Source organism: Janthinobacterium sp. SUN073 (genome assembly GCF_030397665.1).
Taxonomy (GTDB): domain Bacteria; phylum Pseudomonadota; class Gammaproteobacteria; order Burkholderiales; family Burkholderiaceae_D; genus Janthinobacterium.
Map to the genome: position 1 here is coordinate 229,149 of NZ_JAPUBT010000004.1, position 56,411 is coordinate 285,559.

General features: G+C 63.7%; 53 protein-coding genes and 2 tRNA genes (2 of these 55 cut by a window edge). 15 read left to right on the forward strand and 40 right to left on the reverse strand.

Going from position 1 to position 56,411, the window contains the following annotated elements; genetic code table 11:
- The 8 genes from O0882_RS13870 to O0882_RS13905 all read right to left on the reverse strand — a co-directional run.
- Positions 1-1,663: the 5' portion of an ABC transporter ATP-binding protein gene (locus O0882_RS13870; RefSeq protein WP_289948823.1), read on the reverse strand. 80 nt of this gene lie to the left of the window's left edge; only the first 1,663 of its 1,743 coding nucleotides appear in the window; its start codon is at positions 1,661-1,663; its stop codon lies off the left edge, out of view.
- Positions 1,660-3,396 carry an ABC transporter ATP-binding protein gene (locus O0882_RS13875; protein ID WP_289948825.1) on the reverse strand — a complete coding sequence of 579 codons (1,737 nt, stop codon included), beginning with the start codon at positions 3,394-3,396 and terminating at the stop codon, positions 1,660-1,662. Before O0882_RS13875 ends, O0882_RS13870 begins: the two co-directional genes overlap by 4 nt.
- Positions 3,393-4,178, reverse strand: coding sequence for an ABC transporter ATP-binding protein (locus O0882_RS13880; RefSeq protein WP_289948827.1), 786 nt, complete (start codon positions 4,176-4,178; stop codon positions 3,393-3,395). The genes O0882_RS13875 and O0882_RS13880 overlap by 4 nt, the downstream gene beginning before the upstream one ends.
- Positions 4,175-5,167: an iron ABC transporter permease gene (locus tag O0882_RS13885; protein ID WP_289949203.1), complete on the reverse strand. Its 993-nt coding sequence runs from the start codon at positions 5,165-5,167 to the stop codon at positions 4,175-4,177. Before O0882_RS13885 ends, O0882_RS13880 begins: the two co-directional genes overlap by 4 nt.
- Before the next feature lie 74 nt (positions 5,168-5,241).
- The gene (locus tag O0882_RS13890; protein WP_289948829.1) at positions 5,242-6,366 is read right to left on the reverse strand and encodes an ABC transporter substrate-binding protein; all 1,125 of its coding nucleotides are present in this window, start codon (positions 6,364-6,366) and stop codon (positions 5,242-5,244) included.
- Positions 6,367-6,370: 4 nt separating this feature from the next.
- Positions 6,371-8,530, reverse strand: coding sequence for a TonB-dependent siderophore receptor (locus O0882_RS13895; protein ID WP_289948832.1), 2,160 nt, complete (start codon positions 8,528-8,530; stop codon positions 6,371-6,373).
- A gap of 293 nt (positions 8,531-8,823) precedes the next feature.
- Complete coding sequence (locus O0882_RS13900) at positions 8,824-9,684, reverse strand: AraC family transcriptional regulator (RefSeq protein ID WP_289948834.1); 861 nt, start codon at positions 9,682-9,684, stop codon at positions 8,824-8,826.
- 37 nt (positions 9,685-9,721) lie between these two features.
- Positions 9,722-10,642 (reverse strand): LysR family transcriptional regulator, encoded by a 921-nt coding sequence (locus O0882_RS13905; RefSeq protein ID WP_289948835.1) that lies wholly within the window; start codon positions 10,640-10,642, stop codon positions 9,722-9,724.
- A 120-nt stretch (positions 10,643-10,762) separates the two neighbouring features.
- Between O0882_RS13905 and O0882_RS13910 the strand changes: the two genes are divergently transcribed.
- Positions 10,763-11,749: a zinc-dependent alcohol dehydrogenase family protein gene (locus O0882_RS13910; protein ID WP_289948837.1), complete on the forward strand. Its 987-nt coding sequence runs from the start codon at positions 10,763-10,765 to the stop codon at positions 11,747-11,749.
- Positions 11,750-11,822: 73 nt separating this feature from the next.
- On the forward strand, positions 11,823-12,146 hold the full coding sequence (locus O0882_RS13915; protein WP_289948839.1) for a tetratricopeptide repeat protein: 324 nt from the start codon (positions 11,823-11,825) through the stop codon (positions 12,144-12,146).
- Between the two features lie 6 nt (positions 12,147-12,152).
- On the opposite strand, the gene bla is transcribed toward O0882_RS13915, so the two are convergent.
- The 12 genes from bla to O0882_RS13975 form a co-directional block, all read right to left on the reverse strand.
- Positions 12,153-13,088, reverse strand: coding sequence for a subclass B3 metallo-beta-lactamase (gene bla / locus O0882_RS13920; protein WP_289948840.1), 936 nt, complete (start codon positions 13,086-13,088; stop codon positions 12,153-12,155).
- Between the two features lie 58 nt (positions 13,089-13,146).
- Positions 13,147-14,910 (reverse strand): M56 family metallopeptidase, encoded by a 1,764-nt coding sequence (locus O0882_RS13925; RefSeq protein WP_289948841.1) that lies wholly within the window; start codon positions 14,908-14,910, stop codon positions 13,147-13,149.
- Positions 14,907-15,299, reverse strand: coding sequence for a BlaI/MecI/CopY family transcriptional regulator (locus O0882_RS13930; RefSeq protein WP_289948842.1), 393 nt, complete (start codon positions 15,297-15,299; stop codon positions 14,907-14,909). Before O0882_RS13930 ends, O0882_RS13925 begins: the two co-directional genes overlap by 4 nt.
- Positions 15,300-15,486: 187 nt before the next feature.
- Positions 15,487-16,977 carry a hypothetical protein gene (locus O0882_RS13935; RefSeq protein ID WP_289948843.1) on the reverse strand — a complete coding sequence of 497 codons (1,491 nt, stop codon included), beginning with the start codon at positions 16,975-16,977 and terminating at the stop codon, positions 15,487-15,489.
- Positions 16,978-17,081: 104 nt separating this feature from the next.
- Entirely contained in the window at positions 17,082-18,428 is a 1,347-nt protein-coding gene (locus tag O0882_RS13940) for a DUF3422 domain-containing protein (protein WP_289948844.1), read from the reverse strand.
- 121 nt (positions 18,429-18,549) lie between these two features.
- Positions 18,550-19,758: a multidrug effflux MFS transporter gene (locus O0882_RS13945; protein ID WP_289948845.1), complete on the reverse strand. Its 1,209-nt coding sequence runs from the start codon at positions 19,756-19,758 to the stop codon at positions 18,550-18,552.
- Positions 19,755-20,417 carry a CerR family C-terminal domain-containing protein gene (locus O0882_RS13950; RefSeq protein WP_289948846.1) on the reverse strand — a complete coding sequence of 221 codons (663 nt, stop codon included), beginning with the start codon at positions 20,415-20,417 and terminating at the stop codon, positions 19,755-19,757. Before O0882_RS13950 ends, O0882_RS13945 begins: the two co-directional genes overlap by 4 nt.
- A 123-nt stretch (positions 20,418-20,540) precedes the next feature.
- Positions 20,541-21,011 carry a copper chaperone PCu(A)C gene (locus O0882_RS13955; RefSeq protein ID WP_289948847.1) on the reverse strand — a complete coding sequence of 157 codons (471 nt, stop codon included), beginning with the start codon at positions 21,009-21,011 and terminating at the stop codon, positions 20,541-20,543.
- Between the two features lie 17 nt (positions 21,012-21,028).
- A complete protein-coding gene (locus O0882_RS13960) occupies positions 21,029-21,625 on the reverse strand; it encodes an SCO family protein (RefSeq protein ID WP_289948848.1) in 597 nt (198 codons plus the stop codon).
- 64 nt (positions 21,626-21,689) lie between these two features.
- Entirely contained in the window at positions 21,690-22,076 is a 387-nt protein-coding gene (locus O0882_RS13965) for a DUF2946 domain-containing protein (protein WP_289948849.1), read from the reverse strand.
- Positions 22,077-22,096: 20 nt separating this feature from the next.
- Positions 22,097-22,720, reverse strand: coding sequence for a hypothetical protein (locus tag O0882_RS13970; protein ID WP_289948850.1), 624 nt, complete (start codon positions 22,718-22,720; stop codon positions 22,097-22,099).
- Positions 22,721-22,782: 62 nt separating this feature from the next.
- Entirely contained in the window at positions 22,783-23,484 is a 702-nt protein-coding gene (locus O0882_RS13975) for a Crp/Fnr family transcriptional regulator (RefSeq protein WP_289948853.1), read from the reverse strand.
- A gap of 113 nt (positions 23,485-23,597) precedes the next feature.
- Between O0882_RS13975 and O0882_RS13980 the strand changes: the two genes are divergently transcribed.
- Positions 23,598-25,232 (forward strand): acyl-CoA synthetase, encoded by a 1,635-nt coding sequence (locus tag O0882_RS13980; protein ID WP_289948855.1) that lies wholly within the window; start codon positions 23,598-23,600, stop codon positions 25,230-25,232.
- A gap of 10 nt (positions 25,233-25,242) precedes the next feature.
- Here O0882_RS13980 and O0882_RS13985 read toward each other — a convergent pair whose 3' ends face one another.
- The 3 genes from O0882_RS13985 to O0882_RS13995 form a co-directional block, all read right to left on the reverse strand.
- Positions 25,243-26,658, reverse strand: a complete 1,416-nt coding sequence (locus tag O0882_RS13985) for an MFS transporter (RefSeq protein ID WP_289948857.1) — start codon at positions 26,656-26,658, stop codon at positions 25,243-25,245.
- A 77-nt stretch (positions 26,659-26,735) separates the two neighbouring features.
- The gene (locus tag O0882_RS13990) at positions 26,736-27,452 is read right to left on the reverse strand and encodes a hypothetical protein (RefSeq protein WP_289948858.1); all 717 of its coding nucleotides are present in this window, start codon (positions 27,450-27,452) and stop codon (positions 26,736-26,738) included.
- 72 nt (positions 27,453-27,524) lie between these two features.
- Positions 27,525-28,625 (reverse strand): branched-chain amino acid aminotransferase, encoded by a 1,101-nt coding sequence (locus O0882_RS13995; RefSeq protein WP_289948860.1) that lies wholly within the window; start codon positions 28,623-28,625, stop codon positions 27,525-27,527.
- 285 nt (positions 28,626-28,910) lie between these two features.
- Here O0882_RS13995 and O0882_RS14000 point away from each other — a divergent pair, with 285 nt between their 5' ends.
- From O0882_RS14000 to O0882_RS14015, 4 genes are all read left to right on the forward strand, one after another.
- Positions 28,911-31,358 (forward strand): sulfite reductase flavoprotein subunit alpha, encoded by a 2,448-nt coding sequence (locus tag O0882_RS14000; protein WP_289949205.1) that lies wholly within the window; start codon positions 28,911-28,913, stop codon positions 31,356-31,358.
- Positions 31,359-31,495: 137 nt separating this feature from the next.
- Positions 31,496-31,681, forward strand: a complete 186-nt coding sequence (locus tag O0882_RS14005; RefSeq protein WP_289948861.1) for a hypothetical protein — start codon at positions 31,496-31,498, stop codon at positions 31,679-31,681.
- A 150-nt stretch (positions 31,682-31,831) separates the two neighbouring features.
- Entirely contained in the window at positions 31,832-31,987 is a 156-nt protein-coding gene (locus O0882_RS14010; RefSeq protein WP_289948863.1) for a hypothetical protein, read from the forward strand.
- Between the two features lie 303 nt (positions 31,988-32,290).
- Positions 32,291-32,689 (forward strand): hemerythrin family protein, encoded by a 399-nt coding sequence (locus O0882_RS14015; RefSeq protein WP_289948864.1) that lies wholly within the window; start codon positions 32,291-32,293, stop codon positions 32,687-32,689.
- A 3-nt stretch (positions 32,690-32,692) separates the two neighbouring features.
- Here O0882_RS14015 and O0882_RS14020 read toward each other — a convergent pair whose 3' ends face one another.
- Positions 32,693-33,529 (reverse strand): hypothetical protein, encoded by an 837-nt coding sequence (locus tag O0882_RS14020; RefSeq protein WP_289948865.1) that lies wholly within the window; start codon positions 33,527-33,529, stop codon positions 32,693-32,695.
- A 324-nt stretch (positions 33,530-33,853) separates the two neighbouring features.
- Here O0882_RS14020 and O0882_RS14025 point away from each other — a divergent pair, with 324 nt between their 5' ends.
- Complete coding sequence (locus O0882_RS14025; RefSeq protein ID WP_289948866.1) at positions 33,854-36,088, forward strand: TonB-dependent siderophore receptor; 2,235 nt, start codon at positions 33,854-33,856, stop codon at positions 36,086-36,088.
- On the opposite strand, the gene O0882_RS14030 is transcribed toward O0882_RS14025, so the two are convergent.
- Positions 36,085-36,834, reverse strand: coding sequence for a nucleotidyltransferase domain-containing protein (locus tag O0882_RS14030; protein ID WP_289948868.1), 750 nt, complete (start codon positions 36,832-36,834; stop codon positions 36,085-36,087). The two genes, O0882_RS14025 and O0882_RS14030, sit on opposite strands and share 4 nt — an antisense overlap.
- 94 nt (positions 36,835-36,928) lie before the next feature.
- Here O0882_RS14030 and O0882_RS14035 point away from each other — a divergent pair, with 94 nt between their 5' ends.
- Positions 36,929-37,495, forward strand: coding sequence for a methylated-DNA--[protein]-cysteine S-methyltransferase (locus O0882_RS14035; protein ID WP_289948870.1), 567 nt, complete (start codon positions 36,929-36,931; stop codon positions 37,493-37,495).
- A gap of 58 nt (positions 37,496-37,553) precedes the next feature.
- A complete protein-coding gene (locus O0882_RS14040; protein WP_289948874.1) occupies positions 37,554-37,928 on the forward strand; it encodes a DUF1294 domain-containing protein in 375 nt (124 codons plus the stop codon).
- A 15-nt stretch (positions 37,929-37,943) separates the two neighbouring features.
- On the opposite strand, the gene O0882_RS14045 is transcribed toward O0882_RS14040, so the two are convergent.
- Complete coding sequence (locus O0882_RS14045; RefSeq protein ID WP_289948875.1) at positions 37,944-38,672, reverse strand: hypothetical protein; 729 nt, start codon at positions 38,670-38,672, stop codon at positions 37,944-37,946.
- A gap of 165 nt (positions 38,673-38,837) precedes the next feature.
- Between O0882_RS14045 and O0882_RS14050 the strand changes: the two genes are divergently transcribed.
- Positions 38,838-39,017, forward strand: a complete 180-nt coding sequence (locus O0882_RS14050) for a hypothetical protein (RefSeq protein ID WP_289948877.1) — start codon at positions 38,838-38,840, stop codon at positions 39,015-39,017.
- 51 nt (positions 39,018-39,068) lie between these two features.
- On the opposite strand, the gene O0882_RS14055 is transcribed toward O0882_RS14050, so the two are convergent.
- The 6 genes from O0882_RS14055 to cydD all read right to left on the reverse strand — a co-directional run bounded on the left by O0882_RS14055 (position 39,069) and on the right by cydD (position 47,437).
- Positions 39,069-40,637 (reverse strand): methyl-accepting chemotaxis protein, encoded by a 1,569-nt coding sequence (locus tag O0882_RS14055; RefSeq protein ID WP_289948879.1) that lies wholly within the window; start codon positions 40,635-40,637, stop codon positions 39,069-39,071.
- A gap of 421 nt (positions 40,638-41,058) precedes the next feature.
- A complete protein-coding gene (gene cydX / locus O0882_RS14060) occupies positions 41,059-41,184 on the reverse strand; it encodes a cytochrome bd-I oxidase subunit CydX (RefSeq protein ID WP_070258990.1) in 126 nt (41 codons plus the stop codon).
- A 22-nt stretch (positions 41,185-41,206) separates the two neighbouring features.
- The gene (cydB, locus tag O0882_RS14065) at positions 41,207-42,361 is read right to left on the reverse strand and encodes a cytochrome d ubiquinol oxidase subunit II (RefSeq protein ID WP_289948883.1); all 1,155 of its coding nucleotides are present in this window, start codon (positions 42,359-42,361) and stop codon (positions 41,207-41,209) included.
- A 13-nt stretch (positions 42,362-42,374) separates the two neighbouring features.
- Complete coding sequence (locus O0882_RS14070) at positions 42,375-43,952, reverse strand: cytochrome ubiquinol oxidase subunit I (protein ID WP_289948884.1); 1,578 nt, start codon at positions 43,950-43,952, stop codon at positions 42,375-42,377.
- A 105-nt stretch (positions 43,953-44,057) separates the two neighbouring features.
- Positions 44,058-45,740, reverse strand: coding sequence for an ATP-binding cassette domain-containing protein (locus O0882_RS14075; protein WP_289948885.1), 1,683 nt, complete (start codon positions 45,738-45,740; stop codon positions 44,058-44,060).
- Positions 45,737-47,437, reverse strand: a complete 1,701-nt coding sequence (gene cydD, locus O0882_RS14080; protein WP_289948886.1) for a thiol reductant ABC exporter subunit CydD — start codon at positions 47,435-47,437, stop codon at positions 45,737-45,739. Before cydD ends, O0882_RS14075 begins: the two co-directional genes overlap by 4 nt.
- A 117-nt stretch (positions 47,438-47,554) precedes the next feature.
- On the opposite strand from cydD, the gene O0882_RS14085 reads away from it, so the two are divergent.
- The 3 genes from O0882_RS14085 (at position 47,555) to O0882_RS14095 (ending at position 49,355) form a co-directional block, all read left to right on the forward strand.
- A complete protein-coding gene (locus tag O0882_RS14085) occupies positions 47,555-48,127 on the forward strand; it encodes a GbsR/MarR family transcriptional regulator (RefSeq protein ID WP_242428456.1) in 573 nt (190 codons plus the stop codon).
- 310 nt (positions 48,128-48,437) lie between these two features.
- Entirely contained in the window at positions 48,438-49,004 is a 567-nt protein-coding gene (locus O0882_RS14090; RefSeq protein WP_289948887.1) for a PEP-CTERM sorting domain-containing protein, read from the forward strand.
- 171 nt (positions 49,005-49,175) lie between these two features.
- Positions 49,176-49,355: a hypothetical protein gene (locus tag O0882_RS14095; RefSeq protein ID WP_141168692.1), complete on the forward strand. Its 180-nt coding sequence runs from the start codon at positions 49,176-49,178 to the stop codon at positions 49,353-49,355.
- Between the two features lie 70 nt (positions 49,356-49,425).
- Here O0882_RS14095 and O0882_RS14100 read toward each other — a convergent pair.
- The 6 genes from O0882_RS14100 to O0882_RS14125 all read right to left on the reverse strand — a co-directional run bounded on the left by O0882_RS14100 (position 49,426) and on the right by O0882_RS14125 (position 54,839).
- A tRNA-Arg gene (locus O0882_RS14100) sits at positions 49,426-49,500 on the reverse strand.
- 94 nt (positions 49,501-49,594) lie between these two features.
- Positions 49,595-49,671 (reverse strand) — tRNA-Pro (locus tag O0882_RS14105).
- Between the two features lie 81 nt (positions 49,672-49,752).
- Positions 49,753-51,090, reverse strand: a complete 1,338-nt coding sequence (glmM, locus tag O0882_RS14110; RefSeq protein WP_289948888.1) for a phosphoglucosamine mutase — start codon at positions 51,088-51,090, stop codon at positions 49,753-49,755.
- A gap of 40 nt (positions 51,091-51,130) precedes the next feature.
- Positions 51,131-51,964: a dihydropteroate synthase gene (folP, locus tag O0882_RS14115; RefSeq protein WP_289948889.1), complete on the reverse strand. Its 834-nt coding sequence runs from the start codon at positions 51,962-51,964 to the stop codon at positions 51,131-51,133.
- A gap of 104 nt (positions 51,965-52,068) precedes the next feature.
- Positions 52,069-53,952, reverse strand: coding sequence for an ATP-dependent zinc metalloprotease FtsH (ftsH, locus tag O0882_RS14120; protein WP_071077941.1), 1,884 nt, complete (start codon positions 53,950-53,952; stop codon positions 52,069-52,071).
- 203 nt (positions 53,953-54,155) lie between these two features.
- The gene (locus O0882_RS14125) at positions 54,156-54,839 is read right to left on the reverse strand and encodes an RlmE family RNA methyltransferase (RefSeq protein WP_096234939.1); all 684 of its coding nucleotides are present in this window, start codon (positions 54,837-54,839) and stop codon (positions 54,156-54,158) included.
- Between the two features lie 42 nt (positions 54,840-54,881).
- Here O0882_RS14125 and O0882_RS14130 point away from each other — a divergent pair, with 42 nt between their 5' ends.
- Positions 54,882-55,352, forward strand: a complete 471-nt coding sequence (locus tag O0882_RS14130) for a YhbY family RNA-binding protein (RefSeq protein ID WP_010397237.1) — start codon at positions 54,882-54,884, stop codon at positions 55,350-55,352.
- Positions 55,353-55,498: 146 nt separating this feature from the next.
- Here O0882_RS14130 and O0882_RS14135 read toward each other — a convergent pair whose 3' ends face one another.
- Positions 55,499-55,948 (reverse strand): DUF4149 domain-containing protein, encoded by a 450-nt coding sequence (locus O0882_RS14135; RefSeq protein ID WP_289948892.1) that lies wholly within the window; start codon positions 55,946-55,948, stop codon positions 55,499-55,501.
- Positions 55,948-56,411, reverse strand: partial view of a transcription elongation factor GreA gene (gene greA, locus O0882_RS14140; RefSeq protein WP_010397233.1) — the 3' portion only. It continues 13 nt past the right edge of the window; the window shows 464 of its 477 coding nt (coding positions 14-477); the start codon falls outside the window, past its right edge; it ends in the stop codon at positions 55,948-55,950. Before greA ends, O0882_RS14135 begins: the two co-directional genes overlap by 1 nt.

The following is a 56,411-nucleotide window of genomic DNA, read 5'->3' on the forward strand; positions in this document are numbered from 1 at the left end:
GCGCATGCGTGCCCCGTTCGACGATGCGCCCCGATTGCATCACCAGAATCTGGTCTGCCTGCGCGGCAATCGCCAGCCGATGCGTGGCGACCACCACGGCATGGGTACGCGCCAGGTCAGCCAGGGTGGCGATGGCACGCCGTTCGCTGATGGCGTCAAGCGCCGACAGTGGTTCGTCGAACAGCATCAGCGGCGCGGGTTTCAACAACGCGCGGGCGAACGCCAGCCGCTGGCGCTCGCCACCCGACAAAGTCCAGCCGCCTTCGCCTACCACCGTGTCCAGGCCCTGCGGCAAGGACTGCGCCAGCGATGCCAGACCGGCCGCCGACAAGGCCGCCAGCAGATCCTGTGCCACGATCTGCCGGCCCAGGCTCAGATTGTCGCGCAAGCTGGCCGGCAGCAGCCACGTATGCTGGAACATCGGTGTCGCCAGTTTGGCCAGCGCGGCGTCGTCATTGGTGCGCATATCGACGCCGCCGGCCAGCAGCACGCCGCTATCGGGATCCAGCTGGCGGCACAACAATTGCAACAAGGTCGTCTTGCCCGAGCCGGAAGCACCCACCAGCACCGTCAGGGAACGCTGAGCAATCTCCAGCGAGACGGCATCGACGATGGGGCGTCCGTCGCGCCGCACGCAGACATGGCGCGCCTCGACGGCCGGCGCTCCCTGCTCCGGCACACGGCCGGGCAAGGCCAGCACGGGCAATTCCCGCTGCGCCAGCACGCCATCAAACTGGCGCAGGGTGTGGGCCACCTGCTGCAGGGCGGCGCCCGTGTGCACGACGGCGGCCATCGCTTCGGCCAGCACGGTGGCGACGATCAATGTCGCCAGCAGCGCCGGCACATCCAGGGCGCCGGCCAACACCTGGCGCAAGCCGATGGCCAGCAAGAGTGCATACGCCAGCTGCGCCGCCACGGTAAAACCGAGGGCGGCGGGGAACAGCAAATGCTGGGAGCGCCGTTCCGCCTGGCGCTGTTGCATGAGCGACTGTTCCAGCATGGCGCTGCCCAGCTCGGACCGGCCCGTGGCGCGCAGCACGGGTTGCGCCGCGATATATTCCAGCACGCGGCCATTCGCTTCGGCGCTGCTGGCCGCCAGCGCCGTCTCGGCCCGGCTGCCGCAAGCCAGCGCCCAGCGATACACGAATAACAAGGGCGGCATGGCCAGCAGCAGCACCGCACCCAGGCGCCAGTCGATGGCCAGCCAGAGCAGTCCTACCACCAGCGGTGCCAGCACGGCATCGAACAGGGGCTGCAGCAAGTGCGCGGGCGCGCCCATCACGGCCATCACGCCGCCAGAGGCCAGCTGGCGCATATCGCCGGCGCGGCGCGGCGTGCACCAGGCCAGCGGCAGGCGCACGATTTTATCGGCCAGGCGCCGATGCAGCGCATGCGCGCAGTGGGCGCCGGCGGCATAGCCTTTCAATCGCGTGACATGGCGCAGCGCGGCGCTGGCCGTTACCGACAGCAGAAACAGTAGCAGCCATGTACCTTCCGATTGCCCCGGCTGCGGCGCCAGCCAGGCACGCAGCAGCGGCAGCAGCATGCACAGGGCCAGCGCACCCAGGACGCTGTTGGCCGCCATCAGCGCCAGCGCAAGGCGCAACTTGCCGGCGGCCGCGCCATCAAGCAGGCGCAACAGCAAACGCACGGTGGCGATCATGGCGCCACCTCGTCAACCCGGCTTTGCGCCGCCCACAGGGCCGCATACATGCCCCGCGCGGCCAGCAGCTGCGCATGCGTGCCGCGCTCGCCTATGCGTCCGCCATCGAGCAGTACAATCTGCTCGGCCTGCACGATGGTTTGCAGCCGGTGCGCCACCACCAGCACCGTGCGTCCCGCCAGCAAGGCCGACAGGCCAGCCTGCACCTGCGCTTCCGACTCGGGGTCGAGGGCTGCCATCGCCTCGTCCAGCACGACGATACGGGGATCGGCCAGCAGGGTGCGGGCGATCGCCAGGCGCTGCGCCTCGCCACCCGACAGCGCCAGGCCTTCGCCCAGCAAGGTGTCATACCCTTGCGGCAAGGCCGTGATGCGGGCATGGATGTGCGCGGCACGGGCCGCCGCTTCCACCTGGGCGTCGCTCGCCTGCGGCCGCCCCAGGCGGATGTTGTCGCGCGCGGACAGGCGCAGCACTTGCGTGTGCTGCAAGACAAACCCCACACGCGCATACAGCACGGCGGGATCGATCTGGCGCACGTCGACGCCGCCGATGCGCACGGCGCCGCCCGTCGCATCCCACAGGCGCGGCAACAGCATGGCCAGGGTCGACTTGCCGCCGCCCGACGGCCCCACCAGGGCTGTCACGCTGCCCGCAGGCAGGCATAAATCGATGCCGTGCAACACATCGATACCGCCCGGATAGGCAAAACGCAGCTGTTCAAAACGCACATCGTCGCCGGCCGGCAGCAACGGCGTCTGCGCCTGCGGCATGGGCGCCTCGGCCAGCAAGGCGCCGATCCTGCGCGCCGCCGCCAAGCCGCCCTTCAAGCCGTCGGCGCCGTGTCCCAGCGCGGCGACGGGCGCGCACAAGGCCATGCCCAGCAAGGCAAACGGCAGCATCTGCGCGGGCGCCATCGCCCAGGTTCGCGCGCCCAGCCAGGCGCCGCTCACGACAAAAGCCAGCACGACGGGCGGCGACAGCAGCACATCGACCAGCGCGCCCATGCCGCCCCAGCGCCGCACCCAGGCCAGAAACTGCCGCGCGTAGCGTCCGGCCACGGCATGGAAGCGTGCCTGCGGCAGCGTCTGCTGCGCATACGTCTTGAAGACGGCCATGCCCTGCACCAGTTCCACCATCGCCGCCGCCAATTCGCCGCCGGTGCGCTGCAACTGTGCCTGTCCCTCTCGGAAGGCTGGTGCGGCCATGCCCCGATAGCGCCACCAGGCCAGGGCTGGCGCGACCAGGGTGATGGCCGTCATGCGCCAGTCCGTCTGCAGCAGCCAGGCCAGGCATGCCACGGGCGCGACGACCACGGCGGCCAGGTCGGACGGCGCATGCGCCACCAGGCGGTGCAGCGCAGCCACGTCACGCTGCACGATTTCGTTGACCTTGGCCGCATTGCCGCCCGCGTACCAGCCCAGCGGCACTCTGGACAACTGGCGCGCCAGCCGCAGGCGCAACTGGCACTGCAAGTCCGCATCGGCCAGGTGCGTCAGGTGCAGGCCCAGCGCCGTCGTCAGTTGACGCAGGCACAGCGCCGCCAGTGCCAGCCACAGCATATTCCAGGCACGGCCGGCATCGGCATCCGATGCCAATAGCAAGGCGCCCAATTGCGCCATGGCGATGTACGGCAGCACGCCGCACAGGGCGGCCAGCGCCTGCAGCGCGCCAGCGCCCAGCAAACGGCCACGCACGGGGGCCAGCAAGGCCGATAAATCGCGCCAGTCGCTCACAATGTCCCCTCCACGCAGACGACGGCCGCCGTATCGAGCTGGCGTACCTTGGCGCGTACACGGTAGACGCGCGCGATCAGGGCGGCGTCAATCACAGCATGCGGCGCGCCCGACGCCGCCAGCACGCCATCGTGCAGCACCATCACCTGGTCGGCGCAGCCCAGCGCCAGGTTGATGTCGTGCAGGACGATGACGGTAATCAAAGCGTGTTCGCGCGTGGCGCGCCCAATCGCCTCGATCACCTGGAACTGGTGATACAGGTCCAGCGCGCTGGTGGGCTCGTCCAGCAGCAGCACCTTGGGCTGGCGCACCAGCGCCTGGGCCAGGCCCACCAGTTGGCGCTGGCCGCCCGACAGCGCCTCGACCTGGCGACTGGCCAGGGGCAGCAAGTCGAGGCGCGCCAGCACGGTCTCCACCCTGGCCACGGCCGCCGCATCGACCCTGGCGCCCAGCCAGCCTTCGCTGCGCCCCGCCATCGCGGCGCTGAGCACAGCCTCGAACACGCCCAGCCGCGTGCGCGAGGGCAGGCTTTGCGGCAGGTACACCATGCTCTGCGCGCGCCGGGCTTGCGGCCCGCAGGCCAGGTCCACGCCATCGAGCAGCACGGCGCCCTGCATCGATTGCAAGCCGGCGATGCCGCGCAACAGGGTCGACTTGCCGGCCCCGTTCGGGCCGATCAGGGCAGTCACGCTGCCCGGCAACAAGGGGGGCAGGCTGACGCCGCGTAGCACCTCGCGCCGTCCATACGCCACGCAGGCATTGCGCACCAGCAGGCCGTTCATGCCGCACCTCCCCGCTGGCGCATGACGATGAGCATGAAAAACGGGATGCCGACCAGCGCCGTGACGATGCCGACGGGGATCAGCACGCCATCGATCAGCGTCTTGCTGCAAATCGAGGCCAGCGACAGGATCAGCGCGCCGGCCAGCGCGGACGCGGGCAACAGCAGGCGGTGGTCCTCGCCCACCAGCAGGCGCGCGATATGCGGCGCCACCAGGCCGATGAAACCGATGGTACCGACAAAGGACACGGCCAGCGCCGACAGCAGGCTGATACGCAGCAGGGACAGCATGCGCAAGCGGCGCACATCGACGCCGAAGCTGCGCGCGCGGTCCTCGCCCATGGTCAGCGCCGTCATGGCCCAGCTGTCGCGCACGGCCCATGGCACGATCACGGCAAGCGCCGCGGCCAGGATGGCGATCTTGTCCCAGGAGGAGCGCGACAGGCTGCCCATGGTCCAGAACACCAGTTGCTGCAAGCTGTCCTGGCTGGCGACAAACTGCAGCAACGCCACCAGCGCATTGAAGGCAAACACCAGCGCAATGCCGAACAGCACCAGGCTTTCCACGCCGAAGCCGCGCCAGCGCGTCAGCAGGTGCAGCAGGCCGACGGACGCAAACGCGAACAGGAAGGCATTCGCCGACACCAGGTACTGGGGCGGCACCCCGGGCAAGCTCCAGTTCAGGACGATGGCCAGCGCGGCGCCGAACGAGGCGGCGGCCGACACGCCGAGGGTGAACGGGCTGGCCAGCGGATTGACGAGGATGGTCTGCATCTCGGCGCCCGCCAGCGCCAGCGCGGCGCCCACCAGCACGGCCATCAGCGCATATGGCAGGCGCACATCCCACACGATGACCTGCTCCATGCGCGGCACGCCATCGCTCTGCAGCAGCACCTGGAACAGGCGCGACATGCCCATGCCGGACGGCCCCGTGGCGATATCGACCGCCAGCGAGACGGCCAGCGCGCACAGCAGCGCGCCCACCAGCATGACGCGGCGCACGTGGCGCTGGCGGTACGCCCTGCCCGCCGCCATGGCAGGCAGCGCCTGTGTCAGCACGGCGCTCACGGCTGCATGTCCACGAACAGCACGCCCGTGGCGGGAATCGGCATGAAACGGCGATACATTTCCAGGCGCGTGCGGGCCGGGTCCAGGTCCGCAAACAGCGCCGGATGCAGCCACTTGGCCAGCGCCTGCACGGCCACCAGGTGTTCGGGCGAGTCGTAGAACACATGCCACAGACCGTGCGCACGCCTGCCATTTTTTTCGCGCACGGCGCTCAGCTGGGCCGTTTCCGTGCGCGAGGCCACGGCGCGCAAGCTGCCGCGCGCCTGCGCCAGGGTGGCCTGGTAACCGAGGGTCACGCCCCCCTGTCCGCTGGCGAACACGCCCGTCGCCACATACACGTCGGGATCGCGCGACAGGATGTATTCCGGGTTCAGGGTGCCGATGGGGCCGGGGATCTTGCCGGCGCCGATATTCTCGCCACCGGCCAGGGCGATCATCTCGCCGAAATTGCCCGTGCCGGGAGAGCCGCAACAGCCTTGCAAGCCCGCCAGCATGTCGACAAAGATGCTGGGGCGGCGAAAGCCGGGCCGGGCCTGCGCCGCTTGCACGGCGCGCGCAACTTTACCCACCTGCTCTTCGTAAAAGGCGATGAAGGCGGCGGCCCGCGTCTGGCGGTCCAGCGCCTTGCCCATCAGGCGCATGCTGGGCACGGTATTTGCCAGCGGATGGTTGCTGAAGTCGACAAAGATCACGGGCACGCCGGCCGCTTCCAGCTGGCGCACGGCGTCACTGCCCGGCGCGGGGCCGTGGCCGCCCGACAGGGCCAGGATGGCCAGGTCGGGCCGCAGGGACAGGGCTTTTTCCACGCTGAAACTGTCGGCCGAGGTGGCGCCCACCAGGGGCACCTGCTCCGCTTGCGGAAAGACCTTGCGGTAGGCCGCGTAGCCCTGCACATCCAGGTGGCGGAAATCGCCCTGCCAGCCCGCCAGGCGGGCAAAGGGATTTTTTCCTTCCAACATGGACAAGGTGTAGATCAGGCGACCTTCACCCAGCACGATGCGCCGCACCTGGTCGGGTACGTTCACCGTGCGTCCCGCCAGATCGGTGACGGTGACGGCCTCAACTGTCAAACTGGTGCAGGTCAGCAACGCGGCGGCCAGCGCGGATAAAATTTTCCTCATGGCATCACCACGCATGCTTGACGGTCAGCAGCAAGCGGCGCGCATCGCCCGTGCTGCAATTGCTCGATGAACAACTGTCGTAGTAATGCTTGTTGCTCAGATTCGTCACGTTCAGCGCCAGCTGCGTGCCCCTCAGGGACGGCGACAGCCGCAGCAGATCCAGGTCCAGCGCCAGGTCCGTCAGCAGGTAGGACGGCACGTCGATACGGTTGGCGGAGTCGGCCTTGGTGGCGCCCGTGTAGCGCAAGCCCAGGCCGATGCCCAGTCCCGCCAGCGGGCCTTGCACCAGTTTGTACTTGCCCCATACGCTGGCCATGGTCTCCGGCATGCCGACGGGACGCTTGCCCACTTCATTGACGTTATTGCTTTTACTCACTTCCAGGCGGTTCCACGTGACGTTGGCCGCCACGTTGAAATTGCGCGTGAGATTGGCCAGCGCATCGAGTTCCACGCCATGCGATTTGATTTCGCCCGTCTGCAAACGGTTCAGCGAATTGTTCGGATCCAGGGTCTGCACGTTTTCCTGGCGCAGGTCAAACACGGAGGCCGTGAAAAATCCGTCGAAACCGGGCGGCTGGTATTTCACGCCCACTTCCGCCTGCTTGCCCTTGGTGGGGTCGTAGGATTTGCCATAGAAATCGTTGCCCAGCACGGGGTTGAACGAGGTCATCAGGCTGACGTAAGGTGCCAGGCCATTCTCGGCCAGATAGACGGCGCCCGCCTTCCACGTCAGCGCATCATCCTTTTGCGACGGCGGCGTGACGCCGTCCAGGCGGTCGCGCGTGGACGTGTCCGACCAATCCTTGCGCACGCCCGCGCTGAGCACCCATTGCCGCGCCAGCTTGATCTGTTGCTGCGCGTACAGGCCGTACTGGTCCGAGCTTTGCACGGTGCTGGCGTAGCGCTCGGGCGTGGGCAGCATATGGCCCAGGTAGACGGGCTGATACATATCGATCTCGGCGCCGGCCGGACCGCCATTGAGCACATAATCTTCTTTCGTGTGACGGTAGTCGAGGCCCACCAGGGTTTCGAATTCGGCACCGCCTCTGCGCCAGCTGGCCTTGGCATTGTTATCCAGCGACCAGCTCTCGCCATCGATATCGAAGAAATAGGGTGTGCGGCGCAAGGTGCGCTGGTCGGCCAGCAGGCGGCCCTGGATGGTTTCCGTGATCAGGTTGACCCGCCCGTAGCGGGCCTTGGAATGCACGCTCCACACGTCGTCGATACGGTGCTCCAGCAGATAGGCGAGCGAATATTGCACGCGGTGATTGTCCAGGCCCTTTTCATTGAGCATCTGGTTGTAGGGAAGGCGGCCATGGCGGTTCGGCAACAGGGTACCCTGGATGGGCGCCACCACGGCGGGCGGACCGAACTTGTCGCGCGTGTAGTCGGCCAGCAAGGTCAGGCTGGTGGCCGCGCTGGGGCGCCAGGCAAGGGCGGGCGCAATATACACCTTATCGTCCGGCACGCCGGTGAACTGGGAACCGCTATCGCGCAGCAAGCCCGTCATGCGGTAAGCCCAGTCGCCGCCCTCGCCCATGGGGCCACTCACATCGCCCTGCACCTGCTTGCGGTGGAAGTTGCCCGTCTGCAATTGCAGTTCGCGGTAGGGCTGGAACAGCGGCTGCTTGCTGATCTGGTTGACGATGCCGCCCGGCGAATTCTGGCCATACAGCACGGAACTGGGTCCCCGCAACACTTCCACCGCTTCCAGGCCATACGGCTCGACCTTGGGCCAGGCTTGCACGGTGGTGCCGCGCAAGCCGTCGCGCAGCATGCCGTTGCTGCCCACGTCGAAGCCGCGGATCTTGACGTTATCGAAACGATCATAGCGCTGCGAAGCGGCCATCGACGGACTGGCCAGCACGCCGGCCGAATACCGCAGCGCCTCGCCGACGGACTGGATGCCCTGCGCATCCATCTGGTCGCGCGTGATGACGGAAACGGAAGCGGGCGTTTCGATCAGCGCCGTATCGGTCTTGCTCGACGTCGTGCTTTGCGTGGCGATTTTCAGGCGCTGCGCTTCGATCGTCACGCCCTGCATGGCTTGCGGCGCATCAGGCGCTTCGGCGGCATAGGCGGCGCGGCAAGCCAGGACCAGCACAAGGGGAAGGGGAACGGCGCGCACAAGGCGCGGCAAACGGTGGGACTGCGAACGTGACATACGGTAAATCCTTCCAGGCTTTAAATGAGAATGAATATCATTCATCATAGAATCTGGAAGCACCGGCTGCTTTCGTTATCGGGCCTTCGCCTTACGAAAGACGGAAAAGATGCAGCCGGCTAAGTAATCCTCGGGAAATTAGTGTGAATTTATGACGAACAGAACCGGATGCTATGCAAGGCGCTCGCTGCGACGCAGTGCGGGCACTGCTAGCAGTGAGCAACGCCTCGTCGGCCACCTTGCAGAGCGCCGGTTATGGCAGTCAGAAATCACAATAATTTATTGGGGGTTACTTAGGCGCGCGCCAGCTGGCTGGGCGGCATGCCGAAACGCTTGCGAAACAAGGTGGAGAAATGCGGAATGGCATAGCCGACAAAACACGCCACCTGCGTCACCGTATAGCCGCCCGCGCTGAGCATGCGATAGGCTTCCTGCAGACGATAATCCTGCACATACTCGAACACGCTGACGCCAAACAGCTGGCGAAAGCCGGCCGTCAGCTTCTTCACGTTCAAGCCGCTTAATCTGGCTATTTCAGGCAAACCCAGCGGTTGCTGGAAATGCTGCTCGGCCAGCTCGCGCGCCTGCTGCAGGCGCTCGATTTCGAAGGCGCTCAAGTCGGCGCCGCCAGCGCCGCCGCGCGACCGTCCCAGTACCCGGTCGCTGGCCACGGCCGCCATCTCCAGCGCCTTGCCCGCCATGTACATGTCGCGCACGGCGCCGTCGAAGGGGCACATCAGGATCTGCGTGGCGATGGCCCGCAGGGCCGGCGTGAGCGCCTGGCGCATCACCAGCACGCCATCACGGTGCAGCTGCTGGCCGCCCGTGACGGCCAGGCGTTCCAGGTCGAAGCCGCTGCGCTGCGCATGGCCCGCGTCGAGTCCCACTTTCACGTAGCGCTGCAAGGTATTCGCTTCAAAGCGGTCGCAGCCTTCGTGGCGGCCCCGCGCCAGCACCAGGTAGACGCCCGCATCGGTAATGGCGAACGGCGCGCGGCCATCCACGCTGCCGCTCAGCTTGCCATTCAGCGAGACGATGACTTGCAAGCCCTCGAACACGGGCGTATTGACGGTGACGGGAGTGGGCGACAGCACGCAACCGGCCGACAAGGTCAGTTCGGAAGACAGTTGCCGCGTCCAGGCAGTCGATACCACGCCATGCTCCATATGAGAATAATTCTCATTTATATTATCATAATGCGGCCTGGATGGCGTGCTGGCCGTGAAAAACCTGCGCCAGAAAATCCACGAACACTTGCACCTTGGCCGCACGCAGCTGGCGCGGGTGAAACAACGCCCACACGTCGGGGCCGGCCGTGCGAAATGGCTGCAGCACGGGCACCAGGCTGCCCTCACGCAAGGGCTGCAACACGGAGACGGACAGCGCCTGCACGATGCCGCAGCCGGCCTGCGCGGCGGCGATCATCGATTCGATATGGTCGAAGGCCAAGGCAGCAGGCGGCGTGTGCGCATACGGCTCGCCCGCGACCCCGTCCTGGAACAGCCAGGGCCGCACCAGGCGCGATTTCGGGTACAGGAAATGCAGGCAGGAAAATTGTTCCAGTTCCTGCGGCGTGCGCGGCATGCCATGCCGGGCGACAAAGGCGGGCGCGGCGCAACACAGGTAATCCATGCGCAGCAGGCTGCGCGCCACCAGCGACGAATCCTGCGGTTCGCCGATGCGCAGCATCACGTCGATGCCCTCTTCCACCATGTCGAGCAGGCGGTCGCTGACCGTCAGGCGCAGGGCGATGTCGGGATAGGCGGCGATAAAGCGGGGCAAGGCGGGCGCCACCAGGTTGCGGCTGATGCTGCTGGGCATATCCACGCGCAAGCTGCCCGATGGTTTTCCGGCCGCTTGTTCAAGGCTGGACTCCAGCGCCGCCATATCGGCCAGCACCTGGCGCGCCTGCGCATGGCACTGCTGGCCTTCGGCCGTGAGCGACATGCTGCGCGTGGTGCGCTGCAAGAGCCGCACGCCGAAATGCTTTTCCAGCGCCGCCACCTGGTTCGTCACGGAAGACGTGGAAATGCCCAGGCGCTGCGCCGCCTTGCTGAAACCGCCCGCCTCGACCACCGCGCAAAACACCTGCATTGCTTCCAGCCTGTCCATGTATTTCCCTTCTGTTTGCCAACGATTATCCACGATACTGAAATAGTGCATCGCGCCGCGCCCCGTTTTTCTTTGCACGCCGTCCGCCTAGACTGGGGCATCAACCCAATGGAGAACCCCATGCAAGCCCTCGTCCTGACTACCTTTACCGCCCCCATGACCATCGAGCACCTGCCCGTGCCACAGCCCGGCCCCGGGCAAGTCCTCGTGCGCATCGCCGCCAGCGGCGTCAATCCGCTCGACACGAAAATCGCCGCCGGGGCCGCCCCGCACGCCCGGCCCCGCCTGCCCGCCATCCTCGGCATCGACGTGGCCGGTACGGTGGCGGCCGTGGGCGATGGCGTGACGACTTTTCACATCGGCGCAACAGTGTATGGCATGGCGGGCGGCATAGCCGGCATCCAGGGCTCGCTGGCCGAATACGGCGTCTTCGACGCCGGCCTGCTGGCGCCCGTGCCGCCAGGACTGAGCCTGCGCGAGGCGGCCGCCCTGCCCCTCGTCTTCATCACGGCCTGGGAAGGGCTGGTGGACCGTGCCCACGTGCAGGCGGGCGACAGAGTGCTCGTGCATGGCGGCGCGGGCGGCGTGGGCCACATGGCAGTGCAGCTCGCCATCGCCCTTGGCGCCAGGGTGTATGCCACGGGTAGCGCCGCCAGCCGCGCTGTCATCGAGGCGCTGGGCGCGCGCTTCATCGATTACCGCACCAGCACGGTGGACGACTACGTAGCCGAACATACGGGCGGCGCCGGCTTCGACATCGTCTACGACACGGTGGGCGGCGCCACCCTGGACGCCAGCTTCCAGGCGGCAAGAATCTATGGTGGCCACGTCGTCAGCTGCCTGGGCTGGGGCACGTTCGCCCTGAGCCCGCTGACGGCGCGCGCGGCCAGCTATTCGGGCGTGTTTACCCTGCTGCCGCTGTTGAGCGGCGAGGGCCATGCGCGCCATGGCGCGATCTTGCGCGAAGCCAACAAGTTAATAGACGCGGGCAAGCTGCAGGTACGGCTCGACCCACGCCGTTTTACCTTGCTCACGGCGCACGAGGCGCATGTGGCACAGATGGACGGCAGCGCGCGCGGCAAGCTGGTGGTGGAGGTGCAGGACTGAACGCGGGCTTGTTTCCCGCGTAATGAAGCGTTAATATGCAAGAATATACTTGTATATCAAGATGAGGCCGGGAATGCGTGAAAAACTGGAAAAACTGCTGGCGCAGGGACGCGACAGCGCCCTGCTGCGCTTTGGCCTGGGAGATGCCTGCCTGAAAGAACATGACGCCGAGCAAGCCGCCCTGCATCTGGCGCAGGCGACGCAACAGCAAACGGGCTATTCCGCCGCCTGGAAACTGCTGGGCAAGGCCTTGCACCAGCTGGGACGGCTGGAGGAAGCCCAGGCCGCCTGGACGACGGGCGTCACAGTAGCCCAGCAGCAAGGCGACTTGCAAGCCGTCAAGGAAATGACGGTGTTCCTGAAACGCCTGCAAAAACAGCAGCAGGCGGCCGAGTAAAACCGTTTAATGCGCGTGCGCCGCGCCCCGCTCTTTCGCCAGGCGCTTGGCCAGCAAGCCGCCCGCTTCCGCCGCATAGGCGCGGCAGGCGTTGGCGTCGATCAAGGGATTGTCCGTGCCGCTGCGCTTGGCCGCCTTGCCCAGCACGTCCGTCGTGCCCGGATGCACGGGGATGATGATGTCGCATGGCAAGGCGGCCACCTTGGCAATGCTCGCTTCGAACGAGGCCGAAACGTCAGGTGAGCCACCCTTGCCCGCGCCTTTGCCCGTATAGCGGAAATCACCGCTGGCATACGGGTTCAGGCTGTCCGCATACACCACATCCAGGCAGCGCTGGCCTTCGCACGAGGTCCAGGTCCACGTCGTGCCGCCGGGCGTGTGGCCCGGCGTCATGTGGGCCGTCAGCACCAATGGGCCCACCTTGACGGTATCGCCCTCGCCCACCACCTTGACCTTGGCCACTTTCGCGACATGCACGACGGGATCGGCCTGGTACTGCGGATCATCCTTGCCATTCGTGCCGCTTTGCAGCCCCAGCGCGCCTGAGGCGCTGGCCACCACCGTGGCGCCGCTGGCCCGTTGCAGCGCGGCGATGCCGCCCGCATGGTCCCAGTGCGCATGCGAATTGAGAATATATTTCACATCCTCGATGCGAAAGCCCAGCGCCTTGATGTTTTCCACGATCAGGGGTGCCGATTGCGGCAGCGCGCCGTCGAGCAGGATATGGCCCTGCGGACTCGTCACCAGCACGGCGGACAGGCCGGCTGTGCCCACATACCAGCTATTGCCATGGATATTGAATGGTTTGACGGGCGCATTCCATTCCTTGCAACTGTCGCAATCGACAGGTGGATTCTGTATCGGTGCGGGCGTCTTCGCCTGCACCGTGCCTGCCGCCATGGTCGCAACCGTAGCCAGCATCAACTTCGCCAATAGTGTCATCTTCATCTCCAGAGTGTAAAAAGAAGGGCGCCCACACTGGCGCGCCCTGGGGGGGGTATCAATGCATGTGGCCAGTCCTGTCGGCCAGGGTGTCGCGGATGTGGCCGGCGTCGAGCGAGCGCCGCTGCGCGCCGTCGGCGTCCAGCAGCACCACGGTGACGTGCTTGCCGCCGCTGCGCATGCGCATGGTCAGGCAGCTGCCGGCCTCATTGCTGCTGCCCGTCTTGGACAGCAAAATGTCCCAGCCCTTGCCGCCCACCAGCGGGTTGGTATTGTGCAGGGTGCGCGTCTGGCCATTCACGGCCACGCTGGCTTGCGGGTGGCTGGTGATGCGCGCGATGTCCGGGTAGCGCGCGGCCGCCGCCACGATCTTCGCCACCTCGCTGGCCGTGGAGGTATTTGCCGGCGAACTGCCGACGGGGTCCGTCAGGGTGGTGCGCATCAAGCCCAGGCTGCGGATCTTCGCCTGCAATGCCTGCTGAAACGCCGCGTTGCCACCGGGATAGGTGCGCGCCAGCGCGGCGGCGGCGCGGTTTTCGGACGGCAGCAGCGCCAGTTGCAACAGTGCGCCGCGCGACACGGCCACGCCATCGGCCAGCAGGCTGTGGCGCTGCAAGGACGAGCCGCCATCGGCGCGCACGATGCGCAGCTGTTCGTCGGGGTCGAGGGCCGCATCGAGCACCACCATGGCCGTCATCAGCTTGGTGATCGAGGCGATGGGCACGACGGCGTCCGCATCTTTCGCCATCAGCACCTGGCCCGTGCTGTCGTCAAATACCAGCATGTGTTTCGCGCTGACGGGCAAGTCCAGCATCGCGACGGCGGCCTCGGCCAGGGTCGCCCCGCTGACGGCGGGCTTGCCCTGCACCTGCAACAGCAGGGTGGCGCAGGCCAGCAGCAACGCGGGCACGGCCAGTTTCCAGCCGGCCGTATCTAGCCTGGGCGCCATCAGGCGTTCGATGCGCGTCAGCAGCGCCCCGCCCCGGGCCGACATCAGCAAACCGGAATGCTGCGGCACAGCCGTGTGCAGGGACAGGGCATGCAGGGCTGTGGCCAATTGCTGCGGGTCTTGCAGCGCTTGCACAGCCAGCGCGTCGGCCACCTGTTCCCGTTCGGCCCGCATGCGCGCCGACAGCCACCAGACGACGGGGTGAAAAAACAGCAGCGCCTCGGCCACACTTTGCAACAGATTGACCAGGTAATCCCAGCGCCGCACGTGCGCCAGTTCATGCGCCAGCAGTGCTTCGAGCAAGGCGACGGGCATGCCGCTCAGCAAGGCGGCCGGCAGCAGGATGACGGGGCGCCAGAAGCCCACGGTCACGGGGCTGACCAGCCCGGCATGCAGCTTCAGCGGCACTTGCCGACTGCGGTGCAAGCCCATGCGCAGCGCCAGCGCATCGAGGCGCGCCTGCCAGATGGCCGGGGCCGTGACTGCCTGACGGCGCAGCCTGCCGACCCAGGCCAGGCCCAGGCAGAGGCGCAAGCTCATCAGGCCAACACCGGCGCTCCAGGCCAGCACCAGGGCCGGCATCCACGCTTGCAGCGCGGCGCGCCAAGCGGGCGGCGCAGCCATCGGCAGCTGGGCCAGTGAAGTGCCGGACAACAGAGACAGCAGATGGACGGTGGGAATGCATAGGCACAGCAGCAGCGCCAGCGCGCAGACGGCATAGCGCCAGCGCGCGCTGGCGTGGCGCAGCAGCCAGAGCAGTACGGCGGAGATGGCGCCGACGATCACGCCCTGCCAGATGAAATACAGCAAGACCCAGCCCAGCGCCGGGACAAAGTTGCCCAACTCTATGCCCAAGCGCATATCCACGTTCATGGCACCTTGCCATCCTTGCTGCGCAAGATCTTTTCAATTTCCAGGCGCTCCGCATCGCTCACGTGCTCGCGCAGCGCCGTCAGCACCAGCGCCTTGCCGGAACCGGAAAACACCTTGCCGATCAGATCCTTGAGCAAGCTGGTCTGTAACTTTTCCTGCGCGTCGACGGCCGCATACAGCTGCGGCCGCTGACTTTCATCGCGGCTCAGCAGACCCTTGCCATGCATCAGCTGCAACTGGCGCAGCACGGTGGCGTAGCTGGCATCGGCACGCTCTTCGACCAGGGCGTCGTACACGGCGCGCGCGTCGGACGGACCGCGCCGCCACAGGATGCGCAGCAAGTCCAGTTCGGCGGCCGTGGGATGGGGAGTGGAGGTATTTTTTAACATGCCGCTAGAATACCTGCTCTAGAACTTCATGTCTAGAACTTTTTTTCTAGCGAATGAAAAGACTAAGAGTGCCCAACAGAACCGTAGCGAGCGGCAGTGAGTTGTGGCTGAGAAGCGCAGCTGTGCGAATGCACAGTGAGCATCGGAGGCCGCAAATCGCGACGCGCAGTAGGTTATGTTAGGCGCTCTAAAATTCGCGCAAGCGGTCGAACAAGTCCAGCAAGGCAGCCTCATCGACGAGTACCGCCCCCTGCCCGTCCAGTTGCTGCCGCAGCTGGGCCAGCAGCTCGGCCAGCACCGTATAGATTTCCTCGCGCTCGACCGTCTCGATGATGCTCGTCCGCCGCTCGATCTTGTTGAATTCCTGGACATAGACGGTGACCATCGCCTCCAGCGCGGCGGCGGCCGCCGTCGCCTCCATGGCGGCATCGATGCTGCGCGTCACGGCCAGCATGTTCTTGTAGGCCTGCGCCGCCTTTTTCGCATACGCGGGGGAAATATGCTCGCGGCCATCCCAGTCGCGGAACGGGTTGAGCAGATTTTCCGCCAGCCATTCCGGCTTGCGCGCCTTGGTCACCGATAAGTCCAGTCCCAGCGCCGCCGCTTTCTTGTAGCCGGCCTTGATGGCCTTGGCGGCGTCGGCGGGCAAGCTGGTCAGCCACAGGGCCGACAGCTTCGGCAATTGCGTGGCCGATGGAAACTCCTCCGCCGTGTAAGCAAACAGGTCACAGGCGGTGAACATCCGCAGCTGAGCCAATTGCGCAAGGCTGGCCATCTGCGACGCCAGTCCCGGCTTGCCCCAGATGCGCAAGGCCGTCAGGTGAGGAAAGCGCTGCGCCACTTGCGCCAGATCGACTTCTTTCATGCTGACCAGCGACAGGCCGCCCAGCTGGTCGAGACCGCGGAATGACGGCAGCGTCTGCTTGCACTGCAGTGTCAGATGGCGGCCATCGGCGCCATCCTTGATGCGCAGCGCCGGCGATGGCGCGCTGCGCAGCGAGAGAAGACCCAGGCCTTCGTTCAAGACCAGGCTGCTGACGCCATCGGGCTGCAGGATCAGGCGTTCCAGGCCGCTGCCGCTGAAATCGAGCGCATGCACCGTCGATGATTGCCAGTCCAGCTCATTAATGAAGGGATTGCCCTGGATAAACTCCATCAAGGCTGGCGTGCCATTGCTGGTCTCGATGGACATCAGGCAAGGCAGCTGCTCCAGTTCGGACAGGTCACCCAGCGCCTGCAAGACGCTGTCATTGATTTTCGTCGCGTCCTGGCGGAAGACGTGGCCGCCGAGCGTCACTTCACGCTCGCGCGATGCGGCCTTGAACTGCTGGCGCCGCAGCGGATCGATGCGCTCCCAGTTCCGCTGGCGCAGCACGCTGTCGCCCACGTTCCAGCCGCTGCGGTAGCTATTGACTTCCACGTCCACCAGCGGCGCGATATTGCCAACCAGGGTATGGCCAGGCGGCACGTTCGCCGAGGCATAGCAGTGATCGTGGCGCTTGTTCCAGAAGAAATAATCGCACAGCAGCGGCCGCATGGCTTGCACGGCGGCCGCATCGGGCAAGGCGTCACCGGTCCAATCCAGCTCCAGCACGGCAGCTAACGGCCTGGACGATGAAGCATCCTTGATGCGGGTGACCTGACAAGCCACGTACTGCTGCAACTCGGACGAAAACACACTGTAAACATCTCCAACATTCGGTAGCACACTACTTCCTTTCCAGAACACCTGACGGTCGAATGTTGAAAGATAGCAAAAATGATAGCGCAGTGTCGTCCCGCTCAGTCCGTGTGCAGCTTGTGATGCATGCGGCGCAGTCCCAGCCAGACGGCCGCCGCCACGAAGGGCACCAGGGCGCCGACGAGGATTTCCGGATTCACGGGCAGGCCCAGCACCTTGGCCGCCTTGCCCGTGTAGCTGAACAGGCCTATCACATAGTACGAAATGGCGGCCACGGACAAGCCTTCCACCGCCTGCTGCAAGCGCAGCTGCTGCGCCGCGCGCGCGTTCATCGATTGCAGGATTTGCCGGTTCTGCAATTCCTGCACGATGCCCACGCGCGTGCGCAGCAAGTCATTCGTGTTGGCAATGCGCTGCGCCATCGCTTCCTGGCGGCTGGCCATCGCTGCGCAGGTATTCATGGCGGGCGTCAAGCGGCGGTCCATGAATTCCTCGACCGTGGGAATCCCCTCGATGCGCGCTTCGCGCAATTCCTCGATGCGCGCCTTGACCAGGCCCATGTAGGCTTTTGAGGCGGAAAAACGGTAGCTATTGTCGAGTGACAGCTTTTCAATGCGGGCTGCCAGGCGCGTGATGCGGTCAAGCAAGGCTTGCTCGGCAACGCCCTCGTCCGCCTTGGCCAGCCCCGGCGCGTCATCCGTATCGACCATGGCGGCGGCCAGGGTCGCCAATTCGTTTTCGATGGCCTTCAAGGATGGCGCCGCCTGCATGGCGTAGGGCAAGCCCAGCAAGGCCATCATGCGATAGGTTTCGATTTCCAGCACGCGCTGCACCAAACGGCCCGACTGCTGCGAGTGCATGCCCGCATCGCGGATGACGAAACGGCTGAACCCGTCGGACTGGATCGTAAAATCCGTCCACAATTCGCCGCCCTGCAACACTTTGCTGCCAGCCAGGGTATTACCCTCGAACACGCGCGACAAGCCCTGCATGAAGATCTCGGCCGGTTCCGTCGCCTGCTCCAGCACCACGTGGGCGGCCACCATCAGCTTGCCCTTCAAGCCCGCCAGCCACTGCTGCGGTAACTGCTCCAGCGGCATGCGCTCGAACGCCTGTTCCAGGGGCAAGGCGGCACCCGGATGTTCGGCAAAGGTAAACGTGGCAAATTCCGTGTGGCATTCCCATTTCAGGCGGAAGCGGCCAAAGTCGTAATAAAAATACTTGGCTTCGGCGGCGGGCGGCGTGACGCCGAAATGCGTGCACAGGGCCGCCAGAGTGGCGTGCTGGGCCGCCATATTCGACGCACCGGGCGCCGCGCTGTCATCCTTGTAGACGGCCAGATGGGTGATCAGCTCGGGGGCATCGAGCTGCAAAAACGGCCGCGAGTGGATTTCCGCAGCCAGCGGCACGCGCAAGGCGTGGTTCAAACTGGAGTTAATCAAGTGCATGATAGCCAAAGGTAAAGTTGCAAAACTGCTTAGACCCGCGCGCGTGCTGCTATGCCCGCGGCAGGGTCTGATTGTCACAGTGTAACAAAGCAGAAAGCATGCCACTCCTTTCCAAGGCCTGTCATGTTGTTTTGATAATCCTGGTCGCGCCCTGCCCCGCCCCTTGGCGGCTGCCCAGCCACCAGAATACGGCGGCCAGCGCCACGGCCGAAGCCTGTCCCAGCGCCAGCTTGAAGGCACTGTCGAACAGCAAGGGTGCGACAAAACCGGACACCAGCGCAAACACCAGCATTTGCACGAAGTTTTGCAAGGACGCCGCCAGGCCCCGCATCTGCGGGAAAATATCGAGCGTCGACATGGTCATGCCCGGCAAGGCCAGCGACATGCCGAACGCGTACAGCATCACGGGCACGACGGCGAACGGGATGCTGGCCGCAAACCAGTGGTTGTAAGCGATGTTGAGCGCGCCCGTGGCCGCCATGGCCAGCAAGCCCCAGCGCACCAGCACGGTGCTTTTCACCGCATGCGCCAGCTTGCCCGACAGCGCCGAGCCCAGCACCAGACCGGCCACCATGGGGATGAACATCCAGCCAAACGCCGTTTCCGGCAGGCGCAGCAATTCCAGGATGAAATGCGGGGCCGAGGCGATGTACAGGGCGAAGCCGCCAAAGGCGAAGGCCACGGCCAGCGAACGCAAGAGGAATGCCCGGTGGCGCAAGGCCAGCCAGTAATTGCGCGCGATGTTGCCTGGGTGAAAAGGCTGGCGTTGCTCGACGGCTAAACTTTCCGGCAAGCCTTTCAGGCAGGCCAGCGCCAGCAGCACCGTGACGGCAAAGGTGAAGACGAACGTCGATTGCCAGCCATACGCCACGTGCAGCCAGCCGCCGATGATGGGCGCGATGGCGGGCGCGATGCCGAACACCATCATGATATTGGCCAGCATCTTTTGCGCGGCCGCGCCCGACAGGGTATCGCGCACGATGGCTTGCCCGATGACCCTGCCCGCTCCCGCCGAAGCGCCCTGCATGCCGCGGAAGAACAGCAGCCAGCCAAAACTGGGCGCGAAGGCGGCGCCAATGGAACCCACGGCAAAGATCAGCAGGGATGCCAGGATCACGGGACGGCGGCCGAACGAGTCGGACAAGGTGCCGTAGAACAGGGTCATGAAGGCGTAGGCGGCCAGGTAGACGCTCAGGGTCTGCTGCACCAGCACGCTGCTGACGTCGAAATGCGTACCGATCGCGGGAAACGATGGCAAGAAGGTATCGGTGGCGAACGGGCCCAGCATGGCCAGGCCGGCCAGCACCAGGGTCAGCTTGCGCGCCTTCACGCGCCCGCCTGCGCAGCATGCTGGCGACGCAAACCATCGAGGGCCGCCAGCGAGAATTGCGACACATGGCGTGCGATGCTGGCGATGCCCGCCTCGTCATACGTCATTTCCGGCACCACCAGTTCATGCACGATGCGCGAACGGGCATAGAACACGGCCTGGCCGATCACGCTGAACACGCATTTCTGCACCACGTCGTCCGGCATGGCCGGCCCCACCACACCACGGATCAAGCCCGTGAACAAGGCGTGCTGCGGACGCACATTGCGTTCGGCCAGCTTGTGGATGGCGGCCGTGGGCTCGATCAGTTCGCGCGCCACCAGACGGCTGAACAGCGATGCGTGCCCCGAGCGCAGCATGTCGGACACGAGCGCCTCGATGGCCAGGCGCAACTGTTCCACAGGCGGCAGCTGCGCCCGCGCACTGGCGGCGGCCACGTCGGCGGCCGAGGCACGCGCCAGCGCGCGCGCATGGTCGAAGGCGGCCAGGTACAGCTCTTCCTTGCCATGAAAATAATAATTGACCATCGCCACGTTGACGTGGGCCGCCTCGCAGATCCGGCGCACGGACGCGAGCTTGTAGCCCTCGTCGGCAAACAGCTGGACCGCCGCTTGCAAGATGCGCGTGCGCGCCGGTTCGTTTTCTTTTTGTTCCGTCATGCCAATCCCATAATTTAAACAACCGTTTAATATTCTTCGGCATTGTATCAAACGGCTGTTTAATTTTCAAATGAGCGCAAAAAAGCCCGGCGAACCGGGCTTTTCACGGATGTAGCAGCAGGCTTAGTGCTTCATCGCCGGCATCGGGGCAGAGGTGGCGCCCAGCGGACGGGCCACGGCGGTCACTTCGATGGTTTCGCGGCGCTTGTCCTCGCCTTCGACGACCAGGGTCAGCGGGATTTTGTCGCCCGCCTTCACTTGCCCTTTGAGTTCCAGCAGCATGACGTGGTAGCCGCCCGGCTTCAGTTCGACGGCCTTGCCGGCTGGCAAGGCGATTTCCTTGACCTGGCGCATGCGCATCATGTTATCTGTCATGCTCATTTCATGGATTTCCGCCACGCCCGCCACGGGCGAGCGCACTTCCAGCAAGCGCATGGCTTTCGGCGCCGTGATCTGCATGAAGGCGCCCGTGGCCTTTTGCTGCGGCACGGTGGCGCGCACCCACGGGTCGGTGATCTGCACGGAAGTCTGGGCAGCGGCGGAGAAGGACAGCACGGTCAGGGCCGTGGCCAGCAGGGTTTTCAAATGGGTCATGATCATTTCCTCGGTAGTTATAAGGTGTATTTCGATTTCATCAGGGTCTTGATGTCTTGCACGCACTCGTCGCCCGTCAACTGGTGCTTCAAGCCCAGGCGCATGCGTCCCTCGGTATCGAGCACATAGCTGATGGCCGTGTGATCCATCGTGTACGAACTGCCGCTCGGCACGCGGCGGTAGAAGACCTTGTAATTGAAGGCCGTCTGCGCCGTCGCCTGCGGGTCCGTGCGCAAGCCCAGGAAACTGGGGTCGAAGGCGCGCATGTACTCGCCCAGCAAGGCGGGCGTGTCGCGTTCGGGATCGATGCTGATGAAGATCACTTGCAGTTTATCCCCATCGGCGCCCAGTTTCTGGCGGATTTCCAGCGCGCGCGACAGGGCTGTCGGACACACGTCCGGGCATTGCGTAAAGCCAAAGAAGACCATCACATACTTGCCCTTGAAGTCGGCCAGGGTATACACCTTGCCGTCGGGGCCGCTCAATTTGAAGTCGGGCTTGTAATCGCCTCCCGTCAAATCGAGGCTGTTGTAATGGGGTTTCGGTGCTTGTTCGCAAGCGGCAAGCGTAAGCAATCCCGCCGTGCCGGCGAGAAGGAAAAGACGACGTTTCATGGTAATTCCAGCCCGATGGGCGTAGTTGAGACAAGTTAGGACATAGAAGGCGTGACTGATGCGTTCAGGCAGTCAAAGGCGGGCCGCGCGGGCTGGCGCCCAGCCACGCGAACTGGGGCCGCGGCGCCTGGTAAAACAATGGTGGATAGTGGTCGTGGCCCGTGATGACGGCCAGCGGCGAGGACGACGACGGTGGCAAGCCCACGCTGCCCGCATGGCTCATGCAGAACGGGCAATGCTCGATGTGGTGCAGTACGGAATCGGTGGTGGATCTGGCGGCCGGCGCCAGGTCCGCTTGCGTGTAGACGGCGCCGCTGGCCGAGCAGATCTCGACGGCAGCGCTGTTCGCGTTCGCGTGCAGCGAGGCAAACGCATACGACAGGGACGGCGACAGCGCATTGAGCAGTATCGCCAGGCAGGCGAACCACATATGCCACTGTTTGCGTTTCAATAAAGATCCCATGCCGCCGATTATAGCGGAGTATGGCTTTCGCGTTGCGCAAGCGCACCCGCCTGGCCCCGCAGGAACAGGCTGGGGCGCACGCCAGCCACGTCCACGCAGGCGTCACAAAACGCGGGGATCGAGGCAAAACCGGAGCCGGCCGCCACTTGCGCCAGGTCGCGCTCGCCGCCTTCGCCATCGGCGCCCGCTTGCGCCGCCGTGTGCAGCGCGTGCGCCAAACGCTGTTCGCGCACCAGGCTGAGCAATGCCTCGCCCTCGGCAAACAGGCGGGCGCGCGCCTTGTGCGGCGTGACTTGCCACAGGGCCGCCAGGCGCGCCGCCGTCCATTTGCCTTGCGGCGTATCAAAGATGTGCTGCGCCAGCGCCTGGCTCCAGCGCTTGCCGCCGCCGTGGCCGCCATCGGGCGCGTCGCCTTCCAGCGCCAGGGTGAACACGGCCGGCTTGCCCCGCCCCGGCATCACGTCGCAGGCGAAGCGCAAAAAAGCGGGTACGACAAAACTGTCGCCGCTACCCAGTTTTTTGGTGGTGATTTCATTGTGCAAGGTGACAAAACCCTGGCGCACGGTGACGCGCAGCCGGAGCGGAAAGCGCAAGCCCAGCAAGTGCAAGGGATGATCGGAAACGAGGGCCATGCGTCAGGTCAATGTGGTGAACGAGCCATCAGCATGCCACACATCGCGCAAGCAGTCTGTCATCACAGCGACGCCACGCCATAGCGGCGCAAGCCATCGAGGTCGACGACGCGGATGGATTGGTAGGCGATGCTGATCAGTTTCAGCTCGGCCAGGCGGCCCAGCGCCAGGTTCACGCGTTGGCGCGAAATGCCGGTCAGCAAGCCAATTTCTTCCTGCGACAGCTCAAGCACGCTGGAGGTGCGCGGGTATAACATGGGGTGGAACAGCTGCGCGATCGCTTGCGCCACTTGCGCGTCGACGGCCAGCAGGCGCTGGTTCTGGATGGTGGCGATGAATTGCCCCATGCGTTCGTTCAGCTGGCGGATGACGAAGGCGTTAAAGGAAAGGCTCTCGTCCAGCAGCAGGTGAAACAGGTCCACCGGCACCAGGATGATGTTCGCGGCGCGCACGGCCACCACGTCGTAGCGGCGCAGTTCGCGCTTGAGCACGCTGCCCTCGCCGCACCAGCCACCCGCCGGCACGCCGGAAAACGTGGCGCCGCGCCCATCGGCGTTGTAGACGGCCAGCTTGATCAAGCCCGTGTGCACGCCGATCCAGTGCGCCGACGGTTCGCCGCGCCGCGTAACGAAGGCGCCGGCCTCGTAATGGCGGAGCACGCTGCCGGCGCGCAACAGGGCCTGATGCCGCGCATCGAGGGCCGTGAACCAGTCATGGCTATCGAGTTCGGGCACCGCACGCTCTACACTATCGTTGCTATCCATTCCATCCTTCAGTTGTCACTAAGATGACAGTGATTTTCCAGCACCGGTGCTATGCTAACCGGTATCAATCCCGAAACAGGGAGCTACAGAATTTTATTTACCAGGAGACAAGCATGACTGCTGATTTCAATACCGGCCTCGACAAAAACAGCGCCAACTACGCCGCCCTCACCCCGCTCGACTATATCTCCAGGGCAGCGGCAGTATATGGCAATCGCCTGGCAATTGCACATGGCGCCGTGCGGCAGACCTGGCGCGAAACCTATGCGCGCACGCGCCGCCTGGCCTCCGGCCTCATCAAGCTGGGCGTGGGCACGGGCGACACGGTGGCCGTGATGCTGCCGAACACACCCGCCATGGTGGAAGCGAGTTTTGGCGTGCCCATGGCCGGCGCCGTCCTCAATGCCCTCAATATCCGCCTCGACCTGGCGGCGCTGACCTTCATGCTGCGCCATGGCCACGCGAAAGTCTTGCTGGCCGATACGGAATTTGCCGAGCTGGCGCGCCAGATGGCGGCGCAGATTCCCGGTCTGCGCGTGATCCAGGTCAACGACGTGCTGGGACCGGAAGTGGAGGCCTTTTCCGACCTCGACTACGAAAGCTTGCTGGCCAGCGGCGACCCCGACTACGAGTGGCAGGGGCCTGCGGACGAATGGGACGCCATCGCCCTCAACTACACGTCCGGCACCACGGGCGACCCGAAAGGCGTGGTCTACCACCACCGGGGCGCGGCCCTGAATGCGCTGTCGAACATATTAGAGTGGGACATGCCCAAGCATGCCGTGTATTTATGGACATTGCCGATGTTCCACTGCAATGGCTGGTGCTTCCCGTGGACCATCGCCGCGCGCGCCGGCGTCAACGTGTGCCTGCGCAAGTTCGAGCCGAAACTGGTGTTCGACCTGATGCGCGAATTGCGCATCACCCACTATTGCGCGGCCCCCATCGTGCATGCGGCCCTGGCCAACGCGCCCGCCAACTGGCGCGAGGGAATCGACTGGACCGTGCGCGGCATGGTAGCCGGCGCGCCGCCGCCGGCCGCCATGGTGGCGAAGATCGAAGCCATGGGCTTTGACTTGATCCACTCGTATGGCTTGACGGAAGTGTACGGCCCCGCCGCCATCTGCGCCGAGCAGGACGAGTGGGCGGCCTTGAGCCAGGAAGAACGCGCCGTGCTCAAATCGCGCCAGGGCGTGCGCTACCACTTGCAAAGCGCCGTCGCCGTGATCGACCCGGAAACCATGCAGCACGTGGCGGCCGATGGCGAACAGATCGGCGAGATCATGTTTCGCGGCAACATCTGCATGAAGGGTTATTTAAAAAATGAAAGGGCGACGCAGGAAGCCTTCGCCGGTGGCTGGTTCCACACGGGCGACCTCGGTGTCATGTATCCGGACGGCTATATCAAGCTGAAGGACCGCAGCAAGGACATCATCATTTCCGGCGGCGAGAATATTTCCAGCGTGGAAGTGGAAGATGCGCTGTACCACCACCCGCAAGTGCTGGCCGCCGCCGTCATCGCCCAGCCGGACGAAAAATGGGGCGAGACGCCGTGCGCCTTCGTCGAATTGCGCGAAGGGGCCAGCGTGACGGAAGCGGAATTGATCGCCTTCTGCAAGAACAATCTGGCCGGATTCAAGGTGCCGAAAGCCATTTATTTCGGCCCCCTGCCCCGCACGTCGACGGGCAAGATCCAGAAGTTCGAATTGCGCAAGCGCATGCAGTCGGACAAGGCCATCGACGTTTAAGCGATACCCGTCAGTCGCGCTTGCCGGCCTGCCACGCCGGCTGCGCCACCACCAGGCGCGAAAAGCTGGCGATGCTGGCCACGGCGGCGAACCCTGCCGCCAGGCACAGCGCATACGTCGTGCCCCGGCTGGCGGAAACGGTAAAGCAGTAGGCCACCAGCGCCGCGCCCGTGGCCTGGCCGATCAGGCGCGAGGTGGCCACCACGCCGCTGGCGCCGCCTGCCCGCTCGGGCGGCGCGCTGCCCATGATGGCTTTCAGATTGGGCGCCTGGAAAAAGCCGAAACCGATGCCGCACAAGGCCATGCGCCAGCCGATGTCAAACGCGCTCGGGTGGGCCGGTATCCAGATCAAGGTCAGCAAGCCGCCGGCCAGCGCCGCCAGGCCGATGCCGCCCAGCACGCCCGGCGAGTAACGGTCGCTCAAACGCCCGGCCACGGGCGCCATCACGGCCACCAGCACGGCCCACGGCGTCATCAAAAAACCCGTCTCGACGGGCGAACGGCCCAGGGTCACTTCAAAATAGAATGGTAGCGACACGAACGCCAGGCCTTGCGCGGCAAACGTGCAGATGGCCGTCAGCGACGACAGCAGGAACAATGGACGGCGGAACAGGTCGATCGGCAGCATCGGTGCCGCATGTCCCGCCTGGCGGCGCAGCAGCAAGACAAAGAACACGGCCACGGCCACCAGTTCTGGCAGCAGGACGGCGCTGGATGCGTGATGGGCCGCGTCGCCGAACAGCAAGATGAGCAAGCCGAAGGCGCCCACGTTGTACAGCGCCGTGCGCGCGTCGAGCGTGTGGCCAGACAACCTGGTCGCCGGCAGCATGCGGCTGGCCAGGAAAAAGCCAGCCACGCCCAGCGGCACATTGATGGCGAACAGCCACGGCCACGAGGCCGTCGCCAGGATCAGCGAAGCGGCCGTGGGGCCGATGGCGAACGCGACGGCCACCACCAGCGCATTGTTGCCGAAGGCGCGTCCCAGCAAGTGTTTCGGATACAGGGCGCGCAGCAGCGCCGTATTGACGCTCATCATGGCGCTGGCGCCGACGCCCTGGAACAGCCTTGCCACCACCAGCGACGGCAGGGACCAAGCCAGCGCACAGGCGAGCGACGCCAGGGTAAATAACAGCATGCCGGAGATAAATACGCGCCGGTAGCCGGCGATTTCACCGAGGGCGGAAAACGGCAGCAGGGTCGCCACCATGGCCAACTGGTACACGTTGACGATCCAGACGGAAGCGGCCGGCGTCGTGTGCAGCTCGCTGGCGATGGCCGGCAAGGCCGTGTTGGCGATCGCCGTATCGAGCGAAGCCATGCCCACGCCGATGGCCAGCGCCAGCATGGCCCATAAACGGGCGCCGGGCGGCAAGCCGTCCTCGCCCACCATGACGGCTTGCGTTTGCCGCTGCATAGACTGCTGCATAAATACACTACCTGTTCATCTTGCTGATCCGGGCAATACACTAGCATGTATGCAAAAAACCTGCAGAGCAGGCCAGCTTACTTCTGGCAGTCGATCACTTTAAAATCTTTCGAATAACAGATGCGCAGCTCGCCCGAGTGCTTTTCATAGCCGAGCCAGCGGCCCTTCAGTTGCGGGTTGTGCTGCTTCATCCACTGGAACAACTCGTTTTTCGGCATGCTGGTGTCCGGCAACGTCAAGGCCTGGAACAGTTCGCGTTCTTTCTCGAAATACTGCTTGGCCGTACCGAAATCGCAAGCGCCATGCTTTTCCCATTCTCCCTGCAGCAAGGCTTCGCCGGGCTGCATGCACATGTAAGGCAGGATCTCCGACGGCGCCAGCTTCGGCAAATTGCCCTTGCAATAGCGCGGATGCATGTCCGTCTTGCGCGGCGGCGTCACGGAAATGTCTTCGCACGTGGCCGGATTGGCCGACTGCGCCCACAAGCCATGCACGATCCAGCCGAAGTGGTTGCTCTCGGCACACTGGAAGGCGGCCTTTTTCGAGACTTCCCCACGGCGGCGCTGGCTGTCGCAAAAGCCTGGCGACCACGACAGCGCCAGCATGAAGTAATCGGTGGGCACGTTGGTGCTTTGCTTGTAGCACGTGTTTTTCTCGTCCGACGGCTTGACGTCATAGTCGTAATAGCTGACGTTGCGCGGAATGGCGCAGGTGGCGTCGGACGCGTGGACGGCGCCAGCGGACAGGCTGAGGAAAACGGCGGCCAGGGCGGGCAAGACAGTTCTCAATTGCATCGTGTTTCCTTTTCAAGATATAAAAACGCCGGCAACAGAGTGCCGGCGCGGTAGTGAAATTACACCATCAACTTAGCAAACCGTATGCATCCAGCCGTGCGTATCAGGAGCCGTGCCATGCTGCAAGCCCAGCAGCGCTTCACGCAGGGCCAGCGTGACGGCGCCGTTTTCATTGTTGTTGATGGTCATTTCAAAGCCGTTGGCCTTGGCCACGCCCACCGGCGTGATGACGGCGGCCGTGCCGCAGGCGAACACTTCGGTCATGCGGCCCGAAGCGATGTCGTCGCGCCATTGCTGGACGGACAATTTACGCTCTTGCGTCGCATAGCCGAGGTCTTTCGCCATTTCCAGCAAGCTGCGGCGGGTGATGCCTGGCAGCAAGGTGCCCGTCAGTTCCGGCGTCACGACCGTGACTTTCTCGCCATCTTTATAGACGAAGAACAAATTCATGCCACCCATTTCTTCGATGAATTCACGGTGCACGGCATCGAGCCAGACGACCTGGTCGCAGCCTTTTTCCTGTGCTTGCGACTGGGCCATCAGGCTGGCCGCGTAGTTGCCCGCGCACTTGGCTTCACCGGTGCCGCCGGGTGCGGCGCGCACGAAGTCTTCGCTGATCCACACGGTGACGGGTTTCACGCCTTTCGGGAAATAGGCGCCGGCCGGCGAGGCAAACAGCACGAACAGGTATTCTTCCGAAGGGCGCACGCCCAGGTAAGGATCGGTGGCGATCATCAGCGGACGCATGTACAAACTTTCGCCCGTGTTCTTCGGCACCCAGTTGCGGTCTTGCGCAATCAGCGCATCGCCCGCTTCCAGGAACAGCTCGACAGGAATGGCCGGCATGGCCAGGCGCGCGGCGCTGCGGTTGAAGCGTTCGGCATTTTGTTCTGGACGGAAAGTCTTGATGCTGCCATCAGGCTGGGCAAACGCCTTGTAGCCTTCGAAGATGGCCTGGCCGTAGTGCAGCGAAGAAGCGGACGGGTCCAGCGTCAAAGGGCCGTAAGCCTTCAGTTCACCTTGCTGCCACTTGCCGTCACGGTAAGGAATCACCACCATATGGTCGGTGAAGATGCGGCCGAAGGCGGGATTGACCATGCGCGCGGCGCGCTCGGCGTCGGACAGGGGGTGGGCGGACGGGGTGACGACGAGATTCGGTGTGGAAGTGGTCATGGCGGCAATGGGAACTAGTGAACAGTATCCCTATTGTAGCGCCTATAGCGGCCAATCAGGCAAACGAGGATGGCCCCCGCCCCGCGAAAACAGAGCGCCATCATTTGCGAATGATTCTCGTTTGCGTTAAAAATGTCAGTCTTCTCTTCCCCGCCATGCCTGACGCCCTGCATGGCGGCGCCATCGAAAGCCGCCATGACGACCTCCTCCCTGCCACAACCCCAGCTGCGCGCCAACGCCGACGAGGCACTGGACACCCGCAAGCAGCAGCGCCAGCCTGACGCCATGTCGCGACAACGGCGCTGGCACTGGAGCTGGAAGCAGCTGTGGTTTCAATTGCACTGGTTCATCGGCATCACGGCCGGCACGGTGCTGGTGATCATCGGTTTGAGCGGCGCCACCCTGGCCTTCAAGGATGAACTACTCGATGGCATGAACCCCGGCGTACGCCATGTGCCCGTGGAAACACGCGCGCCCCTGACACCGTCCCAGCTGGCCAACATCGCTGCAACGGAACACGGCCAGCGCGTCGCTTCCATCACCATGTATGCAGAAACGGGCGCGGCGCCCCGTTTATTCTTCGCGCCGAAAAACGGCCAACGGCGCGGCGAGTCCATTTATATGCATCCGTACACGGGCGCGACCCAGCCGGCGCTAACGGGCGCGGAATTTTTCGAGTGGACGGAGTCGCTGCACCGCTGGCTGCTGCTGCCACGCGATCCGGGCCGGCAAGTGGCGGGCGCGCTGGCCTTGTGCCTGCTGGGCCTGGCACTCTCCGGCCTGTACCTGCGCTGGCCCCGCCGTCCGCTGGACTGGCGCACCTGGCTGACCTTCGACCCGGCCCTGAAAGGCCGCTCCTTCCTGTGGAATCTGCACGCCGTGGCCGGCACCTGGTGCCTGGTGGTCTACGTGGCGCTGACCCTGACGGGCATTTACTGGAGCTATGACGTGGTGCGCGACAACATCGACGCCTGGGCCGGCAAGCCCCCACGGGTGGCGCAAGCACCGGGCAAGAAAGGCACGTCGAAGGAGTCATCGCCGGCCGTCGACATCGGCACCGCCTGGAGCAGCTTCCAGCAACACGCCCCCGACTGGACCCTGGCCAGCGTGCGCCTGCCCGTGCGCGCCGGCGAAGCCGTGCAATTCACCTGGCTGGCCAGCGATGCGCCGCACGAGCGGGCGCGCAGCCGCATGAGCATTGCCCCGGCCGACGGCACGCTCACGGAAAACGAGCCGTACAGCCAGCAAGCGCTGGGAGCACGCCTCGTCAACATCATTTATCCGCTACACATGGGCACGTATTTCGGCTTGCCGGGCCGCATCATCGTCACCCTGGCCAGCCTGGGCCTGCCCCTGTTCGCCGTCACGGGATGGATGTTGTATCTGGGCCGCCGCAAGGCCAAGCGCGCCGTGCAGGCGCAGCGGGCTCTGCTGACTGGCATTCCGGGCAAGACGGACACGGGCTTGCCCACCCTGGTGGCCTACGCCAGCCAGTCGGGTCAGGCCGAGCGCCTGGCGCTGGAAAGCGCGCGCGCCCTGCAGCAGGCGGGGGTAGCCGTCGATGTGCAGTCGCTGGACCGCTTTGATCCCGCGCAATTGCGCCAGTACGAGCGGGCCCTGGTCGTCGCCAGCACCTTTGGCGAAGGCGAGGCGCCGGACGGCACGCGCCGCTTCGCGCGCCTGCTGCAGCAAACATCGGGCACGCCGCTGGCCGGCCTGGCAGTGGGCATGCTGGCCCTGGGCGACCGCCATTACAGCGACTTCTGCGGCTTCGGCCATGCGCTGGAGCGGCAATTGCGCACGCTGGGCGCCACGCCATTGTTCCCCCTGATCGAAGTCGACAAGCACGACCCCGCCGCCCTGGCTGACTGGTCGCAAGCGCTGGCCCGTTGCAGCGGCAGCGCCATCGACGCCATCGGCGTACAGGAACAGGCATCGTACGAAGACTGGCGTTTGCTGCGCCGCGTGCTGCTCAACCCTGGCAGCCTGGGCGGCGAACTGCATGAAATCACCTTGACGGGTCCGGCCGGTGCCACCTGGGAAGCGGGCGCGCTGGCGGAAATCATCGGATGCAACGCGGACGGCAGCGAGCGTGACGCGCAGGGTGAGCATAAAGCCCAGCATGCGCCGCGCAGCTACTCGCTCGCTTCGCTGCCATCGGATGGCGAACTGCAGTTGCTGGTGCGCCAGGAACGCCATGCGGGCAGCGCAAACGAGGGGTACGGCATCTGTTCCGGCTGGCTCACGCGCTTCGCGCCACTGGGTAGCCCCATCCGTTTGCGCCTGCAAGCCAATCCCGCCTTCGCCCCCGCCCTCGTCGACGTGCCCTGCATTTTTATCGGCAACGGTTCCGGCCTCGCGGGCCTGCGTGCGCATCTGCGCGCGCGCCAGCGGGCGGGGCTGGCACGCAACTGGCTGCTGTTTGGCGAACGGCAGCAAGCTTTTGACAGCGTCTGCGGCGCAGAGTTGCAAGGCTGGCTGAACGCTGGCCACCTGGCGCGCCTGGACCGTGTCTTCTCGCGCGATGGTGAAACACGACAATACGTGCAAGACCGCCTGCGTGACCATGCCGACGAACTGCGCGACTGGCTGGCGCAAGGCGCCATCGTCTACGTGTGCGGCAGCCTGCAAGGCATGGCGGCAGGAATCGATGCTGTGCTGCAAGAAGTGCTGGGCCAGGAAGGCCTCGACGCCCTGCTGGCGGCGGGACGCTACCGCCGCGACGTGTATTGATCTGCCTCAGCACATTGCCAGCACCGCCCGGCTATGTGGGCGGGCGCACAGTCGGCGCCAGCCATCGGATTAAAGTGGGGATATCGCGGCATGGGGACAAACCCGCGCCGCGCCACTCACTATCTGCGAGGCACCCCATGAAAAACCCCTGGATGAGCATGTACCTGAGCGCGGCCAACCGCATCGCCAACACGGCGCGCGGTCACGCCACGGCCGCCGTCAAGCGCGAAGCGGCGAAGAGTACGCGGCAGTTGACGCAAGTGTGGTTCGACTCCTTCCTGCCGCCAACTGGCAAGGCACGGCGCAGCCGCAAGGCCAAATAAGCCCCTGGCAACAGGCGAACTGGTGCGGTGCATCACAGCAATTAGTTGAAGTTTCAATCAGATGAACTAAACTGCAAGCATGGTAGTACATAGGAAGTGACCGGCAGGCGCCGCATCCCCGCGCCGCCACCGGGACACCGGGAGACGACCATGTTGACGCTCAAAGTGCTGGCCTGCCTTGCCCTGTCGGCCTTGCTGCTCGTGCCCCTCGTGTTGAGGGATACGATGCAGACGTCGTCCGGGCAGCAGCTGCAAGTACCGAATGTAGACGCACAAGCTCTCTGGGCCCGCTGGCCCAAGCACTAAAATACGCGCGGCTGAGAAAACGCCGCTGGCGGCGTTGCTTTGACTTGCCGTACTAGCGTACTGTCTGCGTCAAAGGCGCCTTGCCAGCGGCGTTTTTCAGCGGCGCTCGGTAACACGGCGCATTGATGAAAACCGCTTTGTTACGGTTGGGGAATTGTTCCCTTCTTGCATTTGTTTTTGTCTCGTTTTCCTCATCCCCCTCTTCACCATACTTTTGATCCAGATCATGGATTTCCCCCTTCGCTGCGGCCACACTGGAACAGTCCGCTTCACATCGCGACGGACTTAACCGGGAGCATCGGCATGGGTATATCGGCTTGGAAAGATGAGATGGCGCTGGGCGTTCCCGCCATCGACGAGGCGCATGAGGCGCTGTTTCAGGAGCTGGCGCGGCTGGGCCAGTTGAGCGACCAGCATTTCAGCGTGGCGTTTCGCGAGCTGATTGCGGCCGTCGAGCGCGATTTCCGCGAGGAAGAGGATTTGATGGAACAAATCGCCTTCCCCTCGCTGGCGAATCACCGGGAACAGCATGCGCGCGTGCTCAGCGGCTTGCACCATGCGTGGGCCGCCGTCGATGAAGGCGACCTGGAACAGGGCCGCCATGCGCTCTCGCTGCTGCCGCAATGGCTGATCTTCCACCAGGCCACCATGGACCTGGCCCTGGCGGCGGCCCTGGAACTGGTGCAGCGCCAGCCCAGCTAGCCGCTACAGCAGCAGCACCGTGGCTTGCTCGGGCAGGACGACGCGGTAGTGTCCTGGGTATTTGTCTTCGCCGTCGAAAATCTTGCAAAACACGGGCTGATTGATGTCGTTGACGGCCGGTTCATTCATGGGCAAGGTGGCGATCATTTGCTCGCCATCCATCAGCTGCAAGGCGCTGCCCCGCTCGGTCGCGCAAAAGGCCAGCGATTGCACATCGCTGGCGAACGGCCGTTTGTACCACGGCGTGATGGCTCGCACGGCGCGCCGCGCATCGTGCAAGACTTGCCCCACGCGCGTCACATTCCACGCATCGCGCGCCACTGACGGCTGGAGCACGATATTTGCCGTCAGCTCGCCCCTGCCCTTGTTCACCAGGAAAGTGCCATCCTGCGCGGCGATGTCGTCGTTAAGTGGCACGACAAACACGCCGCCGGCGGACACCTTGATCGGCACGGCAGCGCCATTGCCTTGCAGGGCCACGCGCACATCGTCGATGGTGGCACTGAGCTTGGCGGGAATCAGGCGCAGGGCCATGACCACGCTGCCGCTCGACACTTGCCACACTTTCCTGGCCGTCAGATAACTCTCGCGGTAAGCCGTGAAACGGATGCGCGGCGCCTTGGCGTCGCTATTGGCCGTGATCGTCACCGTCTGCGATGGCAAGGCGTCCTCTGCGGGCACCGGTGCCGCCGACGCAGCAGATGTGGCGGATGCGGCATCCATGGCGGGCGGCACGCTGGCACTGTGCAGCGGCGCGGGAACAGCCGGCGGCGCGTGTTCCTGGGCTTGCCCCAGCGACACGACACACAACCATCCGGCACAAGCGATCCATGTACGCATGCATTTCTTTCAATGAGGAAAATATTTTATCAGCCCCCGCATTATCGCAGAAGGCCGGACGATGCGCCTCCATTGGCCTGCCGCACTATGTTGGTGCGCACGCTTGATTATTTGACAAATACCGCCTATATTGATAATGATTCTTATTCACGAAAGTAATGGGAATCGCGCGCCCTTCTTTTCCACTGCCCGACCGCGCCGGGCCTTGCGGTGGAACTGCTATCCAAGCCAGACCACGGGCCAGCCTCATGCCATCCCCCCAGCTACTGCGCACCTCGCCAGACGAGATAGGAAAACACACGACTAAAATATTCCAGGAAAATGATGCCATCAACGACAGTCTTCCCTTCTTCGCGCCAGCCCGCCTTGCGCCCCCTCCCCCGTTTATTACACATCAGCCTGCTCAGCCTTGCCGCTGGCGTGGCCCTGCCGGCCCAGGCCGCCGAAGCCGCTGCGGCCGACGTCACCATGCCGGCCGTCACCGTGACCGGCCAGTCGAGAGCGACGACGGAAGGCACGCAATCGTACACGGCAGGCGAAACGCGCAGTGCCACGCGCATGGACCTGTCCTTGCGCGAGACGCCGCAATCGGTCAGCGTCATCACGCGCCAGCTGCTCGACGACCTGGGCGCCGTGCGCCTGGACCAGGCGCTGGCGCAGACGACGGGCATCCAGGTGGGCCAGAACGACACGGAGCGCACGCGGTTTTATGCGCGCGGCTTCGGCATCAACAATCTCCAGATCGACGGCATGGCGCGCGGCGGCAATGCGCCGCTGCAAGACACCATCCTGTACGACCGCATCGAGGTCGTGCGTGGCGCCACGGGCCTGATGGGAGGCACGGGCGACCCGTCGGCCACCATCAACATGATACGCAAGCGGCCGACGAAAGAGTTCCAGGCCAGCGCCGGCCTCATCATGGGCCGCTGGGATGACCAGCGCTTCGAAGCCGACCTCTCCACGCCGCTGAACGCGGAGGGCAGCGTGCGCGCACGCACGGCCCTGGCCTGGCAAAGACGCGATTCCTATCTGGACATGTATCACGAGCGCAAGACAGTCGGCATGGTCATCCTTGAGGCGGACTTGCGCCCCGGCACCCTGCTGACGGCCGGCGTCGACTTCCAGGACAACAAGCCCACGGGCGCCACCTGGGGCGCCGTGCCCTACTGGAACGCGGACGGTAGCCTGGCCAACTTGCCGCGCAACACCAGCTGGACGACGCCATGGAGCACCTGGGCCGAAAAGCAGCACACGGTATTCACGTCGCTGGACCAGCACCTGCCCGGCAACTGGAACATGCACCTGGGCTATGCGCGCACGGAAAGCACGAACCGCACCACTGCTCTCTATGCGGGCAAAGGTTATCCCGATCCCGCAACGGGCACAGGCATGGAACTGTGGACGGGCGCCTGGGGCGCAGGCAAGAACACGGGCGACAATTTCGACGTGTACGCCAGCGGTCCCTTCACCTTGCTGGGGCGCAAGCATACGGCCATCGTCGGCTGGAACGGCGGCAACCAGCGCTCGCGCTCACTGGGCGGCAAAGCGGAAATCAATTACTCGAAATTCCTCCCCGATTACCGCAGCTGGACAGGCAACATCCCCCGCCCCGTGTTCCACCCGGACGGCTCGCACACGGAAACCGTGACGCGCCTGGCAGGTGGCTATGTGGCCACGCGATTGAGCCTGGCCGACCCGCTGCACGTGATTATCGGCGCGCGCAGCAGTACTTACCGCACGGACACGCGCAGCTACAACACGCAAGGCGCGTACACGGGCAGCGGCGACTTCGTGGAAACGCGCAATGAAGTCACGCCGTATGTGGGCGCCGTGTACGACATCAACAAGCAATATTCGGCCTACGCCAGCTTTACGCAGCTGTTCAACCCGCAATCGAGCAAGGACCGCAACAACCAGTTCCTGGCGCCGGAAACGGGCGACAATGCAGAGTTGGGCATCAAGGGCGAATTTTATGAAGGCAAGCTGAACGCGTCGGCCGCCCTGTACCATACGAAGAAAAAGAACATGGCCGAGCTGGACCGCACGGTACCACCCGGCTTCCTGCTGCCCGACGGCGGCCAGGCCATGGTGGCCAATGGCGCCGGCGTGACGGCCAAGGGCGTCGAGTTCGACGTCTCCGGCCAGATCACGCCCGCCTGGGAAGCGAGCGGCGGCTATACCTATCTGCACGCGGCCGAGGCCGATGGCCGCCGCGCCGCCACCACGCAGCCGCGCCACTTGCTGCGCCTGGCCACCAGCTACCGCTTCGACGGCCACCTGGCCGGCCTGAAAGCGGGCGCCAGCATGACGGCGCAAAGCGCCACCTACAGCGAATCGTGGTACGGCCGCCCGCCAACGGGCGAGATGACGAATATCCCGCAGGCCGGCTATGCACTGGTCAACGCCATGGCCAGCTATGCCATCAACCGCCACGCCAGCGTGCAGCTGAACGTGAATAACTTGCTAGATAAAAAGTATTACCGCAACGTGGGCTTCTTCGATGGCGTGTTCTGGGGTGAGCCGCGCAACATCAGCCTGGCCGTGCGCACGGCGTTTTAAGCGCGCCAGTGTGCGGGCGCGGGCAGGCAGAAGCCATGCAGCAAGGGCCCGCCCACGGGCGCCAGCACGGCGGCGCTGACGTGTTCGAACGCGCGCTGACCTTGCGCCAGGTCGCTGGCGACCAGGCGCAAGGCCCCGTCCAGCTGTCCGGCGATGGTCGCGTCAAATGCCTGCAGGCAGCGGAACAGGTGCTTGCCGCCGCCGCTCCATTTGCCGGCCGCGCGCAGGTGCAGGTCGGCCAGCGCGGGATACAGCTGGCAGGCCACGGCCAGCGCCTCGCCCGGGTGCCGGCTGTCAACCAGGTCTTCCAGCGCGGTGGTGATGGCGTAGCGCCGGCGTTGCAAGTTCTCCGCGTCGAGCACGGGCGGCCCGGCTGCATCGATGGCGTGCGCCAGCGCGTGCAGCCGGGCATAGGCGTCGCCGGCGGTGAGGATGTTTTCCCCTTCCAGCACCATGTGCGCCAGCGGAACCGTGCCGCCCGGTGCATCCATTTCCTTGCAAAAATACGTGAATGTGGCCAGGTCGTGCGCGAACAGTTCCACCGTGCGTCCTTCGGCCGCGATGGTCGAGCGCCAGGCGCAATCGACGTGGTCGAACAGCAGCAGCAAATCGATATCGGAAGTGGGCGTCTGCCGGCCCGTGGCAAACGAGCCGCCGATGATGGCCGCCACGGCCGTGGGATAGTGTTCCTGCACCAGCCGCTGGGCAATCGCGCGGATGGCGTCATAAGTGGGGATCGTCGTCAAAGCCAGTGCTCCATGCCGAAAAACGCTATCCTACCTGCAATATGCATGCGGCCGCCAGCCTGCTACACTGGCGCTCTCCGATCAAGGAACCAACATGGAATACGACTGCATCGTGGTGCCCTCGCCCGTGGGCGAGCTGACCCTGGTGGCGCGCGGCGCGGCCCTGGCCGCGATTTTATGGGAAAACGACAAGCCGAACCGCGTGCGCCTGGGCGACATGCGCGTCGATGACGGTTGCGCCGTGCTGCTGGAAACGGCGCGCCAACTGGGCGAGTATTTTGCCGGCACCCGCCAGCAATTCGACGTGCCGCTCGATTTTTCCGGCACGCCATTCCAGCAGGAAGTCTGGCGCGCGCTGCTGACGATACCGTACGGCCAGACGCGCAGCTATGGAGAGATCGCGCGCCAGATCGGCCGTCCCGCCGCCGTGCGCGCCGTGGGCGCCGCCAACGGCAAGAATCCCATTTCCATCATCGCCCCCTGCCACCGCGTCATCGGCGCCACGGGCGAGTTGACGGGCTTTGCGGGCGGCCTGCATGCCAAGGAAACCTTGTTGGCCCTGGAAGGCATCGCCTTGTCCAGCGACCGCGAAGCGCTGAAGATGGGCCACGCCCGCCGCCGTGCCGTGCACATCGATATGGCGCAAGGCTGTTTATTTTAGACAGCGGCATCGTTCCCCGTGTGGGATACTCACGCCCCCGTTCAAGCCACCACATCCTATGCCCTACCTTGTCATCCTGCTCTTTGTCGTTCTGTATTTACTGGCCACGTTCTTTTTCCACATCCCCGCCCTGGTCGCCCTCGTGTATGGCGTGCTGAGCCTGAGCTGCTTCGTCGCCTATGCGATCGACAAGTCGGCCGCCAAACAGGGGCGCTGGCGCACCTCGGAACGCACCCTGCTGCTGCTGGGACTGCTGTGCGGCTGGCCGGGCGCCGTGCTGGCCCAGCAATGGCTGCGCCACAAGTCCAGCAAGCGTTCGTTCCGCGTGCTGTTCTGGATCACGGTCGTCCTCAATATCGGCGCTTTCGTGTACTTCAGCATGCATTACGCGGCGCCCGATATCGGCACCGAGGTGGCGCCCATCGAGTTGTAGAACTGTCCCTGCCCTTTACTCGCCCAGCAAACGCAGCGATTCCAGCCAGTCCGCCTTCCATTCGCGCAGCAAGGGCTGCGTGGCGAACGCCTTTTTCAAGTGCGCCATCGGCACGCGGTGCACATCGTGCAAGCCGAACGCCAGCGTCACCGGATGCCACAGGTGGCTGTTCTTGCCACCGCGCGAATTCTTGCGCACGCGCGCGCCATCGTCGCCAAAGATGCCCACGCCACTGGCCATGCCTTTGTCCAGGTCGACCTTGCCCACGCCGGCAAAGGCAATCAAAATCTGTTCGCGCCCCAGGCCCTTCAGGGCGCTGGGCAAGACAAACGGCGCTGCATTGTCAGCTCCGGCTTCCGACTCGGCCGGCTGCGGGTGCTGCAACTCCTTGAGCAAACGCAACAGATCGCGCTCCTGGAAGTGCAAGCCGTCCACGGGCACGCGCAAACCCGGCGCCTTCAGTTCGATGGCGATATTGCCGGAGTCGCGCGTCAAGCGCAGCCACACGTCGTCCGCACCCGAAGCCAGGTGCTGCTTGTCCTCGATAAACACGACGGGCGCCGCATAGCGCGTCACGCCGTCATGGAACAGCTCGGCCCAGGCGTCGCTGTAATCGAGCCAGACATACGGCAAGCCACCCTGCTCCAGCAGGCGCGCCAGGGTCCACGGCGTGCCCGTTTGTTGCGCCAGCCAGGCACAGGCTTGGGTGGCGGTGGCGCGGTACGGCAAAGAAAGGGAAGTCATGGCAGTTCCGTCGATAAAAGTGGAGCGCAGTGTAGCAGACGCCGCCATCCTCCCCTTGGGCAGGCGCAGCGGGCGCGCTTTTTTTACGCGATGTGCTAGGCTGGAAACATCAGCACGTGCCACGGCCATTCCGGCCGCGTGGCACACCACCGCAAGGGGATGACCATGCATTCGAGCACCAACGCCGCCACCACGCCCGCCCCGCCACCGGAACGCGATTCGCCCACGCCGGCCAACGAAAGCCATGCCGAAGAAGCGCTGGATGAAGCGCTGAAGGAAAGCTTTCCTGCCAGCGATCCGATTGCCATTGCCATCCCCAAACCGGTCAGCAAGACGCCGGCCTGAGTCCCATGCGTTTCCTGACCGGTCAAGCGCTGTTCTGGAGCATCAGGCCGGTCAATCAGCACACGCCAGCAATTTAAACACGCGCACGTCCTGCATCATATTGTTCGCCTGCTCCTGCATGCTGGCCGCTGCCGCCGCTGCCTGTTCGACCAGGGCGGCATTCTGCTGGGTCACTGCATCCATCTGACTGATGGCCTGATTCACCTGTTTGATGCCGTCGCTTTGTTCGTGGCTGGCGACGGCGATTTCCCCCATGATGCCCGCCACCTGCTGCACAGAGGAGACGATTTTCTGCATCGTGCCGCCCGCTTCATCGGCCAGATTGCTGCCCAGCTCGACTTTTTCGACCGACTCGGCAATCAACTGCTTGATCTCTTTGGCGGCACTGGCGGAGCGTTGCGCCAGGGTGCGCACTTCCGCTGCGACTACCGCAAAACCGCGCCCCAGTTCACCGGCGCGCGCGGCTTCGACAGCCGCGTTCAGGGCCAGAATATTGGTCTGAAACGCTATGCCATCAATCACGGAAATGATCTCGACGATACGCTTCGAGCTGTCCTTGATGGACACCATGGTCGCGACGACACGGTCGACCACTTGCCCGCCCTGCAGCGCTACCGCTGAAGCCGACAAGACCAGTTGATTGGCTTGTTGGGCGTTTTCGGCAGTCTGCTGCACAGTGCTGGTTAACTCCCCCATCGCCGACGACGTTTGTTCCAGTGCACCGGCCTGTGCCTCCGTTCTGGCCGAGAGGTCCATATTTCCAGCAGCGATTTCCTGCGAGGCAGTCGAAATGGTTTCAGTACCGCTGCGCACGCGGCCCACCGTGTGACGCAGACTCTCATTCATGCTTTTCAGAGCACTCATCAATTCGCCCGGCTCATCGCGATAATCGGTCGCGATATGGCTACGCAGATCACCGGAAGCGACAATGCGGGCCACCTTCACGGCATCCTGCAGCGGTCTGGTAATACTCTTGCTGATGAGCACAGCCACCGCAATCCCCGTGCCCAGCGAGAGCAGCAGTGTCAGCAACAGCAAGCTGCTCGCTACCGTGATGCGCGCTGCCGAATCCGCTTCTATCGCCGACGCGCGTTGGGTGGTCATATCGACCAGTTGATTGATTGCCTGCAGATGCAGGGCGTAACTCATCGTCATTTTTTTCATCGCAACAGTAGCGCCAGCCTTATCCTGCGCTTCAATTGCGGGAACGAACTGTTGCAGTGCAACCGTATAGAAGGCCAGCGCCGGCGTATGTGACTTGTTCAGCAACAGTTCGGCGATATCGGCATCCAGTTTCGCGGCGTGCCAGAATGCATGGCGCTCATCGTAATCATGTTTGAGCGTTTTAAATCGTGCGATTAACTGCCCCTGTTCGGCACGATCCTCGGTCGCCATCAGCTGAAAACTGATCAGATAGGATTCCAGTATGTATTCTGGCGGTGGCAACACATCCGCAATCAGGTCCTTGCTTTGCACTATTTTCTGATACACCGGGCCGTTCACTTTCCATTCTTGCAGAGTCTTGAACGACCATAGGCCATAGAGGATGAAGCCGGCTGAAAAGATCACAATCAGCACAGCCAAACGGTGCGATAGTTTGAGTACGCGTAACATATGCATGATGTTTCCTTATATTAGCTGTGCTTGCCTCTGGTTCAGCTACGGAGTAACACTACCCTCGCATGTATGGCAGGCGATCATTCGAAGTCAGATTTCCTATTAAAACGTTATTCAATTTTTATAACAGGCAACTTATTTTACATCGAATTTATGCCAATTTAACGCGATTTTAATTAAAAATAACAAAAACAACAAAATACATAAATTTAGCCACGAATGATGGGAGATGTGCATCTCAGTGCGGCCCTACCGGCACGGCGACGCGTTCTGCCTTGGTCGCACAACAAAGCGATCCCTTCTTCAGCGCATACTTGTTCCTGTGGCTGCTTTCCGCACATCCGTGAACAAGCATAAAAAAAACCCGCCGGGCAGCGATGGTAAAACCATCGCGCCGGGCGGGGCCAGTCAAGCCGACACGCGCCTACTTCGGCGTGTCACGGTATTGCTCCGGCGTCGTGTCGCCATCGGCAATTTCATACCACATCGCATTGAGCACGGCGAACGTCGCCGCCAGCGGAAGACCCAGTATCCAGGCGAAATACCACATAATTAGTTCCTTTCCTTAATTCTTAGTAAGCGTGACCGCTGTCGTCCTGGATGGCTTTTGCATCAACCTTGCCCCACAGTACTTTATATACCCAGGTCGTGTACGCCACGATGAGGGGAATGAAGACGGCCGTGACGACCAGCATGATGAACAGGGTCATGTGGCTGGACGAGGAATCCCACACCGTCAGGCTGGCGCGCGGATCGATCGACGATGGCAGGATGAACGGAAACATGGCCGCGCCCACGCCGAGGATGATGCCGGCGATGGCAGCCGCGCTGGCCAGCAAGGCAGGTACTTCGCGGCGCGCGCGCAGGAAGGCGAACGCCAGCAGGGGACCCAGCAAGCCGAAGGCCGGAGCGATCCAGGTCCACGGATGGGCGGCAAAGTTAAGGAACCAGGCGCCCACGTGCACTTCCGCCGTTTTCAGCATGGGGTTCGACGGACCGTCGACCACCACCGTGCTGCTGATGCGGTAGCCATCGACCCACAGCCACAGGGCCACGCCGGCCAGCGCATACAGCAGCACGGTGGCAATCGCCGCCACGCTGCCGTAGCGGCGCGCACGCTCAGCCACGGCACCGTCCGTTTTCAGCTGCAGCCAGGTGGCGCCGTGCATCACCAGCATGGCCACCGAGACGAGGCCGCACAGTAAGGCGAACGGGTTGAGCAGCGCAAAGAACGTGCCATCATAGAAGATGTGCATGTCTGGCGAGAAACGGAACGGCACGCCCTGCAGCACGTTGCCGATCGCCACGCCGCAGATCAGGGCCGGCACGAAGCCGCCCACGAACAGGGCCGCATCCCAGCGGGCGCGCCAGCGCGGGTCTTCGCGCTTGCTGCGGAATTTGAAGGCCACGGGACGCACGATCAGCGCCACCAGGATGACGAACATGGCCAGGTAAAAGCCCGAGAACGAGACGGCGTACAGCTGCGGCCAGGCGGCAAAGATGGCGCCGCCGCCGAGGATCAGCCACACCTGGTTGCCTTCCCACACGGGACCGATACTGTTGATGATGACGCGGCGTTCCAGGTCCGTCTTGCCGGCGAACGGCAGCAAGATACCCGTGCCCAGGTCGAAGCCGTCGGTGATGGCAAAGCCGACCAGCAAGATGCCGATCAGCAGCCACCAGATCAGGCGCAGAGTTTCGTAAGAAATCATTTCATGCAAAATCATGGTCTGGCCCTCCTTAGGCGCGTTGAGTATGAATGGCTGCGGCCGCTGGCACGGGGCCCGGCACCGTCTCTTCCGGCCCCTTGCGGATGGCCTTGAGCATGAGCTTCATTTCGATAATCAACAGCACGGTGTAGATGGCGGCAAAGCCGGCAATCGTGATGAGCAAGGTGGTCGCGCCCAGGTTCGAGACCGCCACGGCCGTCGGCAGCACGCCTTCGATGACCCACGGCTGGCGGCCCACTTCGGCCACGATCCAGCCCGCTTCAATCGCCACCCACGGCAGCGGGATGGCGAACACGGCCAGCTTCAGCAGCCAGCGGTGCTTGTCCAGGGTGCGGCGCGTCGACAGGATGAAGAATGTGCCGGTGAGCAAGATAAAGAACATGCCCAGGCCCACCATCACGCGGAACGACCAGAACAAGGGCCCGACGGGCGGCACGGTGTCGAGCGCCGCCTTGCGGATCTGCTCGGGCGTGGCCTGGCGCGGATCGTCGACATAGCGTTTCAGCAACAAGGCATAGCCCATGGACTGGCCTTTCGACTCGAACACGTCCTTCGCCTCTTGCGGCACGGGCGCGCCCGGCGCCACGCCGCGGATGGTTTGCAGCGCGTCATACGCCTTGATGCCATCCTTGATCAGCAGCTCGCCACGGTCGACCAGTTGCTCGATGCCGGGAATTTCCGTCGTCAGCGAACGCGTGCCGATCAGGCCCATCACCATCGGGATATGCACGGCGTAATGCGTTTCGCGCGCTTTCGCGTCGGGGAAGCCGAAGGCCGTGAAGGCGGCGGGCGCCGGCTCCGTGGTCCACATGGCCTCAATCGCGGCCAGTTTCATCTTCTGGTGTTCGGACGACAGGTAGCCGCTTTCGTCGCCCAGCACCACCACCGACAGCGAGGCGGCCAGGCCGAACGAGGCGGCCACCGTCATCGAGCGCTTGGCCAGCTGCACGTGGCGGCCCTTCAGCAGATACCAGGCGGAAATACCCAGCACAAAAATCGACGCGGCCGTATAGCCGGCCGACACGGTGTGCACGAATTTCGCCTGTGCTACCGGGTTCGTCAGCACGGCGCCGAAATCCGTGATTTCCATGCGCATGGTCTGCGGATTGAAGGCCGCGCCGACGGGATTTTGCATCCAGCCGTTGGCGATCAGGATCCACAGGGCCGAGAAGTTCGAGCCGATGGCCACCAGCCAGGTGGTGACCAGGTGGCCCCGCTTCGACAGCTTGTCCCAGCCGAAGAAGAACAGGCCGACGAAGGTCGCTTCCAGGAAGAAGGCCATCAGTCCCTCGATGGCCAGCGGCGCACCGAAAATGTCGCCCACATAATGGCTGTAATAGCTCCAGTTCATGCCGAACTGGAATTCCATGACGATGCCCGTCGCCACACCCATGGCGAAGTTGATGCCGAACAAGACACCCCAAAATTTGGTCATGTCGCGCCAGATGGGGCGGTTCGTCATCACGTAAACCGTTTCCATGATGGCGAGGATCACTGACAGGCCTATCGTCAGCGGAACGAATATAAAGTGGTACAGAGCTGTCAGCGCGAACTGCAGTCTGGATAAAGCGACAATATCGAAGTCCATATGATTTCCTTGGTGTTTCCCTGCTGTAAGTGTAAACCTGGTATCTACATGCGGCTGTTCGATAGCTTCTGCTGCTGTAAGCTATCGGGCTGTGCCGCCCGCCCATCAATCTCCGCGCAAGCCGGCCAGCGCCGCCTCGAAGGCGGGTGTGCCCCGGCGCGCGTCACCGACGATGCGACCATCGCGCAGGCTGACCAGCCGGTCCGCCAGCGCCGCTTCGCGCCGCAAGTGGGTAGCGATCAGCAAGCTGCGTCCGTCGCTGCGCGCGCGCAGGCGCTGCAGGACGTCGATGGCCACCTGCGCATTGAGCGCTTCCGTCGCTTCGTCCAGCAGCCACAAGGTCGATTCGTGCAGGAACAGCCGCGCCAGCGCCAGGCGCCGCGCCTGGCCGCCCGACAAGCCCAGCCCCCCCTCGCCCAGCTGCGTGTCCAGGCCGCCCGCCAAGGCCCGCACTTCCTCGTCCAGGCCGGCCGATTGCAGCGCCGCCCACAGCTGCGCATCGCTGGCGGACGGGTCGGCCAGGCGCAGGTTGTCGCGCAGGCTGTCCTGGAACAATTCCGTCTTCTGGGTAAACAAACAGGCGCGCGGTGCGGCCACCGTTCCCGACAGCGGCGCCAGCTCGCGCGCGGCAAGGGCCAGCAGGGTGGACTTGCCCGCGCCGCTGGGGCCGATCAAGGCCACCCGCTCGCCATCGGCGATGTGCAGCGATACGTCATGCAAAATGGCGACCTGGCTGCCCGCATGCGCGGCGCTGACGTGTTCCAGGCGCAAGCCCGGTGCGGCATCAAAGGGCGGCAGCGCCACCTCATTGCCGTCAAGGCGCGGCGCCAGGCGGCGCATGGCCAGCAGCATGCGACCCGCTTCCAGCGCGCCACGGCGCAGCCCCGCAAACGGTTCCACGGCCGTCAGGGCGATCAGCAGGGCCAGCGCCGCCAGCGGCACGTTCAGCGCCTGCTGCTGCACCAGCGCGGCCACGGCCAGCAGCACCGCTGCCAGGGTCGCGCTGCCAGCCACGCCATACGCGGCGCCGGCCGCCGTCTCCAGGCGCAGCAGGGCGAAATCGGCTTGCGCCAGCGAGCGATCAATCTGTCCCAGCGCGGCACACTGGGCGTCGATGCGGCCCGCCATCACCAGATCCGTCTGACCGGCCACCAGGTCGATGGTGCCGGAACGCAATTTTTCGATGGCGCGCGAGCGCACGATGGCGGGACGGCGGGCACGCTGCGCCACGACCCAGCTGATACCGCCGCCGGCGACCAGCAGCCACGCGGCCAGGCCCAGGCCCAGCTGCCACTGCATCACGCCCAGCGCCACGCCGGCCAGCAAGGCCGCGCACAGTGCCGTAAAGGCAGGCACCAGCAAGCGCAAATACAGCGCTTCGAGCGCGTCGATATCGGCCGTCAGGCGAAACAGCAGCTTGGCGGGCTGGCGCAGCAAGCGGCTGGCCGCTTCCGGGCGCGACCAGCCGCGGAACAGCCGCACGCGGATGCTGGCCAGCGCGGCGAACGTGGCGTCGTGCGTGACGAGGCGTTCCGCATAGCGCGAACCCGTGCGGCCGATGGCCAGCAGGCGGATGCCGGCCGAGGGGCCGAACACGTCGAACAGCACAGCCGTGGAGGCATGCAGGCCGGCGATCGAGGTGGCGGTAATAAACCAGCCGGACAAGCCCAGCAAGGCCATGCCGGCCACCGCCGTCAGGGCCGCCAGCAAGGCGCCCCCGATCAGCTTGCCCGGCTGGGCCAGCAGCAATTGCCGCAGGACGGGGTTCGATATGAGGGAAGTTTTCATGCCGGCTGTTCCTGTTCCTGCTCCTGTGCCAGGGCTCGGGCATCGACCTGCACCGTGCGCTGCAGCCGGCCAGCCAGCACGGGGTCGTGCGTGGCGACGAGCATCGTCTTGCCCTTGGCCAATGCCAGCAAGGCGTCCGTCACGCGCGCCGCCGTTTCGCTGTCCAGGTGGGCCGTCGGCTCATCGACCAGCAGTAAGTCCGCATGCGGATGCAGGGCCACGCGGGCCAGGGCCAGGCGCACGGCTTCGCCGCCGGACAAGCCCTGGCCGCCATCGCTGAGCATGATGGCCGGCTGCGCCTGCGCCACGCAAGCCAGGTCGGCCAGGTGCAGCGCCTGCGTCACCTGCGCGGCGTTCGCGCCCGGCCGTCCCAGGGTCACGTTCTGGCTGACGGAGGCGGCAAACACGTGCGGACGCTGGCCCATCCAGGCCATGCGCTGGCGCAAGGTATTGACGGTGCTGTCGGTCAGGCGCACGCCGCCGATGCGGATCTCGCCATTGCTGGCGGGCAGCAAGCCGGCCAGCAGGGACAGCAAGGTGCTCTTGCCGGCGCCGCTGGCGCCCAGCAAGGCCACGTGCTCACCGGCGCGCACGGCCAGGTCGAAGCGCTCGAATACGGGCGCTTCGCCGGGATGGGCAAAGCGCAGTTGATGGATGTCGACGGCCGGTGGCGGCGCCACCGCCATGGCGGCGGCGGACACGGCAGCCGCTGCCACCCCGGCGCCAGGCAGGGGCACGCCCTCGCCCGCCAGGTCGTGCAGGCCGGCCAGGCCCGCTTCGCCGGCCGCCTTGTCGTGCCAGACGGCGGCCAGTTCGCGCAGGGGCTCGAAGAATGCGGGCGCCAGCAGCAGGATGAACAAGCCCTGCCCCAGGCTCAGTTCGCGGCCCCAGGTGCCGAAATTGATGCTGCCCAGCAAGGAGAAACCGATAAACGCCGCCACCATGGCCACGCCCAGCGCGGAAAACAGTTCCAGCACGGCGGACGACAAAAAGGCGATGCGCAGCACCACCATGGTGCGCCGGCGCACGGATTGCGACGCGGCGTCCAGCCGTTCCGCCGTGGCGTCGACGGCGTCGAGCGCGCGCAGGGTGGCCAGGCCGCGCAGGCGGTCCAGCAGGAAGGCGTTCATGCTGCCCATTTCCACCATCTGCCCGCGGCTGGCCGCTTGCGCGCCCATGCCCACCAGGGCCATGAAGACGGGAATCAGGGGGGCGGCGATAAGCAGGATCAAGGCGGCAATCCACGACAGCGGCGTCACGACGGCGAGGATCACGAGCGGCACGGTGAGCACTTTCCAGCGCGCCGGTTTGTAGCGCACCAGATACGGCACGATGGCTTCGGCCTGCTCGGCGATGACGCTGGCCGCCTGGCCCGACTGGGCGCGCTGGCGGTCCAGCGGCGAACGGTGAGCCAGCGCTTGCGCCACCTGGGCGCGCAAGGTGCTCAGATGGGCGCGCGCCGCCGCGTACATGCGCCGCGCACCCCACGCTTCGCCGCCGGCGCGCAGCACACCCAGCAGCAGCACGCCGGCGGCCGGCAGCAGGGCCGCGCGCCAGGGTGCACCGTCCAGCATGGCTTGCACGGCCCAGGCCAGCAAGGCCGCTTGTGGCAGCCACAACAAGGCGGCGCCACCTTGCGCCAGGCTGGCGGCGCGGGGAAGGATAAAGCGGGGCAAAGACAGTGGCGTGGTCGGCATCTCTATACTTTTTGAGTTTTCAGAATTTTCTGTAAATTCGATTTTTTGTATAATACTGCGAAACATGACATATATCAATTGACCCTGCGGGTGTGGCGTGAAAAAATTCAGATAATTATGAAAACTCAAAATATCCACATGACGCCGCTGATCCTGACCTTTGTCAGCCATTTCGGCGAGATGGGCAGCCGCTGGGGCTTTAACCGTACGGTGGGACAAGTGTACGCCTTGTTGTTTGTCGCGGAGCATCCTTTGCACGCGGACGAAATCGCGGAACACCTGAGTTTTTCACGCTCGAACGTGAGCATCGGCTTGAAGGAATTGCAGGGCTGGGGCTTGATCCGCCAGTCGCGCATCCCCGGCGACCGGCGCGAGTATTTTTCCTCGCTGGGCGATGTGTGGCAAATCTTCCGCGTGGTGGCCGCCGAACGCCGGCGCCGCGAAGTGGCGCCCACCCTGACGGTGCTGCGCGAATCGCTGCTGGCGCCGGCCACGGAACCCGTGGACCAGTATGCGCAGGAGCGCATGCGCGAAATGTATGAATTGGTCGACCTGGCCAACACCTGGTTCGACGACTTGCAGCGCCTGTCGCCCGAATCGATGGCGCAACTGATGAAAATGGGCGCCAAGGTGCAAAAATTGCTCAACGCCAAGGACCGTCTGTTTGGCGTCAGCAACAACAACGACTGACGCACCCGCCTCCCCTCCCAAAGCCAAGGCGCCGCCAGCACAAACTGGGGCGCCTTGTCACGCCATTTCCCAACGTCATGTTGGCTATCGCTAGCACAGTCAAACATAGCCATATATGATGTTGTCAAGCGAACCAATAGAATTATTAAAATTGTATTAGTTTACATCAAGAGTAAGCTTTCATTTGCGTATTCGCTACGCGCAGGAAATAGTTAAAAGCAGCTAAAAATGATCAATGGGATGACTTCCCCGGCATGCAGGGACGCGCCCCGACACGATGAAGCGACTGTCTCAAGCACAAGGGGGTTTCATGAAAAGCGTAAAGATCATTGCCAGCAAGGCATCCATGCTGGCCGCAATAACTGTAATGGCAAGTGCGGCGCAAGCGGCCACCTGGGTGGATGTGGGTCCGGCCAGCGGTTTCGTCATCGCCGGCAGCACCGTCACGTATTCTCCATCGCCGGCAATGCAGGTGAAATATTATGACGATAATCTGGTGCCGCAGAGTCCTGCGGCCATCCAGGGCTATATCAATGGCGTGTTCGGCACCAGCCTGGGCGCCGCCGTCTCGTATTGCGACAACGCCACCTCGGGCTGCACCGCCGGCACCACGGCAGGCTTGAGCGGCGGCGTCAATTCCTTTACGAGCGCGGCCGCCTATGACTTCCTGGCCATCCACTTCGGCAAGGGCGAACTGGTGTTCCACTGGGCCGCACCCGTGGCCGCCGGCAGCACTTTCACGGTGGAGGGCCTGCCCAAGGATCTGAGCAACTACAGGGCCTTCATTTCCGCCGTGCCGGAACCTGAAACCTATGCCATGCTGCTCGCCGGCCTGGGCATGCTGGGCTTCCTGGCACGCCGCCGCCAGGGAGAGTAAGTCTCATCATCCGCCTCATCACGGCAGCGGCGCAGCAGCGCCCGCTGCCGCCCTCAATGCCAGCCGCATCTTTACGCCGCGCTTGCGGCGCCAGGCCCACTGTTTACACCATTTTTAGATCCCCCTCGCTATGCTCGACAGCATCAACTGCTGATCGACAAGGGAGAACTCATGCACGAACAACCGTTTCAGCCACGCGCGCGCAGCGTGATCCGCCAGCACTTGCCCGTGCGGGAACGGCTGCGTCTGGCCCGACTGGCCAACAGAAAAATCGTTTCGGTATGCTCGGCGCTGCTGTGTGCGGTGCCGCTGCTGTATTTGCTGAGCGTGGTGCTGTTTGCGCAGCCTTAGGGCCGCGTGCTGACAGACAGGAAGAGAGAAGATGGCGGCCGCATGGCGCAAGCCGTGGCCAGTATGAAACTGGTCCGCCCAGAGGGAATCGAACCCCCATTCACGGTTTAGAAGACCGTTGTCCTATCCGTTGAACGATGGGCGGAAAGGTGCAGTATTTTAATCCATGCGCGCCAGCAATGAAATGCCAGCGCGGAATAGAAAACGGGCTGTCATTTCTGACAGCCCGCTTATGACTTTGGTCGGAGTACAAGGATTCGAACCTTGGACCCCCTGGTCCCAAACCAGGTGCGCTACCGGGCTGCGCCACACTCCGAAGACAAGATAATAACGCCCCCAGCCAATTTCGTCAATTGCCATAGACGAATTAGATGGAAAAAACTATCGGCGCTTGCCTCTACACACCTACTTTATCGGCGATGCGGCGCGCCATGCTCTCGGCCAGCTCTTTATCTTTCGCCTCGACCATCACGCGGATCAACGGTTCGGTGCCCGATGCGCGGATCAGCACGCGGCCCGTGTCGCCCAGTTCGGCCTCGACCAATTCTTTCTCGGCCACCATGGCGGCATTTTTTTGCCAGTCGAAACCGGGCGCCACGCGCAGGTTGATCAGGGTTTGCGGGAACAGCACCAGTTCGGCCAGGCATTGCTGCAGGCTCTGGCCGCTGCGCTTGAGCGCGGACAATACCTGCAGCGCGGAAACGATGCCGTCGCCCGTCGTGTGGCGGTCCAGGCACAGCAGATGGCCGGAGCCCTCGCCACCCAGTATCCAGCCCTTTTCCTTCATGACTTCCAGCACGTAGCGGTCGCCCACCTTGGCGCGCGCAAAGCCGATGCCCTGCTGCTTGAACAGCACTTCCAGCGCCATGTTGGTCATCAGGGTGCCGACGGCGCCCGCCACGGGGCCCGTTGCCAGGCGGTCCTTGACCATGACGTACAACAACTCGTCGCCGTTATACAGTCGGCCCGTGGCATCGCACATGATCAGGCGGTCGGCGTCGCCATCGAGGGCGATGCCCAGGTCGGCGCCGTGCTCCACGACGGCTTCAGCCATGGCCTTGGGCGCGGTGGCGCCAAAGCCCGCATTGATATTGAAGCCATCGGGCTTGTTGCCGATGGCGATGACTTCCGCCCCCAGCTCATGGAACACGTGCGGCGCGATATGGTAGGCGGCGCCATGCGCGCAGTCGACGACGATCTTCAGGCCGCGCAAGTCCAGCTCGTTCGGAAAGGTGCTCTTGCAAAATTCGATGTAGCGGCCCTGGGCATCGTCCAGGCGCTTGGCGCGGCCCAGCTTGTCCGACGGTACGCAGGCCATGGGCTCGTCGAGCGCCGCTTCGATTTCCAGTTCCACGCTGTCGGGCAGCTTGGTGCCCTGGCTGGAAAAGAACTTGATGCCATTATCGTGATACGGATTGTGCGAGGCGGAAATGACAACACCGGCCGACAGGCGCAGCGCCCGCGTCAGGTAGGCGATCGCCGGCGTCGGCATGGGGCCGGCCAGCATCACATCCACGCCGGCGGCCGACAGGCCCGCTTCCAGCGCCGCTTCCAGCATGTAGCCGGAAATGCGCGTGTCCTTGCCGATCAGCACCGTCGGGCGTGCCTTGCCGCCTTGCGACTTGGCCAGCACCTTGCCGGCCGCATAGCCGAGGCGCATGACGAAATCGGGGGTGATCGGGGCCGTGCCCACCAGGCCGCGGATGCCATCGGTGCCAAAATATTTACGCGTCATCGTATTTCTCTTCTTGTTGTTTATGATAAATCTTACAGGCTCAGTGTGCCATGCGCCAGACCTTCAGCGCATCGACGGTTTCAGCTACATCATGCACACGGATAATTTCTGCACCTTGCGCTACCGCAGCAAGCGCACCGGCAACACTGCCGGCCAGGCGCTGCTCGACGGGACGCCCCGTGACGGCGCCGATCATCGACTTGCGCGACAGCCCGGCCAGCACGGGCAGGTCCAGCTCGCTGCGCAACTGGCGCGTGGCGCGCAGCAAGGCATAGTTTTGCTCCACCGTCTTGCCGAAACCAAAGCCAGGATCGACGCACAGGCGCTCGCGGGCGATGCCGGCCGCCGTCATGGTGTCGATGCGTTCGCGCAGGAAATCGATGACTTCGCGCACCACATCCTCGTACTGGGGCTGGGCTTGCATGGTTTCTGGCACGTTTTGCATGTGCATGATGCACAGCGCGCAGTCGCTGTCCTGTACAGCCTCGATGGCGCCCGGCGCGCGGAAACCGTTGATGTCGTTGATCATGTCGGCGCCCGCCAGGATGGCTTCGCGCATCACTTCGGGTTTATAGGTGTCGACGGAGAGGGGCTTGCCGCAGTCGCGCAAGCCATACAGCACGGGCATGACGCGCGCCAGCTCGTCCTGCAGCGGTAATGGCGGCGCGCCGGGGCGGCTCGATTCGCCGCCGATATCGATGATGTCGACGCCGTCGACTATCATCTGCTCGGCGCGCGAGAGGGCAAACTCCAGATGTTGATACTGGCCCGCATCGGAAAAGGAGTCGGGCGTGATGTTCAGGATGCCCATCACCAGCGCCTGCGTGCCGGACAGGTTGAAGCCGAAACGGCCGAATTGCAAATAGTGTCGCATGTGAATCTTTGTAGTCGTCAGGGAAAAACTGCTGCGGCAACGAAAAAGGGCAAGGATCGCTCCTTACCCTTCTCTGCATGCCACCTATCAAGCAGTGATCGCTATCAGGCTGGCGCCGTCACGTTTGGCGAAATGCCGCCCGTGCCGCTGTCACCGCCCGCATTGCGGCGTGGCGGAATGACTTTCGGCGGACGCGGCTCCAGGCCGGCCATGATGTCATTGATTTGCTCTGCATCAATGGTTTCCCATTCCAGCAAGGCTTTGGTCATCATTTCGACCTTGTCGCGGTTGCTTTCCAGCAAGGTACGCGCCAAAGCATATTGCTTGTCGAGAATGTTGCGGATTTCAGCATCGACCTTTTGCTGGGTCGCTTCCGAGATCGTCTTGGTGGCGCCACCGAAGAAACCTTCGTTTTCGCTGTCTTCGTAGACCATCACGCCCATGCTGTCGGACATGCCGAAGCGGGTCACCATGGAACGGGCCAGCTTGGTGGCACGCGAGAAGTCGTTCGACGCGCCCGTGGACATCTGTCCCACGAAAATCTCTTCGGCGATGCGGCCGCCAAACAGGATGGAAATTTCTTCCAGCATCTTGTCCTTGTAGGCGGACAAGTTATCGTGTTCCGGCAACTGCCAGGTCAGGCCCAGGGCCCAGCCGCGCGGCATGATCGTCACTTTGTGCACGGGATCGGCTTTTGGCAGCAGCTTGGCGACGACTGCGTGACCGGACTCATGGTAAGCCGTATTGCGGCGCTCTTCCTCGCGGATGATCATCGATTTACGCTCAGGACCCATGTAGATCTTGTCTTTCGCGTCTTCGAAGTCAGCCATTTCCACCAGGCGCTTGCTGCGGCGGGCGGCAAACAGGGCTGCCTCGTTGACCAGGTTGGCCAGGTCGGCGCCCGAGAAACCAGGAGTACCACGGGCCAGGATATCGGCTTTCACGTCGGTACTGATAGGTACTTTACGCATGTGCACGTTCAAGATCTGTTCGCGGCCGCGGATATCGGGCAAGCCGACGGAGACCTGGCGGTCAAAACGGCCCGGACGCAGCAAGGCTTTGTCGAGCACGTCGGCGCGGTTGGTGGCGGCCACGACGATCACGCCGGAGTTCGCTTCAAAACCGTCCATCTCGACCAGCAACTGGTTCAAGGTCTGTTCGCGCTCGTCATTGCCGCCGCCCATGCCAGCGCCGCGGTGACGACCGACAGCGTCGATCTCATCGATGAAGATGATGCACGGCGAATGCTTTTTCGCGTTTTCGAACATGTCACGCACGCGGGAGGCGCCCACGCCGACGAACATTTCCACGAAGTCGGAACCGGAAATCGAGAAGAACGGCACCTTGGCTTCGCCGGCGATGGCGCGCGCCAGCAGGGTTTTACCCGTGCCCGGAGGACCGACCATCAGCACGCCGCGGGGAATGCGGCCGCCCAGTTTCTGGAATTTGCTCGGGTCCTTGAGGAAGTCGACCACTTCGTTGACTTCTTCTTTCGCTTCGTCGCAACCGGCGACATCGGCGAAGGTGACGGTGTTGCTGGCTTCATCCATCATGCGCGCTTTCGACTTGCCGAACGAGAATGCCCCGCCCTTGCCGCCGCCTTGCATCTGACGCATGAAGAATACCCAGACGCCGATCAACAGCAGCATGGGGAACCAGGATACAAAAATAGTTTGCAGGAAAGACGCTTCCTCAGGCGGGCGCACATCGAAATGCACGCCATTGTCGCGCAGGTCGCCGATCAGGCCCTTGTCGAGGCTGGTGGCGGTGGTACGCACCTTGGTGTCGTCCATCAGCTTGGCGGTGATCGACGAACCTTCGATCACGACATCCTTGACACGCTTGGCTTTGACTTCATCCAGCAAATCGGAATAAGCGATGGCCTTGCTGCCGCCTGTGGCGCCATGACTGTCGAATTGCTTGAACAGCATGAACAACAGCAGCAATACGACTACCCAGATGGCAGATTTGGAAAACATGTTATTCACGAAGACTCCTTGGATGCAGTGCGCATCTCTTTACCAATAGCTAGAAACACGATTTTACTCGCAATAAGCGGGCCGTGCCAAAGCCCGCCGATCCGTGCGCGCGAAAAAACCGCGTTCACGCAAAAAAAATGCAGTATAAACAATTTAGGCTTTTATGCCATCAGACGCTACTGCACTTCTCGTTCCCATGTGCGGATTCCCGCTTAAATATCAAGGGCGGAATCATCTTCTTGCACGGCATTTTTCAGCGGATTCTTGAGACCACGCCCCATCAGGAAGATTTCTGACGATTTATCGCGGCTGGCCTTGGGCTTTTTCTGCACCACGACCTTGAATTCAGCGCGGAATTTCTCCACGATCTGGCTGAAACCCATGTCTTTGAAGCATTTCACCAGCAAGACGCCCGATGGCTTCAAATGCAATTGCGAAAATTCGATGGCCAGGTCGATCAGATGTTCCATGCGCGCGGCGTCCGCCGTGGCGATGCCCGACAGATTCGGCGCCATGTCCGACAGGACCACATCAACCTTGCGTCCTTGCAACACCACTTCCAGCTGGCGCAGCACGCGCGCTTCGCGGAAGTCGCCCTGGATGAAGTGGAAATCGGCGATCGGCTCCATTTCCAGCATGTCCAGGCCAATCAGGGTACCATTGACCCCGCCGCCGTCCTTGCCGGCCAGCTTGCGCCGCAGATACTGGGCCCAGCTGCCAGGAGTGCAACCAAGGTCGACAATTACCTGTCCATGCTTGATCAGTTTTTCGTCTTCATCGATTTCTTTGAGCTTGTATGCTGCCCGGGCGCGGTAGCCCTCTTTTTGCGCCAACTTCACATAAGGATCATTTATGTGGTCGTGCAACCAGTTTTTGTTTAATTTCTTCTTTGCCATTCGCGTAGAATACTGCTTTTAAGGGAATTACTAAATATTATTATGCTAAAACTTACACCCGTAGAGCGCAGCGCACTGCGCGCCGAAGCACACGCGCTGAAGCCTATCGTCATCATTGGCGAAGCGGGCTTGACACCTGCTGTACTCAAAGAGATCGACCTTGGCCTGGATTCGCACGGTCTGATTAAAGTCCGCGTGTTCGGCGACGACCGCGAAGCCCGCGTCGGAATGTACGATACGATTTGCGGCAATCTCGGCGCCGCCCCGGTACAACATATTGGCAAACTGCTGGTAATCTACCGTCCGAAAAAAGAAGTGGTTAAGGAGAAGGTCAGCGCCGGCAAAGGCATGCGCGAAGTGACCATCGTCAAGGCCAGCGCCAGCGGCACCAAGCGCCCTAGCGTGACGAAAGTCATGATCAAGGGCAATGAGCGCGTTACCGAAGGCGGTTCCATCAAGCGTGCCAAGCCACGTCAGAAAAGCGCCAAGAAAAGCGCACTGGGCAGCAAGTAAGCCTGTTCACCCGGCAACCGCAAGGCTGCCGGGCTTGAAACAAGAAGCGGAGCACGGGATATCCCTTGCTCCGCTTTTTTATTGCAATTGCGCTTGTCGGATTACGCGGCGCCAGGGCGCCGCTAATCCGACAAGCACGGCAGCGATTACTGCTGTTTCCAGATCAACACACCCGCCAGCAAGCTCTGCACGGCAAAGATCAGGGTCGACACGCCATGCAGCATGCCGAAGCGACTGCGCATGGCTTCGTCCATGATGCCGGATGAACCCTGCGCCTGCGCCTTGAGTTCGGCCATCAGCGGCGAAATACCGAAGTGACTGAGCAGCGCACACACCAGCATCGACAACACCAGCGCCCCCAGGAGACGGCGGCGCTTGAGTTCCAGGGCGCCAGCGCCCCATTGCAGCAAGGCCAGCAGTATCAAAGCACAGGCGATCGACAGCCAGGCCTCGGCACGGAACATGCTGCCGGCGATGTTGCCTGCCAGCACGCGGTCGCTGAGGGTACCGAACAAGGTGGGCGCCACGATGAAGCCGATGGTCCACAGGCTGCCGGCCCACAGGGTGGCAACCAGGAAGCGCACGCGGGCGAGCATCAGATGTACAGTACTTCCAGGATTTCGTATTCGCGCGGGCCGGACGGCGCCTGCACTTCCACCACGTCACCGGCGTACTTGCCGATCAGCGCGCGGGCGATCGGGGACGTCACGGAGACTTTGTTCTTTTTCAAGTCGGCTTCATCGAGGCCGACGATCTGGTAGGTGACTTTCTGGCCCGATTCCAGGTCTTCCAGGTTCACGGTCGAGGCAAATACCACGCGGCCTTCCGCGTCGAGCGCGGTCGGGTCGATGATTTGCGCTGCGCCCAGCTTGCCTTCGAGCTCGGCAATGCGGCCTTCGACGAAGGCCTGGCGTTCCTTGGCGGCATCGTACTCGGCGTTTTCCGACAAATCTCCGTGCGAACGCGCTTCGGCGATCGCATCGATGACGATGCGGCGTTCCTTGGTCTTCAAGTGATGCAGCTCTTCCTTCAGAAGTTCTGCGCCGTATTTGGTCAATG

Excerpts from the sequence above, each read along its gene's own strand:
- O0882_RS14095 (WP_141168692.1), top strand. The coding sequence starts at position 49,176 with ATGCACGAACAACCGTTTCAGCCACGCGCGCGCAGCGTGATCCGCCAG.
- O0882_RS14045 (WP_289948875.1), bottom strand. The coding sequence starts at position 38,672 with ATGACTTCCCTTTCTTTGCCGTACCGCGCCACCGCCACCCAAGCCTGT.
- O0882_RS13895 (WP_289948832.1), bottom strand. The coding sequence starts at position 8,530 with ATGTCACGTTCGCAGTCCCACCGTTTGCCGCGCCTTGTGCGCGCCGTT.
- O0882_RS14075 (WP_289948885.1), bottom strand. The coding sequence starts at position 45,740 with ATGAAAACTTCCCTCATATCGAACCCCGTCCTGCGGCAATTGCTGCTG.
- O0882_RS14050 (WP_289948877.1), top strand. The coding sequence starts at position 38,838 with ATGCATTCGAGCACCAACGCCGCCACCACGCCCGCCCCGCCACCGGAA.
- O0882_RS13905 (WP_289948835.1), bottom strand. The coding sequence starts at position 10,642 with ATGGACAGGCTGGAAGCAATGCAGGTGTTTTGCGCGGTGGTCGAGGCG.
- O0882_RS13910 (WP_289948837.1), top strand. The coding sequence starts at position 10,763 with ATGCAAGCCCTCGTCCTGACTACCTTTACCGCCCCCATGACCATCGAG.
- folP (WP_289948889.1), bottom strand. The coding sequence starts at position 51,964 with ATGCGACACTATTTGCAATTCGGCCGTTTCGGCTTCAACCTGTCCGGC.
- O0882_RS14015 (WP_289948864.1), top strand. The coding sequence starts at position 32,291 with ATGGGTATATCGGCTTGGAAAGATGAGATGGCGCTGGGCGTTCCCGCC.
- O0882_RS13925 (WP_289948841.1), bottom strand. The coding sequence starts at position 14,910 with ATGAACGTGGATATGCGCTTGGGCATAGAGTTGGGCAACTTTGTCCCG.
- O0882_RS14125 (WP_096234939.1), bottom strand. The coding sequence starts at position 54,839 with ATGGCAAAGAAGAAATTAAACAAAAACTGGTTGCACGACCACATAAAT.
- O0882_RS14040 (WP_289948874.1), top strand. The coding sequence starts at position 37,554 with ATGCCCTACCTTGTCATCCTGCTCTTTGTCGTTCTGTATTTACTGGCC.
- O0882_RS13995 (WP_289948860.1), bottom strand. The coding sequence starts at position 28,625 with ATGACCACTTCCACACCGAATCTCGTCGTCACCCCGTCCGCCCACCCC.
- O0882_RS13885 (WP_289949203.1), bottom strand. The coding sequence starts at position 5,167 with ATGCTGGTGGGCGCGCTGCTGTGCGCGCTGGCCGTCTCGCTGGCGGTC.
- O0882_RS14025 (WP_289948866.1), top strand. The coding sequence starts at position 33,854 with ATGCCATCAACGACAGTCTTCCCTTCTTCGCGCCAGCCCGCCTTGCGC.
- O0882_RS13950 (WP_289948846.1), bottom strand. The coding sequence starts at position 20,417 with ATGACGGAACAAAAAGAAAACGAACCGGCGCGCACGCGCATCTTGCAA.
- O0882_RS13990 (WP_289948858.1), bottom strand. The coding sequence starts at position 27,452 with ATGCAATTGAGAACTGTCTTGCCCGCCCTGGCCGCCGTTTTCCTCAGC.
- O0882_RS14035 (WP_289948870.1), top strand. The coding sequence starts at position 36,929 with ATGGAATACGACTGCATCGTGGTGCCCTCGCCCGTGGGCGAGCTGACC.
- O0882_RS13955 (WP_289948847.1), bottom strand. The coding sequence starts at position 21,011 with ATGACCCATTTGAAAACCCTGCTGGCCACGGCCCTGACCGTGCTGTCC.
- O0882_RS14055 (WP_289948879.1), bottom strand. The coding sequence starts at position 40,637 with ATGCATATGTTACGCGTACTCAAACTATCGCACCGTTTGGCTGTGCTG.
- O0882_RS13985 (WP_289948857.1), bottom strand. The coding sequence starts at position 26,658 with ATGCAGCAGTCTATGCAGCGGCAAACGCAAGCCGTCATGGTGGGCGAG.
- O0882_RS14005 (WP_289948861.1), top strand. The coding sequence starts at position 31,496 with ATGAAAAACCCCTGGATGAGCATGTACCTGAGCGCGGCCAACCGCATC.
- O0882_RS14135 (WP_289948892.1), bottom strand. The coding sequence starts at position 55,948 with ATGCTCGCCCGCGTGCGCTTCCTGGTTGCCACCCTGTGGGCCGGCAGC.
- O0882_RS14085 (WP_242428456.1), top strand. The coding sequence starts at position 47,555 with ATGAAAACTCAAAATATCCACATGACGCCGCTGATCCTGACCTTTGTC.
- glmM (WP_289948888.1), bottom strand. The coding sequence starts at position 51,090 with ATGACGCGTAAATATTTTGGCACCGATGGCATCCGCGGCCTGGTGGGC.
- O0882_RS14000 (WP_289949205.1), top strand. The coding sequence starts at position 28,911 with ATGTCGCGACAACGGCGCTGGCACTGGAGCTGGAAGCAGCTGTGGTTT.
- O0882_RS13915 (WP_289948839.1), top strand. The coding sequence starts at position 11,823 with ATGCGTGAAAAACTGGAAAAACTGCTGGCGCAGGGACGCGACAGCGCC.
- O0882_RS14130 (WP_010397237.1), top strand. The coding sequence starts at position 54,882 with ATGCTAAAACTTACACCCGTAGAGCGCAGCGCACTGCGCGCCGAAGCA.
- O0882_RS13940 (WP_289948844.1), bottom strand. The coding sequence starts at position 18,428 with ATGCACTTGATTAACTCCAGTTTGAACCACGCCTTGCGCGTGCCGCTG.
- O0882_RS13890 (WP_289948829.1), bottom strand. The coding sequence starts at position 6,366 with ATGAGGAAAATTTTATCCGCGCTGGCCGCCGCGTTGCTGACCTGCACC.
- cydB (WP_289948883.1), bottom strand. The coding sequence starts at position 42,361 with ATGATTTTGCATGAAATGATTTCTTACGAAACTCTGCGCCTGATCTGG.
- O0882_RS13970 (WP_289948850.1), bottom strand. The coding sequence starts at position 22,720 with ATGGCCCTCGTTTCCGATCATCCCTTGCACTTGCTGGGCTTGCGCTTT.
- O0882_RS14090 (WP_289948887.1), top strand. The coding sequence starts at position 48,438 with ATGAAAAGCGTAAAGATCATTGCCAGCAAGGCATCCATGCTGGCCGCA.
- cydX (WP_070258990.1), bottom strand. The coding sequence starts at position 41,184 with ATGTGGTATTTCGCCTGGATACTGGGTCTTCCGCTGGCGGCGACGTTC.
- O0882_RS13975 (WP_289948853.1), bottom strand. The coding sequence starts at position 23,484 with ATGGATAGCAACGATAGTGTAGAGCGTGCGGTGCCCGAACTCGATAGC.
- O0882_RS13930 (WP_289948842.1), bottom strand. The coding sequence starts at position 15,299 with ATGTTAAAAAATACCTCCACTCCCCATCCCACGGCCGCCGAACTGGAC.
- cydD (WP_289948886.1), bottom strand. The coding sequence starts at position 47,437 with ATGCCGACCACGCCACTGTCTTTGCCCCGCTTTATCCTTCCCCGCGCC.
- O0882_RS13980 (WP_289948855.1), top strand. The coding sequence starts at position 23,598 with ATGACTGCTGATTTCAATACCGGCCTCGACAAAAACAGCGCCAACTAC.
- O0882_RS13880 (WP_289948827.1), bottom strand. The coding sequence starts at position 4,178 with ATGAACGGCCTGCTGGTGCGCAATGCCTGCGTGGCGTATGGACGGCGC.
- O0882_RS14020 (WP_289948865.1), bottom strand. The coding sequence starts at position 33,529 with ATGCGTACATGGATCGCTTGTGCCGGATGGTTGTGTGTCGTGTCGCTG.
- O0882_RS14070 (WP_289948884.1), bottom strand. The coding sequence starts at position 43,952 with ATGGACTTCGATATTGTCGCTTTATCCAGACTGCAGTTCGCGCTGACA.
- O0882_RS14010 (WP_289948863.1), top strand. The coding sequence starts at position 31,832 with ATGTTGACGCTCAAAGTGCTGGCCTGCCTTGCCCTGTCGGCCTTGCTG.
- O0882_RS13960 (WP_289948848.1), bottom strand. The coding sequence starts at position 21,625 with ATGAAACGTCGTCTTTTCCTTCTCGCCGGCACGGCGGGATTGCTTACG.
- bla (WP_289948840.1), bottom strand. The coding sequence starts at position 13,088 with ATGACACTATTGGCGAAGTTGATGCTGGCTACGGTTGCGACCATGGCG.